This is a genomic window from Paenibacillus sp. HGH0039, from assembly GCF_000411255.1.
Classification (GTDB): domain Bacteria; phylum Bacillota; class Bacilli; order Paenibacillales; family NBRC-103111; genus Paenibacillus_F.
On the sequence record NZ_KE150415.1, the window covers coordinates 1 to 57671 of the forward strand.

General features: G+C 53.5%; 59 protein-coding genes and 1 riboswitch (1 of these 60 running past the window's edge). Of the genes, 4 read left to right on the plus strand and 55 right to left on the minus strand.

Annotated elements, in window-relative coordinates:
• Positions 1–250 precede the first annotated feature (250 nt).
• From lysS to pth, 37 genes are all read right to left on the minus strand, one after another.
• Positions 251–1750, minus strand: coding sequence for a lysine--tRNA ligase (gene lysS / locus HMPREF1207_RS28075; RefSeq protein ID WP_009671879.1), 1500 nt, complete (start codon positions 1748–1750; stop codon positions 251–253).
• 204 nt (positions 1751–1954) lie between these two features.
• Entirely contained in the window at positions 1955–2431 is a 477-nt protein-coding gene (greA, locus tag HMPREF1207_RS28080; protein ID WP_009671888.1) for a transcription elongation factor GreA, read from the minus strand.
• 147 nt (positions 2432–2578) lie between these two features.
• Entirely contained in the window at positions 2579–3589 is a 1011-nt protein-coding gene (gene dusB, locus HMPREF1207_RS28085; RefSeq protein ID WP_009671892.1) for a tRNA dihydrouridine synthase DusB, read from the minus strand.
• 11 nt (positions 3590–3600) lie between these two features.
• Positions 3601–3813, minus strand: a complete 213-nt coding sequence (locus HMPREF1207_RS28090; protein ID WP_009671865.1) for a helix-turn-helix domain-containing protein — start codon at positions 3811–3813, stop codon at positions 3601–3603.
• On the minus strand, positions 3765–4301 hold the full coding sequence (folK, locus tag HMPREF1207_RS28095; protein WP_009671860.1) for a 2-amino-4-hydroxy-6-hydroxymethyldihydropteridine diphosphokinase: 537 nt from the start codon (positions 4299–4301) through the stop codon (positions 3765–3767). Before folK ends, HMPREF1207_RS28090 begins: the two co-directional genes overlap by 49 nt.
• Positions 4298–4666 carry a dihydroneopterin aldolase gene (gene folB, locus HMPREF1207_RS28100; RefSeq protein WP_009671857.1) on the minus strand — a complete coding sequence of 123 codons (369 nt, stop codon included), beginning with the start codon at positions 4664–4666 and terminating at the stop codon, positions 4298–4300. The genes folK and folB overlap by 4 nt, the downstream gene beginning before the upstream one ends.
• Before the next feature lie 89 nt (positions 4667–4755).
• Positions 4756–5586 carry a dihydropteroate synthase gene (gene folP / locus HMPREF1207_RS28105; protein ID WP_009671866.1) on the minus strand — a complete coding sequence of 277 codons (831 nt, stop codon included), beginning with the start codon at positions 5584–5586 and terminating at the stop codon, positions 4756–4758.
• 21 nt (positions 5587–5607) lie between these two features.
• Positions 5608–6486: an aminodeoxychorismate lyase gene (gene pabC, locus HMPREF1207_RS28110; protein WP_009671889.1), complete on the minus strand. Its 879-nt coding sequence runs from the start codon at positions 6484–6486 to the stop codon at positions 5608–5610.
• A complete protein-coding gene (gene pabA / locus HMPREF1207_RS28115) occupies positions 6487–7074 on the minus strand; it encodes an aminodeoxychorismate/anthranilate synthase component II (RefSeq protein ID WP_009671910.1) in 588 nt (195 codons plus the stop codon).
• 23 nt (positions 7075–7097) lie between these two features.
• Positions 7098–8696, minus strand: coding sequence for an anthranilate synthase component I family protein (locus HMPREF1207_RS28120; protein ID WP_009671880.1), 1599 nt, complete (start codon positions 8694–8696; stop codon positions 7098–7100).
• 294 nt (positions 8697–8990) lie between these two features.
• Positions 8991–9929, minus strand: coding sequence for a cysteine synthase A (gene cysK / locus HMPREF1207_RS28125; RefSeq protein ID WP_009671906.1), 939 nt, complete (start codon positions 9927–9929; stop codon positions 8991–8993).
• Between the two features lie 112 nt (positions 9930–10041).
• Positions 10042–10992, minus strand: coding sequence for a peptidylprolyl isomerase (locus HMPREF1207_RS28130; protein ID WP_009671856.1), 951 nt, complete (start codon positions 10990–10992; stop codon positions 10042–10044).
• Positions 10993–11010: 18 nt separating this feature from the next.
• Positions 11011–11886, minus strand: coding sequence for an Hsp33 family molecular chaperone HslO (gene hslO, locus HMPREF1207_RS28135; RefSeq protein ID WP_009671895.1), 876 nt, complete (start codon positions 11884–11886; stop codon positions 11011–11013).
• Between the two features lie 23 nt (positions 11887–11909).
• Positions 11910–12683, minus strand: coding sequence for a type III pantothenate kinase (locus tag HMPREF1207_RS28140; RefSeq protein ID WP_009671891.1), 774 nt, complete (start codon positions 12681–12683; stop codon positions 11910–11912).
• Positions 12680–13549 (minus strand): carboxylating nicotinate-nucleotide diphosphorylase, encoded by an 870-nt coding sequence (gene nadC / locus HMPREF1207_RS28145; protein WP_009671861.1) that lies wholly within the window; start codon positions 13547–13549, stop codon positions 12680–12682. Before nadC ends, HMPREF1207_RS28140 begins: the two co-directional genes overlap by 4 nt.
• On the minus strand, positions 13530–15161 hold the full coding sequence (gene nadB / locus HMPREF1207_RS28150) for an L-aspartate oxidase (RefSeq protein WP_009671877.1): 1632 nt from the start codon (positions 15159–15161) through the stop codon (positions 13530–13532). Before nadB ends, nadC begins: the two co-directional genes overlap by 20 nt.
• Positions 15162–15201: 40 nt before the next feature.
• On the minus strand, positions 15202–16140 hold the full coding sequence (nadA, locus tag HMPREF1207_RS28155; RefSeq protein WP_009671902.1) for a quinolinate synthase NadA: 939 nt from the start codon (positions 16138–16140) through the stop codon (positions 15202–15204).
• Between the two features lie 214 nt (positions 16141–16354).
• A complete protein-coding gene (gene ftsH, locus HMPREF1207_RS28160) occupies positions 16355–18331 on the minus strand; it encodes an ATP-dependent zinc metalloprotease FtsH (protein WP_009671883.1) in 1977 nt (658 codons plus the stop codon).
• A gap of 95 nt (positions 18332–18426) precedes the next feature.
• Positions 18427–18966: a hypoxanthine phosphoribosyltransferase gene (gene hpt, locus HMPREF1207_RS28165; RefSeq protein ID WP_009671909.1), complete on the minus strand. Its 540-nt coding sequence runs from the start codon at positions 18964–18966 to the stop codon at positions 18427–18429.
• A gap of 40 nt (positions 18967–19006) precedes the next feature.
• Complete coding sequence (gene tilS / locus HMPREF1207_RS28170) at positions 19007–20524, minus strand: tRNA lysidine(34) synthetase TilS (RefSeq protein WP_016424265.1); 1518 nt, start codon at positions 20522–20524, stop codon at positions 19007–19009.
• 84 nt (positions 20525–20608) lie between these two features.
• Entirely contained in the window at positions 20609–21529 is a 921-nt protein-coding gene (locus HMPREF1207_RS28175) for a protein kinase domain-containing protein (RefSeq protein WP_009671868.1), read from the minus strand.
• A complete protein-coding gene (locus HMPREF1207_RS28180; RefSeq protein WP_009671875.1) occupies positions 21513–22232 on the minus strand; it encodes a vWA domain-containing protein in 720 nt (239 codons plus the stop codon). Before HMPREF1207_RS28180 ends, HMPREF1207_RS28175 begins: the two co-directional genes overlap by 17 nt.
• Before the next feature lie 243 nt (positions 22233–22475).
• A complete protein-coding gene (gene spoIIE / locus HMPREF1207_RS28185; RefSeq protein WP_009671896.1) occupies positions 22476–24968 on the minus strand; it encodes a stage II sporulation protein E in 2493 nt (830 codons plus the stop codon).
• Between the two features lie 331 nt (positions 24969–25299).
• Positions 25300–25782: a S1 domain-containing RNA-binding protein gene (locus HMPREF1207_RS28190; RefSeq protein ID WP_016424266.1), complete on the minus strand. Its 483-nt coding sequence runs from the start codon at positions 25780–25782 to the stop codon at positions 25300–25302.
• A 106-nt stretch (positions 25783–25888) separates the two neighbouring features.
• A complete protein-coding gene (locus HMPREF1207_RS28195; protein ID WP_009671876.1) occupies positions 25889–26230 on the minus strand; it encodes an FtsB family cell division protein in 342 nt (113 codons plus the stop codon).
• Between the two features lie 55 nt (positions 26231–26285).
• Positions 26286–26867 (minus strand): spore cortex biosynthesis protein YabQ, encoded by a 582-nt coding sequence (yabQ, locus tag HMPREF1207_RS28200; RefSeq protein ID WP_009671858.1) that lies wholly within the window; start codon positions 26865–26867, stop codon positions 26286–26288.
• Positions 26864–27145, minus strand: a complete 282-nt coding sequence (gene yabP, locus HMPREF1207_RS28205; RefSeq protein WP_009671862.1) for a sporulation protein YabP — start codon at positions 27143–27145, stop codon at positions 26864–26866. Before yabP ends, yabQ begins: the two co-directional genes overlap by 4 nt.
• A 121-nt stretch (positions 27146–27266) precedes the next feature.
• A complete protein-coding gene (locus tag HMPREF1207_RS28210; protein WP_009671920.1) occupies positions 27267–27527 on the minus strand; it encodes an RNA-binding S4 domain-containing protein in 261 nt (86 codons plus the stop codon).
• Positions 27527–27799 carry an HU family DNA-binding protein gene (locus HMPREF1207_RS28215; protein WP_009671911.1) on the minus strand — a complete coding sequence of 91 codons (273 nt, stop codon included), beginning with the start codon at positions 27797–27799 and terminating at the stop codon, positions 27527–27529. Before HMPREF1207_RS28215 ends, HMPREF1207_RS28210 begins: the two co-directional genes overlap by 1 nt.
• A gap of 114 nt (positions 27800–27913) precedes the next feature.
• Entirely contained in the window at positions 27914–29395 is a 1482-nt protein-coding gene (mazG, locus tag HMPREF1207_RS28220) for a nucleoside triphosphate pyrophosphohydrolase (protein ID WP_009671893.1), read from the minus strand.
• Between the two features lie 107 nt (positions 29396–29502).
• Positions 29503–31302 carry a polysaccharide biosynthesis protein gene (locus HMPREF1207_RS28225; RefSeq protein ID WP_009671900.1) on the minus strand — a complete coding sequence of 600 codons (1800 nt, stop codon included), beginning with the start codon at positions 31300–31302 and terminating at the stop codon, positions 29503–29505.
• Positions 31303–31346: 44 nt separating this feature from the next.
• Positions 31347–31889, minus strand: coding sequence for a stage V sporulation protein T (gene spoVT, locus HMPREF1207_RS28230; protein ID WP_036740813.1), 543 nt, complete (start codon positions 31887–31889; stop codon positions 31347–31349).
• A 158-nt stretch (positions 31890–32047) separates the two neighbouring features.
• Positions 32048–32590 (minus strand): stage V sporulation protein T, encoded by a 543-nt coding sequence (spoVT, locus tag HMPREF1207_RS28235; protein WP_009671922.1) that lies wholly within the window; start codon positions 32588–32590, stop codon positions 32048–32050.
• Positions 32591–32822: 232 nt separating this feature from the next.
• Complete coding sequence (locus tag HMPREF1207_RS28240; protein ID WP_009671918.1) at positions 32823–33983, minus strand: peptidylprolyl isomerase; 1161 nt, start codon at positions 33981–33983, stop codon at positions 32823–32825.
• Positions 33970–37491 (minus strand): transcription-repair coupling factor, encoded by a 3522-nt coding sequence (mfd, locus tag HMPREF1207_RS28245; protein ID WP_009671921.1) that lies wholly within the window; start codon positions 37489–37491, stop codon positions 33970–33972. Before mfd ends, HMPREF1207_RS28240 begins: the two co-directional genes overlap by 14 nt.
• Before the next feature lie 127 nt (positions 37492–37618).
• A complete protein-coding gene (locus HMPREF1207_RS28250; RefSeq protein ID WP_009671878.1) occupies positions 37619–37849 on the minus strand; it encodes an anti-sigma-F factor Fin family protein in 231 nt (76 codons plus the stop codon).
• 214 nt (positions 37850–38063) lie between these two features.
• A complete protein-coding gene (pth, locus tag HMPREF1207_RS28255; protein WP_009671867.1) occupies positions 38064–38633 on the minus strand; it encodes an aminoacyl-tRNA hydrolase in 570 nt (189 codons plus the stop codon).
• A 231-nt stretch (positions 38634–38864) separates the two neighbouring features.
• Between pth and HMPREF1207_RS28260 the strand changes: the two genes are divergently transcribed.
• A complete protein-coding gene (locus HMPREF1207_RS28260) occupies positions 38865–39065 on the plus strand; it encodes a hypothetical protein (protein ID WP_009671908.1) in 201 nt (66 codons plus the stop codon).
• Between the two features lie 115 nt (positions 39066–39180).
• On the opposite strand, the gene HMPREF1207_RS28265 is transcribed toward HMPREF1207_RS28260, so the two are convergent.
• The 12 genes from HMPREF1207_RS28265 to HMPREF1207_RS28320 all read right to left on the minus strand — a co-directional run bounded on the left by HMPREF1207_RS28265 (position 39181) and on the right by HMPREF1207_RS28320 (position 49116).
• A complete protein-coding gene (locus HMPREF1207_RS28265) occupies positions 39181–39804 on the minus strand; it encodes a 50S ribosomal protein L25/general stress protein Ctc (RefSeq protein WP_009671870.1) in 624 nt (207 codons plus the stop codon).
• An 81-nt stretch (positions 39805–39885) separates the two neighbouring features.
• A complete protein-coding gene (gene glmU / locus HMPREF1207_RS28270; RefSeq protein WP_009671916.1) occupies positions 39886–41283 on the minus strand; it encodes a bifunctional UDP-N-acetylglucosamine diphosphorylase/glucosamine-1-phosphate N-acetyltransferase GlmU in 1398 nt (465 codons plus the stop codon).
• A 115-nt stretch (positions 41284–41398) separates the two neighbouring features.
• On the minus strand, positions 41399–41683 hold the full coding sequence (spoVG, locus tag HMPREF1207_RS28275) for a septation regulator SpoVG (protein WP_009671859.1): 285 nt from the start codon (positions 41681–41683) through the stop codon (positions 41399–41401).
• A 114-nt stretch (positions 41684–41797) separates the two neighbouring features.
• Positions 41798–42184: a RidA family protein gene (locus HMPREF1207_RS28280; RefSeq protein ID WP_009671871.1), complete on the minus strand. Its 387-nt coding sequence runs from the start codon at positions 42182–42184 to the stop codon at positions 41798–41800.
• Positions 42185–42200: 16 nt separating this feature from the next.
• Positions 42201–43025, minus strand: a complete 825-nt coding sequence (gene purR / locus HMPREF1207_RS28285; RefSeq protein WP_009671872.1) for a pur operon repressor — start codon at positions 43023–43025, stop codon at positions 42201–42203.
• Positions 43026–43193: 168 nt separating this feature from the next.
• Positions 43194–44048, minus strand: coding sequence for a 4-(cytidine 5'-diphospho)-2-C-methyl-D-erythritol kinase (gene ispE, locus HMPREF1207_RS28290; RefSeq protein ID WP_009671887.1), 855 nt, complete (start codon positions 44046–44048; stop codon positions 43194–43196).
• A gap of 355 nt (positions 44049–44403) precedes the next feature.
• Entirely contained in the window at positions 44404–44583 is a 180-nt protein-coding gene (locus HMPREF1207_RS28295; RefSeq protein ID WP_009671894.1) for a small, acid-soluble spore protein, alpha/beta type, read from the minus strand.
• Positions 44584–44767: 184 nt separating this feature from the next.
• Positions 44768–45049 (minus strand): biofilm formation stimulator Veg, encoded by a 282-nt coding sequence (veg, locus tag HMPREF1207_RS28300; RefSeq protein WP_009671869.1) that lies wholly within the window; start codon positions 45047–45049, stop codon positions 44768–44770.
• 383 nt (positions 45050–45432) lie between these two features.
• On the minus strand, positions 45433–46311 hold the full coding sequence (gene yabG / locus HMPREF1207_RS28305) for a sporulation peptidase YabG (RefSeq protein ID WP_009671923.1): 879 nt from the start codon (positions 46309–46311) through the stop codon (positions 45433–45435).
• Positions 46312–46373: 62 nt separating this feature from the next.
• The gene (gene rsmA, locus HMPREF1207_RS28310; RefSeq protein ID WP_009671890.1) at positions 46374–47294 is read right to left on the minus strand and encodes a 16S rRNA (adenine(1518)-N(6)/adenine(1519)-N(6))-dimethyltransferase RsmA; all 921 of its coding nucleotides are present in this window, start codon (positions 47292–47294) and stop codon (positions 46374–46376) included.
• A 48-nt stretch (positions 47295–47342) separates the two neighbouring features.
• Positions 47343–47888, minus strand: coding sequence for a ribonuclease M5 (rnmV, locus tag HMPREF1207_RS28315; RefSeq protein WP_009671863.1), 546 nt, complete (start codon positions 47886–47888; stop codon positions 47343–47345).
• Positions 47889–47994: 106 nt separating this feature from the next.
• Positions 47995–49116, minus strand: a complete 1122-nt coding sequence (locus HMPREF1207_RS28320; RefSeq protein ID WP_009671885.1) for a 3D domain-containing protein — start codon at positions 49114–49116, stop codon at positions 47995–47997.
• Between the two features lie 279 nt (positions 49117–49395).
• A riboswitch (cyclic di-AMP (ydaO/yuaA leader) is annotated at positions 49396–49591 on the minus strand.
• 287 nt (positions 49592–49878) lie between these two features.
• Between HMPREF1207_RS28320 and HMPREF1207_RS28325 the strand changes: the two genes are divergently transcribed.
• The gene (locus HMPREF1207_RS28325; protein ID WP_009671901.1) at positions 49879–50622 is read left to right on the plus strand and encodes an ABC transporter ATP-binding protein; all 744 of its coding nucleotides are present in this window, start codon (positions 49879–49881) and stop codon (positions 50620–50622) included.
• A complete protein-coding gene (locus HMPREF1207_RS28330) occupies positions 50619–51881 on the plus strand; it encodes an ABC transporter permease (RefSeq protein ID WP_009671903.1) in 1263 nt (420 codons plus the stop codon). Before HMPREF1207_RS28325 ends, HMPREF1207_RS28330 begins: the two co-directional genes overlap by 4 nt.
• On the opposite strand, the gene HMPREF1207_RS28335 is transcribed toward HMPREF1207_RS28330, so the two are convergent.
• Together HMPREF1207_RS28335 and HMPREF1207_RS28340 are read right to left on the minus strand one after the other, a co-directional pair.
• The gene (locus tag HMPREF1207_RS28335) at positions 51864–52631 is read right to left on the minus strand and encodes a TatD family hydrolase (RefSeq protein ID WP_009671899.1); all 768 of its coding nucleotides are present in this window, start codon (positions 52629–52631) and stop codon (positions 51864–51866) included. The genes HMPREF1207_RS28330 and HMPREF1207_RS28335 overlap by 18 nt on opposite strands.
• Before the next feature lie 36 nt (positions 52632–52667).
• Positions 52668–53942, minus strand: coding sequence for an HD domain-containing protein (locus HMPREF1207_RS28340; RefSeq protein ID WP_009671915.1), 1275 nt, complete (start codon positions 53940–53942; stop codon positions 52668–52670).
• A gap of 340 nt (positions 53943–54282) precedes the next feature.
• On the opposite strand from HMPREF1207_RS28340, the gene HMPREF1207_RS28345 reads away from it, so the two are divergent.
• Positions 54283–54537, plus strand: a complete 255-nt coding sequence (locus HMPREF1207_RS28345; protein ID WP_009671874.1) for an AbrB/MazE/SpoVT family DNA-binding domain-containing protein — start codon at positions 54283–54285, stop codon at positions 54535–54537.
• 352 nt (positions 54538–54889) lie between these two features.
• Here HMPREF1207_RS28345 and rsmI read toward each other — a convergent pair whose 3' ends face one another.
• From rsmI to HMPREF1207_RS28370, 4 genes are all read right to left on the minus strand, one after another.
• Positions 54890–55987 (minus strand): 16S rRNA (cytidine(1402)-2'-O)-methyltransferase, encoded by a 1098-nt coding sequence (gene rsmI, locus HMPREF1207_RS28355; protein WP_009671864.1) that lies wholly within the window; start codon positions 55985–55987, stop codon positions 54890–54892.
• 6 nt (positions 55988–55993) lie between these two features.
• Positions 55994–56791: a tRNA1(Val) (adenine(37)-N6)-methyltransferase gene (locus HMPREF1207_RS28360; protein WP_009671882.1), complete on the minus strand. Its 798-nt coding sequence runs from the start codon at positions 56789–56791 to the stop codon at positions 55994–55996.
• A 74-nt stretch (positions 56792–56865) separates the two neighbouring features.
• Positions 56866–57204, minus strand: coding sequence for a DNA replication initiation control protein YabA (gene yabA, locus HMPREF1207_RS28365; RefSeq protein ID WP_009671886.1), 339 nt, complete (start codon positions 57202–57204; stop codon positions 56866–56868).
• A gap of 36 nt (positions 57205–57240) precedes the next feature.
• A protein-coding gene (locus tag HMPREF1207_RS28370) for a PSP1 domain-containing protein (RefSeq protein ID WP_016424270.1) crosses the window boundary here: on the minus strand, positions 57241–57671 show its 3' portion. The gene runs 373 nt beyond the window's last position; the window shows 431 of its 804 coding nt (coding positions 374–804); its start codon lies beyond the right edge, outside the window — the gene reads right to left on this strand; it ends in the stop codon at positions 57241–57243.

The following is a 57671-nucleotide window of genomic DNA, read 5'->3' on the forward strand; positions in this document are numbered from 1 at the left end:
GATTAAGCTCAAAAATTCGTTGCTGACGAGAATTTCTTCTCATTTAATGTCTCAATTACTTGAGACGCTTCAATCACTCGTTGTTCAGTTTTCAAAGGACAATCTCGGCTTGTCAGCCTCGTTGTTGGCACCGTGTTTCAGCGGCGACTTAAATAAGATACCACGCTGAGAAACAGAATGCAAGCCCAAATTTTGGACAAGCCCAAAAAAATTAAAAAGGCGCCACATCGGCGCCTTTTTACCTACAAATCTATTCTCCCTGACGCTGCTCGCGCATATGAGGGAACAACAGCACATCACGGATAGACGGAGCGTTGGTAAGCAGCATAACCAGACGGTCAATCCCGATACCAAGTCCGCCTGTCGGCGGCATGCCGTATTCAAGCGCGCGAATGAAGTCATCGTCCATTTCATGGGCCTCGTCGTTGCCGTGTTCACGCTCAAGCAGCTGCGCTTCGAAACGCTGACGCTGGTCGATCGGATCGTTCAGCTCTGTGAAGGCATTAGCGTGTTCACGCGCTACGATAAAGAGCTCGAAGCGGTCCGTGAAACGCGGGTCTTCCGGATTCTTCTTCGCAAGCGGCGAAATTTCAAGCGGATGCCCGTAGATAAACGTGGGCTGAATAAGCGTTTCTTCCACAAACGTTTCGAAGAATTGGTTCACGATGTGGCCGAAAGTCATATGAGGCTCGACCGGAACCTTGTGTTCTTTTGCCAGACGCTGTGCTTCTTCATTGCTCATGTGTACGCTGAAGTCAACGCCAACCACTTCTTTAATCGCATCTACCATCGAGATCCGTTTCCAAGAAGGCGCAAGGTTTACTTCATGTCCTTGATACTGAACCGTAGTCGTTCCCAATACTTCCTGCGCGATATGGGCGACCATATTCTCCGTCAGCGCCATAATATCTTTGTAGTCCGCGTAAGCCTCATACAGCTCAATCATGGTGAATTCGGGGTTATGACGGGTGGAAATACCTTCGTTACGGTAAACGCGCCCGATTTCGTACACTTTCTCCAAGCCGCCTACAATCAGGCGTTTCAGGTGCAGCTCAATAGCGATACGCATGTAAAGCTGCATATCAAGCGCATTGTGATGCGTTATAAAAGGACGTGCGGCCGCGCCTCCGGCAATAGCGTGCAGAGTCGGGGTCTCCACTTCCAGATAGCCGAGGCCATCCAGATAACGGCGCATGGATTGAATGATTCTTGAACGCAGAATAAAGGTCTCCTTCACTTCCTGGTTCATGATCAGATCGACGTAACGCTGGCGGTAACGGGTTTCGACATCCTTGAGGCCGTGATATTTCTCGGGCAGAGGAAGCAGCGATTTAGTCAGCACTTCCAGTTCTTTTACCTTGATGGAGGTTTCACCGGTCTTCGTTTTGAAAACGGTACCTTTCACACCCACCATATCGCCGATATCCAGCAGATCAAAGGCGTTGTACTTCGTGTCGCCAAGCGCATCCTGACGAACGTATATTTGAATTTTGCCCGTGATGTCCTGAAGATGGGCGAAGCTTGCTTTCCCCATAGCACGCTTCTGCATGATACGTCCGGCAATGCTGACTTCAACGGTCTGCTGCTCCAGTTCTTCTTTAGGCGTTTCTTCATAGGCATCCAAAATTTGTTTGGCCGTGTGCGTCCGTACATATTTGTCGCCGAACGGATCTACGCCCAGACCGCGCAGCTCGTCCAGTTTGTCACGGCGAATTTGTAACAATTCGTTTAACTCGAGTTCCTGACTCATGCTTTCAACTCCTATATGTTATAGCTCCGGATTGCGAAGCCTTTAGCATGCCCTTCCCGCTCCCGATGATGCTCCCAGGAGGAGAAAAACAGCGCTTATTATGCGGGCTGCCCGTAATTATACGGTCTATTTTACGCGAAAAAAGCTTCCAAAGGAAGCTTTTCCTGCAATCGCCGCTTCGGATGGCGATCCGAGAGAGCGGTTTTATTTTTTGATGTCCATGATTTCGTATTGGATAACGCCGGCAGGAACCGTCACATCGACTTTAGCGCCCTTCTGCTTGCCAAGGATCGCTTTGCCGACAGGACTTTCGTTGGAAATTTTATTCAGAAAAGGATCGGATTCGGCTGTGCCGACAATCGTATACTCGACAAGATCACCGAATTCGAGATCTTTGAGCGTCACGATAGAACCCACGTTGACTGTATTGATGTCAACTTCGTCCAGATTGACGATACGGGCGTTGCGGAGCATTTTCTCCAAGGTAATGACGCGGCCTTCAATAAAAGCCTGCTCGTTCTTCGCATCCTCGTACTCGGAGTTCTCGCTGATATCCCCGTAGCCGATGGCTACTTTAATCCGTTCGGCCACCTCGCGGCGTTTAACCGATTTCAAATGTTCGAGTTCTTCCTCAAGTTTCTTGAGGCCTTCCTGGGTAAGGAGCACTTCTTTTTCACTCATACAAACCTATCTCCCGTCGTGTAAATTCAAGGAAATGCTATACGAATTCACTCATTTATTCAAAAAACTTAACGTAAAGATGCAACTTATTGCCTGATTATAGGGCAACCAATTGCAATTGTCAATGTAACCCAGCGCCCCCTTTACTTAGTGCAAAGCAGGCTGTTCTTCCTGATTATCGGACATATTGTCGAAAGAACTCGCATATTCGTCCAGGATGCGGACCATGCCGTCGCGGGTCGTCTGTTCCATGATGGCGTCCTTCAGACGGGCGGCGCCTTTCATGCCTTTGAGATACCACGCCATATGCTTGCGCATTTCCTTGATGGCCACGTTTTCGCCTTTGAGCTTGATCAGACGGTCCATATGAAGGGTCGCGATTCGCATTTTCTCTTCGGCTTCCGGCTCAGGAGGCAGCTCGCCTTTGGTCAGATACTGTACAGTGCGATACAGCATCCAGGGGTTGCCCAGCGCGCCGCGGCCGATCATGACGCCGTCTACACCGGTTTCATCGATCATCCGCTTGGCATCTTCGGGTGTTACGACATCCCCGTTCCCGATAACCGGAATGGAGACGGACTGCTTGACGTCGCGGATGATGTTCCAGTCCGCTTTGCCGGTATAGAGCTGTTCACGCGTACGGCCATGCACACTGACGGCGGAACCGCCGCCGCGCTCGACCGCCTTGGCGTTCTCGATCGCGTAAATATGCTCGGAGTCCCAGCCGATCCGCATTTTGACCGTAACGGGTTTGTTCACGGAGCCCACTACCGTCCGAACCATTTCTTCGATTCTCGAAGGGTCGAGCAGCCAACGTGCCCCCGCATCGCATTTCGTGATTTTGGGTACGGGGCAGCCCATGTTGATATCGATAATATCGGCATTCGTATTGGCGTCGACATATTTAGCGGCTTGCACGAGCGTTTCCGTATCGCCGCCGAAAATTTGCAGGCTGAGGGGCTTCTCGCGTTCGTCCACGTAAAGCATCTCCATCGTACGGGAGTTGCCGTGCACAATCGCTTTGTCGCTGACCATCTCAGCGCAGACCAGGCCGCATCCGAATTCTCTGGCGATCAGACGGAAAGCGGGGTTGCATACGCCGGCCATCGGTGCCAGTACAACGTTATTCGGGGCGACGACGTCGCCTATTTTTAACATGTGTTCTCCTCCTATTTGCCGGAGGGCGGAAGAAGCTCCTCCGGTTCAATGCCCAGGGCATTGGATATTTTCTGAATCATCCGGGTGTCCGGTTTACGTGTTCCCCGTTCGATGGAACCGAGAACGGCTATTGAAACGCCGAGCAGTTCGGCGAGTTGGTTCTGGGTGTATCCTTTCAGCTTGCGGAATGCCCGAATTCGCTGGGCCACTGCATTTTTTTCCACAACATAACGCCTTCCTTTCCATCCAGTTTAGCCAACTGTTTCTCTATGGATGCAAACGATGTGTTCGGTATATGTGAAAAAAGATCTGCCAAGGGGACTAACACAAACGCTCGCTCCTGCATACGGGGATGCGGGACAATCAAATCCGGCGTGCGGATCTCCCGCTCCCCGTAAAGCAGCAAATCCAAGTCAATCGTTCGGGGACCGAAGCGAATGTCTCGGACTCTGCCCAGCACTTGCTCGATGTTCTGCATGACTGCAAGCAGCTCTTCCGGAGAAAGGCTCGTATGAACGGCTGCGGCCATGTTTAAAAAGGCATCCTGGTCCACATACCCGACCGGATCCGTCTCATAAATGGCCGAACAGGCCAGCACTTGAACGTGCGGATATTCGTCCAGCTTCTTAAGCGCTTCGGCTAGATACCGCTCCCGGTCTCCGATGTTGGAACCAAGCGCGATATACGCGGTCGTGATGTCGGCAGGGCTCATGATTGCGCCCGCTTCCGGCTTATCTCAACGGTCACGCCTGCAAAATGAATATCGAAAGGCGGATGTGGTTTGATTACCCGCACCGTCACTTCTTCGATACTAGTATAAGTTTCAAGAAGGGAGGATGCAACCTGCTCCGCCAGAGCTTCGATCAATTTAAAGGTTCTTTTCTCTACGACCTCTTTAATAACGGCATAAGCCTCCGCATAGTTGATGGAATCTTCTATGTTATCGGTACGGCCGGGTTTGTCCAGCGGCATGTGCAGCTCGACATCCACATAAAAACGCTGTCCCAATTTATTCTCTTCGGCAAAAACGCCATGATACCCGTAAAACTCCATACGTGTCAGTATAAGTTTGTCCATTACATGTCTTCCTCCTCAAGCCTCAAAATCAGAATAGGCGAAAAACTGCCGGTCCGTAATCCAGAAGACTAACCGGTCAGATTCAGGCTCTACATACTCCCGGGTCCGCGAACGATCGCGTCCGTCATGACGGCTACCCGCTTCATTGCCTGCACATCGTGTACACGGATGATATCGCAGCCCTGCGCAATTCCGAGCGCCGTAGTAGCCGCCGTCCCTTCAATGACGTCATCGGGCGGCAGCCCGAGCGTCGTGCGGATCATGCTTTTGCGGGAAGTGCCAAGCAGGACGGGATACCCCAGTTCCACAATAGCCTCCAGCCGGTTCATCAGCCATAAATTCTGCTCGTAGCTTTTGGCGAATCCGATACCGGGGTCGAGGATGATATTCGTCTTCTTCACTCCCCCACCCAAAGCGAGATCAATGCTTTCCTGGAGATCCTCCAGAACTTCCGGCAGAAAATCCGTATACACGGCCTCCGGGCGGTTATGCATGAGAATAATCGGACAGCCGGCTTGAGCCGCCACGCCAGCCATGTCCGGGTCCGCTTTGAATCCCCATACATCGTTGATGATATGGGCGCCCGCTTCAATCGCCTGCCTCGCGACCTCCGCTTTGTAAGTATCCACCGAAATCGGAACCTGAACATGCCGGACCAGTTCCCGGATAACAGGTACGACTCGTTCCAACTCCTCCTGGAGCGAAACAGGCGCGTGTCCCGGGCGGGTCGACTCTCCGCCGATGTCGATCATATCGGCGCCTTCTTCCACCATGCTCAGCGCGTGTTGTATCGCATGCTCCACAGTAGTGTAGGAGCCTCCGTCGGAGAAGGAATCCGGCGTGACGTTCAGAATTCCCATAATGAGAGTCCGGCGTCCGAGTTCAAAGTTTGTCTCTCCTGCTGCCAACGTTCGAATCATTCCAAAAGTCACTTCCTAAGGCTAGAGTAATCTCGTGCATTCCCGATACAACTGAGCCAGGCGGCTCGTAACAGGTCCGGCCGTTCCCCGCGAGACGGTTATCGAGCCGCCTCGTTCATCAAACAGTTCATTTATAGAGACAATTTCCTGAACGGAATTCGTCACAAAAATCTCGTCCGCCTCACACAGCTCGCTCCAGGGAAATAAACCCTCGCTTATTTCCAAGCCCTCCTCTTCTGCAAGCTTAAGGACAAAAGCGCGCGTAATGCCGGGAAGAATGCCCGTTGTCAAAGAAGGAGTGAAACACACGGCTCCTTTGATCCAGAAAATATTGCTGACGATGCCTTCCGCTACATATCCGCCGTTATCCGTAAGAAAAAGTCCTTCCGCCCCATGCGCCCACGGATAGTTCATCATTTCTCTTTTGGCAAGGATATTGTTCATGTAATGGAATGACTTGTGCCTGCGTCCGCTTTCCGGCGTATTTCTCCGCAGATTCAGCAGTTGAAGGGGACGTGAGGCAGGCTGATCCGCATTCCGCTGCGGAAGGCTTTTGACGTAAATAATCTCGCTGGGATTCTCATAAAAAGCGCCGCCCGGCAAACCGAGCATGTCCACTCCGGCCGAAACGGCATACCGGAAGTAGGCGTCCTCCAGTCCGTTAGCCTGAAGAAGCTCCTCCACTCTGGCCCTCATCCCTGTCTCGTCCGTTTGAAACGGAATGCCCAGTTCCGCACAGCCCTCGCGGATTCGCTCCATATGCTCCCGAAGTAAAAAAGGGTGTCCGTTGTACGTGCGAAACGTCTCGAACAGCCCCATGCCATATAAAAATCCGTGGTCGTAAACGGAAACGACCGCTTCTTTTTCTTCTACCAGATTTCCGTTCATCCAAATCTTCATTTAAGCTCCGGATCCCGCCGGTACGGTACTCCCCAGGAAATTGCGGAGCAAAGTCAGGCCGTGGTCCGTAATGATGGACTCCGGATGAAACTGCACGCCCTCGATCGGGTACTCTTTGTGACGGAGCCCCATAATCTCTCCTTCATCCGAGGTGGCGCTAATTTCCAGACAATCCGGCAGCGTTTCTTTGCGGACGATCAGGGAGTGATAGCGCGTTGCCGTGTAGGGAGAAGGAATCCCTTCGAAAATCGTTTTGCCGTCATGGTGAATCGGAGATGTTTTACCGTGCATCAGTTTGCCGGCCCGGACCACGTCACCGCCGAAAGCCTGACCGATAGCCTGATGGCCGAGACAAACGCCCAGAATCGGGATGCGGCCTTTGAAATGGCGAATCACGCCAAGACTGATGCCCGCTTCGTTCGGGGTACAGGGTCCCGGCGAAATTAGAATGTGATCCGGCGATAGCTCCTCAATGCCGGACAGATCTATGGCATCGTTGCGTTTCACGACGATCTCCTGCCCTAATTCACCCAGATATTGAACCAGATTGTACGTAAACGAATCGTAATTATCAATGACAAGAATCATGCTTGTCTTCCTCCTCTACTCTTCTACAGGACTTCTGTCCCTGCTCGGCTCATGCTGTGCTCGCTAAACTGGATCGCTTTCCATAACGCTCTCGCTTTGTTCAGGGCCTCTTCGTATTCACGGTCCGGCACGGAATCAATCACTATTCCCGCACCCGCCTGAATATAACCGCTGCCTCCGGCCGCTACGAGCGTTCGTATAAGTATATTAAATTCCATATTGCCGTTGTAGTCAATCCATCCCATCGATCCTGTATACGGGCCGCGCCGGACCGGCTCCAATTCTTCAATGATCTCCATCGTCCGGATTTTCGGCGCCCCGGTTATCGTTCCTCCCGGGAATGCGGCCGCGATGACATCGAACGCGTCCAGGCCTTCCCGCAGCTCGCCGGTTACCTCCGAGACGAGGTGCATCACGTGAGAGTAGCGCTCGATCACGAAAAACTCATCGACCTTGACGGAGCCGTACCGGGCGATCCGTCCAAGGTCGTTGCGCTCCAGATCCACGAGCATCACGTGCTCCGCACGTTCCTTCTCGTTGGAGAGAAGCTCGTCCGCAAGCCGGGCGTCCTCTTCCGGTGTGCGGCCTCTGGGGCGCGTGCCCGCGATGGGCCGGGTGCGCAGGTGCCTGCCCTCGAGCTGGACCAGCAGCTCGGGCGAACCCGACACAAGCGCGAAGCCGGGGAACCTCATCAGCCCCATATAGGGCGACGGGTTCACAATGCGCAGCGCTTCGTAGATCTGCTCGGGCGATGTTTGGAGCGGTCTGCTTTGGCGGACCGACAAATTCACCTGGAAAACATCCCCCTGCCCGATGTAAGCCTGAATCCGCTCGACGGCGCGGATGAAAGATTCCCGCGGAAAGGCCCGGCTGGCGCCTTCCGCCGCTTCCGCCTCCAGCGTGGTGTCTTCGCCGGCGCTCACAAGCGCCTGCCACTCCGCTTCACGCTGGAGCCGCTTTGCGCCGGCCTCGGCGTACCCGGCCAGCCCGCGCCAGAGCCGGAGCATGCTCTCCGAACGCCGAACGGCGGCCTGGTAGAGCCGGGAGAGGTCGGAGGCGGAAGGCTCCGCCGGCAGCGGGGTATGCACGGCCGCGTAAAGCCGGCCTTCCTCGCGGTCGAAGACCCAGACCTCGTCGTAGCGAGCGAAGCTGTATTCCGGCAGCGGAAGGTCGTCTTCCGCCAGCTCCGGAAGCTTCTCCATGCTCCGCACGACATCGTAGCTCCAGAATCCTACGCAGCCGCCTGTGAATTTTGGGGCCCCCGCTACATCCGGGGAGCGCCAGGGAGCCATCCACCGCTTGACGGTATCCAGCGGGGCGCCTTGCATAGGAACGGAGCGCCAGCCGTTCGGGACGGCTCCGTCCCGTTCCGCGGCTTCAGCCGATGCGGCACTGCCGCATATGGCCGCAACCGGATGCAGCCCGAGGAAGGTATACCGGCCTCCTCTGCCGCTCTCCAGTACGAATGCGTGTGTGCCCGCCGTTCTCCATGCATGCTCCCAGGTGCTGATTTCTTCCGTCCACGGGATGCTTGTTATATAAGGAACGGAGGTGTAGGCGCCTGCTTGCGCCCATTCCGTCCAGTCAGCCAAGGTGGTTAACGTTATTGTTGTCGCAGACATGCAGCCAGCTCCTCATTCTGCTCTATACTCATGCGGTAAGGTAAGATAGTTTAGCGTTCAATCGAAACGGTACAGATTGCGTTTTTCGGCAAATTCCGTGTGCTACACGCCACGATCTACCTGTTCGAAGACCCAAAACATTTCGCTTACAGGTTTAAAGCATCGTGTAAAAACGGACCCGACGGTTCGGTTCGCGCCGGATTTGTCCCTTAGTATACTTGAATTGGCCCAAAATAAAAAGCCTCCAGCAAGATCTGCTGAAGACTTTTGAAACGTATCCGATATTATCCGGTTCTATTCGTCGAATTGGTAAAGCGGAGTGCTCAAGTAACGCTCGCCGTTGCTTGGAATGACGGCAATAACACGCTTGCCGGGTCCGAGTTCTTTGGCGATTTTAAGGGCAGCGAAGATCGCCGCACCGGAAGAAATCCCCCCCAGAATCCCTTCTTGACGGGCAACGCGGCGCGAAGTTTCGAAAGCGTCCTCGTTGTCGACCGGGATGATCTGATCGTAGATTTCCGTGTTCAAAATGTCCGGTACAAAGCCGGCGCCGATCCCCTGGATCTTATGCGGGCCCGGCTTGCCTCCCGACAGAACCGGCGAAGCGCTTGGCTCTACCGCTACGATTTTGATGCCAGGGAAGTTCTCGCGAAGCACTTCGCCCGTACCGGTGATCGTTCCGCCTGTTCCGATACCGGCGATAAAAGCATCCAGCTTGCCGTCGTGGCCTTTGATGGCTTCGACAATTTCCGGACCTGTCGTTTCACGGTGGATTTTGACGTTAGCCTGGTTTTTAAACTGCTGAGGAATAAAATAGCCAGGGTTCTCCGCTTGAAGCTCTTCCGCTTTGCGGATAGCGCCCTTCATGCCTTCGGCTCCCGGTGTCAGAACAAGCTCGGCACCGTAAGCGCGGAGCAGATTGCGGCGCTCCATGCTCATCGTTTCCGGCATAACCAGAATGGCACGGTATCCTTTCGCTGCCGCTACCATGGCCAGACCGATTCCCGTGTTGCCGCTCGTCGGTTCTACGATCGTGTCGCCCGGCTTCAGCTTGCCTTCCTGTTCAGCGGTTTCGATCATGCTGATGGCAATCCGGTCTTTTACACTTGCTCCCGGGTTCTGGAACTCAAGCTTTACGTAAATTTCCGCGCTATCTTCCGGAACGACCCGATTTAATTTTACAAGCGGAGTATTCCCGATTAACTGTGTAATGCTTTCCACCAATTTAGCCATTCGTGTCACCCTCCCAGGTTTGAAAAAAAAGGATTTATATCCGAGTTATTAGGTTGGTATTATAATCCTATATTATCAGTGCCTAAGACCCTTGTCAACACCTTACAATTCTCTAAGAATTCGGGTTTAATCCCGGGTCGGCAATGGTCGCTTTCCACTTTTGGCGGAGGGACAGCAAATACTCGTTAAGAGGAGGCGCTTCCTGCAGGGCGAGCTGTTTCCGCACACTCTCCCGGATAGCCGCTTCGTCGGGACCGGTATTCATTTTTTTCTCCGTGATTAAAATAAGGGCATATCCTCCCGCGGTCTTGATTGGCGCGCTCAATTGGCCGACCCCTAATTTACGGGCCGCCTTCATGATCTCCGCCGGCTGGAACGGATCGTCCTCCTCCATCCAGCCCAGATCTCCTCCCTGGCTCCCGGAATCGTCCAAAGAACGGTCCCTGGCCAAAGTCGCGAAACTCTCCCCGCCCTGGTAGGCGGCCGTCGCCTTCTTAGCTTGATCCAGAGCGGACACGACCATTTTGTGAAGGTGAATTTGAGCGGCCTGCTTGAATTCTTCAGGATGCCCCTGTATGTACTTGGTAATCCGGTCGTCTGCTATCTCGACATCATGCGTCGCAAGCTTTTCGAGCAAAAGTTTATAGAGCACGTCTTCTCTGACGTCCTCTTTGCTCATTCCGAGCTGTTCTTTCATCGAGTCGTAAAAGTTTTGTTCGTTTTCGTAGCCCTGCTGCATCCGCTTCAGCTCACGGCTGATTTCCGCTTCGTTGATGTCCACTCCCTGCTCCTGGGCTTCCAGCCGGAGGGTCTCGCGGTCCAGCATTTGATTGAGCATTTCGGCACCGTAGTGTTTGGTCAACTTCTCCGTCAATTCGCCTTGTGTAAATTCACGGCCCGTGATCCGGGCCACAATGTGACCGTCGGCAGGAATATCCCCGGAACGTCCGCCTGCCGCCGACTTCTTCCCTAGTCCCGTTTCCGACAATTGTAGCGACAAGAGGACAATGACTCCTATCGACAAAGCGAGGATAGCTCCCCACAACACTTTTACATTGTGCATGCTCTCTCCCTCGATTTGTTACTTGTTGATGGAATCCAACATAGTTTGCAGCTCTTCGCGTTCAAATTGGTATGCTTCATTGCAGAAATGGCAGACGACTTCCGCCCGTCCGTCTTCATCGATTAAAGATTGAAGCTCATCACGGCCTAAGCTGATGATGGTTTGCTCCACTCTTTCCCGGGAACATTTGCATTGAAAAGATACGGCAGACCGTTCCATAATTTCTACGGACGGCAGCACTTCTTTCAGCACTTCTTCAAGCGATGCGCCGCGATCCAGCAGGGTAGTGATCGGCGGGATCTGTGCCAGCGTCTTTTCGATTTCAGTGATTTCATCGTCCGTCAGCCCCGGCAGAAGCTGAATAATGAACCCTCCGGAAACTTTGACCGTCCGGTCGACGTCCACAAGTACACCAAGGGCAACAGCCGAAGGCGTCTGTTCGGACTTGGCGAAATAGTAGGTAAAATCTTCGGCCAGTTCACCGGAGACGATCGGAATGCTGCCGCGGTAATTTTCTTTAAGCCCGAGATCTTTCGTTACATATAAAAATCCGTCCGTTCCGACCGCGCCCGCCACATCCAGTTTGCCCTTGGCGTTCAATGGCAGATCTACATTCGGATCGTCTACATATCCGCGTACCTCGCCCTTGGAATTGGCGTCAACGACGATAGAACCGATAGGTCCGCCGCCCTTAACCTGCAGGGTCAGCTTTTCTTCGCCCTTCAGCATAGCGCCCATCATAAGACCGGCTGCGGCCGTTCTTCCCAGGGCGGCCGTGGCTGTCGGCGTTGTATGGTGCCGTTGGCGGAGTTCTTCCGTAATGGAGGTCGTCAGGACGGCAAACGCCCGGACTCTTCCTTCCAGCGCAGTTCCGCGGATCAAATAATCACTCATCACGTTACCCCGTTTCTTGTAAGCTATTCCTGCTTCGCATTTTTGGTATAAATGAAGCGCAGGCCCTCCAGCGTCAGCATCGGATCGACGACATCGATCGTACGGGATTCGCTTGCGATTAGTTCGGCATGTCCTCCGGTCGCGATAACTTTAGGAGCAATGCCGAATTCCTGTTTGACCCGGTCCACGATTCCGTCTACCTGGCCGACATAGCCGAAAATGATTCCGGCCTGCATGGACGATATCGTGTTGCGTCCGATAACGCTCTTGGGCTTGATCAGTTCGATACGCGGCAGTTTGGCCGCCCGCTGATACAGAGCCTCTGTTGAAATTCCGATGCCGGGCGCAATCGCACAGCCGATAAGCTGCCCCGCCTTGTCTATATAATCGTACGTGGTCGCCGTACCGAAATCAACAATGATGCAAGGAGAGCCGTACAGCTCGAGTGCAGCCACGGCATTGACGATCCGGTCCGCCCCCACTTCCTTCGGATTATCGACCCGGATGTTGAGCCCCGTCTTGATGCCCGGCCCGACGATAAGCGGCGTTCTCTTCACATATTTTAAACAAAGGTGTTCCAGCGCAAACATCAGAGGCGGTACAACGGATGAAATAATGACCCCTTCGATCTGCTGGATATCAATGCCGGCATATTGAAAGAGGTTATGAAACATCATCCCGTACTCGTCCACGGTCGCAGAGCGATTCGTGCCGAGCCGCCAGTGATGAAGCAATTCGGTGCCCTGATAAATGCCCAGGACTATATTGGTGTTGCCAACGTCTACGACTAAAATCACAAGGAAACTCCTTTCTGCTCGTTAAGATCCAGACTGATATCAAGCGCAGACACGGAGTAGGTCAGTCTTCCGACGGAAATCACATGTACCCCTGTTTCCGCCAGCGATTTGATCGTTTCCAGCGTAACGGAACCGGAGCCCTCTACCAATACATGCGGAGCCTGGCTTTTTACGATAGAAACGGCTTTGGCCATGTCGGCCGCTTTCATATTGTCCAGCATAATAATATCCGCGCCAACCGCAATGGCTTCGTCCAGCTGTTCGAAGTTCTCCACCTCTACTTCAATTTTCATCGTATGAGGGATTCTCGAACGAGCCGCACGGACGGCCGCCGTAATGCTGCCTGCACCCTTGATGTGATTATCTTTGATCATGACGGCATCGTACAGGCCGTAGCGGTGATTGAACCCGCCGCCGACTCGTACGGCGTATTTCTCAAGCATTCGGTGCCCCGGTGTCGTTTTCCGTGTATCGACGAGCCGGGTAGGAAGACCCTCCAGCGCGTTCACATATTGACGCGTACGCGTGGCGATACCGGACATCCGTTGAAGAAGATTGAGAGCAAGCCGTTCTCCCTTCAAGATACTCCGAGTGTTTCCCGTCACGATGGCTATTACCGTCCCCTTGGAAACAAACTCTCCTTCCTTTACCTGCGGCGAAAACACCAGGTTCTCGTCCACTTCCGCGAATACTTCCTGCGCTACGCGCAGGCCCGCCACAATTCCCGATTCTTTCAGATGAATGATCCCTTTGCTCTGCTGGTCCGCGGGGATGGTGTACATCGTGGTCACATCACCGGTTCCGATATCCTCGTCGAGCCACAACTTGATGTTCTGCCGTATTTGTTTAAAGTTTAATTCCATCATTAAGTATCCACTCCTCCGTCAGACCACATTCACGGTTTAATACGATATGTTTAAGCCACTGCTCATCTCTGCGCTGCGGAAAATCCTCCCGGTAATGCCCGCCGCGGCTTTCTTCACGAAGCAGCGCGGCTTCGGCTGTCAGCAGCGCGCAGGTCAGCAAATTAGCGAATTCGTAATCTTCCCTGCGGGTAAGGCATGAGTCGAAGGACGGCAGATGCCGTTTAAGTTCGTCGAGTCCCCGCTGAAGCCCAGCCGCATCTCGGCGGACTCCCGCATAACGAACCATGACCTTCTGCAGCTTCAATTTTTTCTCTACCATTGCCTGTTTCGGCAGCTCCGTACGGGCAGCGGTTTCCTCACCTGTCTGGGGCACCTGGTTCAGAAGCGGAGCAAGTGACCGGATGCGATCTATAATCCGGCGTCCGAAAACAATCGCTTCGGATAACGAATTGCTCGCCAGCCGGTTAGCTCCGTGTACACCCGTAGAGGATACTTCCCCGCAAGCGAACAACCTCTTTATGTTGGTTTCCCCATGCAGATCGGTCTTTACCCCTCCCATCATATAATGGGCGGCAGGGGCGACGGGAATCCAGTCGCTTGTCAAGTCCAGACCGAATGACAGACAAGTTTCATAGATGGTAGGGAACCGGTGCCGGATCATCTGTTCCGGCTCATGGGTTATATCCAGGTAGATAAAACTGGAACCTGTTTCCTCGATTTCGCTGACGATCGCGCGGGCTACTACATCTCGGGGAGCAAGCTCGAGCTGCGGATGATATTTCTCCATAAACCGCTCCCCTTTGATGTTGCGCAAATATGCGCCCTCACCACGGACCGCCTCCGAAATCAGAAAACGCGGCGCTCCCGGGTAAACAAGCACGGTCGGATGAAACTGGATAAACTCCATATCACGTATGTCAGCTCCGGCGCGGTAAGCGATCGCCACCCCGTCTCCGGTCGCAACGTCCGGATTAGTCGTGTAGCGGAACAACTGACCCGCACCGCCTGTACATAGCACGGTCGCGTTGCCCTGGACATATACACGCTGTCCATCGGGCTTTTGAACCAGGGCACCGCAGCATTCCCCGTCAACCGTAATCAGATCAATCACAATATGATCATCCCAAATTTCAATGGACGGGTTATTCTTGGTATTTTCGGAAAGCGCCCTCACAATCTCAGCGCCGGTCGCATCCCCATTCGCGTGGAGAATCCTCCGCTGGCTGTGAGCGCCTTCTTTGGTCAAGGCGATTTCCCCGTCTTCCAAATCAAACTGCGTCCCCATCCGGATCAGGTCCTGTACGCCCTGTGGTCCTTCATGAACCAGTACGTCCACAGCATCTCGCGAACACAAGCCCGCGCCAGCGACAAGCGTGTCCTGCAGATGATACTCAGGCGAATCTTCATCGGAAATTACAGCGGCAATTCCACCTTGGGCATACCGGGTGTTGCTGTCCAGAAGCGATTTCTTCGTAATCAAAAGCACGCGTTGAGAAGCGCTGGCCTGCAGGGCCGTGAATAAACCGGCAATGCCTGCGCCGATAATGATTACGTCGGTTTTATAGTGCGGAATGGCGGTCAAATCCGTATCCGTTAAGTATCTAGGTATCATGGCGGTTCACCCGTGCCTTCAACAAAGAGAGTAGCGCATGCTACTTAACTTGTAACATGCGCTCTAAGGAAAGCTTTGCTTTTTCAGCCACTTCCGGTGCTACATAGATTTCAGGCTGCATGGTTTCCAGACACCGGACGACTTTTTTCAAGTTGTTTACTTTCATATTCGGGCATACCAGATATTTCGTGGCAAAATGAAAAGTTTTATTAGGGCTGTCTAAACGAAGCTGATAGCCTGTTCCGTCTTCCGTTCCGACGATAAACTCCTGGCAATCGGATTCACGGCAGTACTTGATGATAGCCGTCGTGCTGCCCACAAAATCTCCGAGCTTAACAACCTCCGGTCGGCATTCCGGGTGAACCACGAATTGCGCGTTGGGATGAGCCGCCTTCATTTCCTCGACATCTTTGACGGTCAGCATATCGTGGGTGTTGCAGTAGCCTTCCCAGATAATCATTTTTTTGTTTGTGAATTTTGATACATAGTCGCCTAAATTTTTATCCGGTACCCAGATAATCTCCTCGGCATCGATCGATTCGATGACTTTTCTTGCATTTGCGGATGTGCAGCAGATATCCGTTTCGGACTTCACTTCCGCTGACGTGTTGATGTAGGCGACAACCTTCGCATTGGGGTGCTCTTTCTTCAGAGCCCGCAATCCTTCCACGTTCACCATGTCGGCCATTGGGCAGCCGGCCCGTTCGTCGGGAATAATCACCGTCTTGGTAGGAGCGAGAATTTTAGCGCTTTCCCCCATAAAGTGTACTCCGCAAAAAACGATAACATCTGCATCGGTTTCAGCGGCTTTCTGAGCCAGAAGAAATGAATCCCCGCGGAAATCGGCGACTTCCTGAATCTCGTCACGCTGGTAGTAATGAGCGAGAATAATGGCATTGCGTTCTTTCTTAAGCTCTAAAATTCGCTCTTTCAGCAGTCTGTTCTGCTCGGCTTTTCTTTCGAGAGCCAATGCCTCCATGAATGCATCCTCCTTATATGAAGCGGCACGCCCTATGTTCAATAGCTATGGCGATCGCCTTCTCACCCTTGTTGAACTCTTTGTAAAAGGCAATTCAAGTATCACAACTAAATTTACACAACATGCATGGACGTGTCAATCCGCAAATCCGGCCGCTAAAATGAAAAAACCGGACGTCCGCGGGGACATCCGGTTGTATGCTCAGTTCTATCGGCTATGCCTGGTTGTTGCCTTCATCATCCGGTTTATCCGGATTGAGTTTGGTCCGTTCAGGCGTTTCGGTTTTCAGTTCGATTTCAGGTGCAGGTTCCGGCTTAACGCTGTCATCCTGTCCTTGGATCGTAACTTTTATATCCTCATTGCCCGAAATCTGACCTTTCTCAAGAAGCTCCACGATCTGTTCCTTATCGAGCGTTTCTCTTTCGAGAAGCGTTTGAGCGACAAGATGAACTTTGTCCTTATGAGTATTCAGGATCTGCTTCGCCCGGTCGTAGCACTCCCGGATGATCAGCTGCATTTCCTGATCGATCTCATAAGCGATCGCATCGCTGTAGTTCTGCTCATGACCGATATCGCGGCCCAGGAACACTTGGCCTTGGCTGCTGCCGAACTGCATAGGGCCGAGCTTGTCGCTCATACCGAATTCCATGACCATCTTGCGAACGATTCCGGTCGCTTTCTGGAAGTCGCTGTATGCTCCTGTCGCGATCTCGCCGATGAAGATTTCTTCGGCAACGCGACCGCCAAGAAGTCCGGTGACCTTGTCGAGCAGCTCGTTCTTGGTCTGCATCATCCGATCTTCGCCTTCTTTAGGAAGCATCATCACGTAACCGCCTGCGCGGCCGCGTGGAACGATCGTTACTTTATGAACCATGTCCGCATTCTCGGCATAGTAACCGATAATGGCGTGACCGGATTCATGGTAAGCTACCGTACGCTTCTCGCGCTCGCTGATTACGCGGCTTTTCTTCTGCGTACCTACGATAACACGGTCGAAAGCTTCTTCGATCTCGGCCATCGAGATATCTTTGCGGTTGCGGCGCGCTGCGATAAGCGCCGCTTCGTTAAGCAAGTTCTCCAAGTCGGCACCCGTAAAGCCGGTGGTGTAACGCGCGATGGAGTCCAATCTTACGTCCTTGGCCAGCGGCTTGTTGCGCGCGTGAACCTTGAGGACCGCTTCGCGGCCTTTCACATCCGGACGATCAACCGTAATTTGACGGTCGAAACGTCCCGGACGGAGAAGCGCCGGGTCCAAAATGTCCGGACGGTTGGTAGCCGCGACGATGATGATTCCCTCATTCGCTCCGAATCCGTCCATCTCGACGAGCAACTGGTTGAGCGTCTGCTCGCGCTCGTCGTGTCCGCCTCCGAGGCCTGCGCCCCGCTGACGGCCGACGGCGTCGATCTCGTCGATAAAGATAATACAAGGCGCGTTCTTCTTCGCATTCTCGAAGAGATCCCGTACACGGGAAGCACCGACACCGACGAACATTTCCACGAAGTCGGAACCGGAGATGGAGAAGAACGGAACTCCCGCTTCACCCGCAACAGCACGGGCAAGCAAGGTTTTACCGGTCCCCGGAGGACCGTTGAGCAGCACGCCTTTCGGAATGCGGGCTCCTACTGCAGAGAATTTGCGCGGATCTTTAAGGAATTCGACGACTTCGACCAATTCCTGTTTCTCTTCGTCCGCGCCGGCCACGTCTTCGAACGTGACGCGCTTTTTCTCTTCATTATATAAGCGTGCACGGCTCTTGCCGAAATTCATGACTTTGCCGCCGCCGCCCTGAGCCTGGTTCATCAAGAAGAAGAACAGGACGAAGATGATCACAAACGGAATAATGGACGTCAGGAACGAAATCCAAACGCTGTCGCCTTCCATTTTCAGATACTCTTCTTGAACCCCCGCTGTTTCGATCAGCTCTACTACACGTGAATCAAATGGACCACGGGTAACGAATGTAGATTTATCCGCCGCCTTAGGATTCTTGTATTGCCCGTTGATCAGGTACGTGCCCCCGTCGACTTTAATTTGAAGCTTCTCGACGTTCTTGGACGTTAATTCCTGCCGGAACTGGTTGTAGGTAATCGCTTCTTTTTGATCGTTCTGCGTACTAATGAAATGCACAATACCGACTGTTACCAGGAAAATCAATAAATAAAAACCGGTATTCCGGATAAAGCGATTCATCCGCTACCTCCTCTCAAACGACACACTTTTTATATTTTACCACAGCATGTCTTAGCATCACAACAAAGCCGGCCGTGGGACATACCCGGGTGTTCTTAAGAAGAGTAAATCTCTGGTTTCAGAACACCGATGTAAGGAAGATTGCGGTATTTCTCGGCATAATCAAGCCCGTAGCCTACGATAAACGCATCCGGAATTTCAAAACCGGCATAATCGGGCTGCAGATCGACGGACCGTCTGGCAGGTTTGTTGAACAGAGTAACCACAGACACGGACTGGGCATTTCTTCTCTCAAGCACGTCAATGAGGTAGCTCAGGGTCAAACCGCTGTCGATAATATCTTCGACGATCAGTACGTGACGTCCTTCTACGGACACGTCCAAATCTTTAATGATTTTGACGACGCCCGACGACTTGGTCGATTGTCCATAGCTGGATACCGCCATAAAATCAAGCTCAAGCGGAATCGTAACCTGCTTCACGAGGTCCGCCATGAAAATAAAAGCTCCTTTAAGCACACAAATCACAAGCGGATTGCGGCCTTCGAAGTCTTTGGATATCTGGGCTCCAAGCTCCTGTACCTTAGCTTGAATTTGTTCCTCCGAGTAAAAAACTTCTTGAATGTCGTTAAACAAGGATGCTCCCCCTACTTAATAATATGAAAACTGTGACAAATCATTCTCCAAGGCCGTTTCCCTCAGTCACCGGGGGCTCAATCCGGATGTGCAGCCAACGTACGGTTCCCGGTCCGACAAGCGCATGGCGGGAACGACGAACGCCCGGTATCCACAGAACCCTTCCTTCTGCATCCATAAGCAGCGGAAGCCGGTCTCTGCGGCTGGGCGGTATTTTGGCATCCATGAGAATATCTTTTACTTTTTTGGTGCCGTTTAAACCAAACACGTCCAAACGATCCCCGGCTTGCCGGTTTCTCACCGACAACGGCATCCGAAGGGCATCAAGGTCAAACCAAGCCTCGTCTGGGCAGGGTGCCGGAATATCGGCGCCGCCGACTCCATCCCGCTCCTCCGCCGTAAAACCAAAGGTCATTCCGGCTTCCGGAATAGGCAGAAACGGCTGCTGCAAGTCCACTTGATGCAAAAAAGCCGCATCCCCCGACCTGGCTGATGTCTCGGATCGAAAACAGATACGTTCGTACTCACGAATCAAGGCAATACGTCCGTCGATTGGCCATGTGAGATTGGAGGGACTGTCCTGCACAATTGCCGTACGAATCGCCTCTAATCTTGCATAATCGACGTTTTCCTCTTGAAAAGCGAGATAATTTAATATTAGTTTAATCACACGCCTTTGTAAAGCGACGTGCAAGTGAACAAAATCACCCCGATCCAAGCTCGCTGCACCCGCCTCGTCCTTGACGACGGAAGCATACACGCTGTCAGCTTCGTGTTCCATATAATCGTTCTCGGCCGTCATGATTTCACCCAGCCGGTTCAAGGACTCCGGAAGCTGATCGTTATATTGGCGCAAATAAGGCATCGCATCCAGCCGTATCCGGTTCCGGAAATACTTCCGCGAATCGTTGCTGCTGTCCCGGCAGTAAGCGAGCCCCAGGAAATCACAATAACTAATTACCTCTTTCTTGTATATACGAAGCATAGGCCGGACGAGTTCCACTTTTTTTTCGGCTCGCCGCTCGGGTATTCCCGTTAATCCTCCGGGCCCGGTGCCCCGTAAAATCCGCATCAGAATCGTCTCGGCCTGGTCGTCCGCGTGATGGGCGAGCGCGATTTTGCTTGCTCCATACTTGCGAGCCGTCTCAAAAAGGAACTCATACCGTTTCCGCCGCGCCGCGACCTGAGAGTTCAAGGCTGTTTCTTCTATATAAGCAGGCACATCAATAAAAGCCGACTCGCAGGGCAATCCGAGACGCTCCGCAAAGGAAGCCACAAATGCCGCTTCACGGTCGGACTCTTCCCCTCTGAATCGGTGATTGACATGCGCTACGATGAGGCGCCAATTCCTTGAACCCGACAGCCCGTCCAGCAAATGAAGAAGCGCAACCGAATCCGGTCCTCCCGACACGGCTACAACGACGGTATCGCCCGCTTCCAGCAGCTTCTCTTCGGCGATACGGCTCTCGACGGCCGCACGGACCCGGAATCCCGGGTCCAATCCTTTGCTGCCGGGCTCCCTATGGTTAGCCTCTCTCGGCTGCCGCTTCCCTTCCATGATTGTTTCCCCGCTTTCCGTCAACTGCTGCAGCACCCTGTTAATCGGCCCTTGTAAAGAAAGGGCCGAAGTCTTGACCTTTTTTCAGTCCAGATAAAAGTAAACGATCGTTCCCAGCAAAACAATCAAGGATATCGTCAAAAACAGAACAATCCCGGGGGCTTCTTTGCGTTCGGCCGGGACTTTGATGCCGCGCGCCTTCTTGGCTTGTTCCCTCCATACGGCAAGCGCTTCTTCGGAAGAAGCAAACCGGTTATTCAGAGCCTTCAGCAAAAAAGGAGCCAAGCCTTTCATCCGCTCGCTGCTTTTGACGATATCCTCAAGCATGGAGATATTCCGGTTCTGTGGAAGCTCCTGCAGGGCGGGGCGGAACGCGTCGCGTTCATCCAGTGTTTTGATGATCAGAACGGCGAACGAAAACAAATCGTAGCTCTCCTCCGCAACCCGTTCTCCCGCACACCAGTAGCCGCGGTCAAAAATCTCCGTAAACTGCTTAACCGCACGTCCCTTGGCCGTCATGCCGCCGAAATCTATCAACTCCACGCTTCCATGCTCCGTAAGAACGAGATTGTCGGATTTCAGATCTCCGTAGATAAACCCGCTGCGGTGCAGCTCCGTAAGCTTTTTAAGCAGATTCGATCCGATCACGTAAATCCAGTCCTTGCCGTAGGTCCGTATGTATTTCGATAAAGAAAGACCTTGTATGTAAGGCATGATAAAAAACGACAAGCGGCGTCCCTCGAATTCCGCATCGTCGGCATCCAGCAAAAATCGGCTGAACGACGTATCCGTTTTGGAAAGGGACTGCAGGGCGTTTACTTCGAACTGATGGTCGAGAGGATCGTATCCGATCTTCATCGCATACCGGCGCTCGCCTCTGCGTACAAGCAGCACTTGGCCGTTCGCTCCCGAACCCAGCCCGCGCACAACCGTATAAGTTCTGCCGTTCCAGATCCCCTTGAGGGTCGTACCGAGCGGCAGGGCGGGCTCATACGACGTAGTCACGCAGCATCCCGTCCTCATCGTCTGAATAGATAGGTTTACCCGATACGTACGCCGCCACTTTCAGCATGGCAGGTCCGGTAGGGGTGGTGCCCTTCATGTTTAATTTATAGAACATCTTATCCAGATTTGCAAGATTTGACGTCCAGCCCGAATCCATTTCCACATCAGGATCACCGTCATGCCGTCCCGGAAAATGAAAAACCGACAGTTCGCTTGTTCCGCTCCGCGCCTTGAGACTCAGCAGCAGATCGGAGATGGCCTCACGCACCGCCGCCATCTTCGGCTTCATGCTGGCGCTGGCATCCACCAGCAGCGCGACGCGGAGGGAACCGCTCTCCGCAAGCTCGTCTATGACGCGCACGACCTCGGAGCGCTGTGCAGGAGGCAGCTCGGTCATGTCCCCGCTGCCGAGTATGCTCTGCAGCTCCCGGCTGACCGCCTGCTGCACCGTCTGCGTCACGGTCTTGCGCGTCATCATCTGCACGGTCTGCGACAGCTGCTGCGGGGTTGCGATCCGGCTCATGCCGCCTCCGGCTTTCGCAATCTCGCGGATTTCCTCGGCACCGAGCAGGCCGAGCTCGCCCTGGTCAACGACACCGATCACGTTGACGGTAATGCCTTCCGCGCGGGCTTCCGCCGCAGCGGCCGCCGGGCTGATTCCGACGTTCGAACAGCCGTCGGTGATTAGTAGGATCTGTTTCATCTCTTCCGCCTCCAACCTATGAATGTTCTTACTAGTTTCGCCAAGTCTGCGAGATTCTAATCATAGGGGGGAAAAATTAGAGGCTGGTCGCCCGGTCGATCGAGTGGCGGGACCTTTTCAAGAAAAAGCAGCGGGGCACCCGTTAGGATACTCCGCTGCACGGCTGCATTTGTCGAATTTCAGCATTCGGCCTCCTTTCAATTCATAAACTGGCAGGTCACCGTTCTATCGTTATCGGGGCGCTCAGCTCACCACCTTCGGCCGCTCGATCCGGTTAACGCCTGGCCAGCGGAAAGTTGCCCATTCCGGCTGATGCTTCTCGACACGCGCCGCGACCACGGTCATGTCGTCGATAATCTCCCCGTGGTGGCAGCGCATAACACGATCAAGCAGTCTATCGGCAAAGTCCTGAGGAATGTCCGTATCGATTTCCTGAATCACCCGCTTCATCCAGATTTCTTTGTTGACCGCATGCCCGGGTGCGTCGTAAATGCCGTCAGTCATCATAATCAGCAGGTCGCCGTGCTGAAGAGATCGCGACAGCAAGTCCACTTCGATGTCCTGCAGAATGCCGACCGGCAGGTTGTTAGCCATCACCGGAATCACTTCGCTGCCTCTTTTAATGAAGCTCGGTGTGGACCCGATTTTCATAAAGGTCGTCTCTGCGCTGTACAAATCAATTAGAGCCATATCCACCGTCGCATACACTTCGTCGGAAGAACGCAGAAGCAGAACGGAGTTGACCGATTTGATCGCGATTTTCTCGTCCATGCCCGATTGAAGAAGCTGCTGCAAAATAGTAAGCGCAGCCGAGCTTTCCGCCCTGGCCCTCTCGCCGTTGCCCATTCCGTCGCTCAGCGCCACGACGAATTTGCCATTGCCCAGCTCCGCTACGGAAAAACTGTCCCCGGACAGCAGTTCTCCGCCTTTGGCTGCTCCCGCGATTCCCGTTTCCACTTCGAATTCTTTGGCCGAGCCGAACAATACCGTGCTGTAGCCTTCACCCCTCGGGAGCATTTCCTCATTTTTCACCGCAATATGTTCCCCGAGAATTTCACTTAACAGAGGCGCTATGATTTTGCGGCACTCATCGAAGCCTTTTGTATATTGGTGGATGATCTCGATCTCCACGTTACCTTCGTCCAGCGAAATAACATCAATGCTGTGTATGGAAAGCCCGAGATCCTCCAGCGCCTGACGAATCTGCTCCTCCTGCAGAAAGAGTTCCTGGCCCTCCCGCTTGATCTCCTTCGCCAAATCCTCCATGACCTGGGACACACCGCTTAATTGATCCGCCACAATCTGACGGCTGTCCGAAATCTGCTTTTTCCAGTGCATATCATTCTGATACTTCGCATACTGGTTTTTCATAACATCCAGTACCTGATCCGGCTTCGTACAGGCCTGCCTCCAGTCTATCGGAATCTGCTTCCGCGAGAAATTCGGATTCAGCTCGATTTCCGTCATCATGCTCGTCATAAACTGATACGTTTGATAGAAACGCTGGTCCCAACAGCGGACCCGCTTCGGGCACATCTGGCAGGTCTGGCAGGAAACGGCCTCCATGAAATGGCTGATCTCCTCTTCCTTAGGTACCGGCTGGCTCTCGACCGTAAGCTGTTTGAAACTCCGGGCCAACTGCATAAACACCTGTGAAAACTGCTCGACCCGGCCGGCCGTAATATCCCTGACGCGTTTGGCGTAATCCTGCTGGGATTTGAGGTTCTCCTGGGTACCCGGCACGTATTTGGCCAGCGTCTGGAGAACGCTCTTGGGTGTGAGCAGGAAAAGCGCTACCGCCGCAACGGATTCCCAGGTGGAGTTCATGACTTCCCCCTGCGTCCCGATATAAATGGAGAGGATCGACGAGCCGAGCAGCATGCCGAAGGCTACCGCCATCCGTCTGCCTTCCTTCAGCAGGCCCGCCAGCATGCCCGAAAAGGCCAGCAAACTCATCTGGTAAATCGCATTGGTATTGGCGAGACTTAAGATAAGACCCGTCACCACACCGACCGAGGCTCCGAACGGCGCTCCGCCCACCAGTGCGAATAACAGAATCAGGTAACGGGAGACAACGTGCTCGACCGTAACCGGTCCGAGCGTCCAGCCCACGGTGCCGGTCATCATGGACGCCAGCAGAATGATCAGACAAATGATCTCCTCATGCTTGAGCTGATAATTTTTGCGGGTCAGCGTGAAGACGGGGACCGCTTGTACAAAAATAAGCGTAAGCACCAGACTCAGCACCGATTCCACTCCTGTCATTGTCAAGGAGTACCAGGAGAGGTCCGAGCTGACCAAGTGAGCGAACATCTGCACGAGCAGCGTTGTGATGAAGACGAGCACCGGCGCCAGGGAGATATCCGAGCGCTCGTATTTCTCCAATCCTTTCTGGATGAGGAGAAACACGATCATCTCGGTCAGGATAAACCCGCTCTGAGGTTGTACGGCCAGTAAACTTCCGGCAAATAGAAACACACCTGTCCATAGAAGCAAATCACGGCGCTGGAAATACATGACCGCAAAAAAAGCTATCGAAAACGGAGCAAGCTCCTCAAGGATCATGGCTCTCCCCAGCAGAAAGGCCATCAGCAGGAGCAGGATAGACCATTTCTTGGCTACAAACGATTGAATGAGTCTGTTTTCCGCCACTCTGCCCTGAGCTGCCGATTTCGTCCGCTGCACCGCGCCTGCCCATTGCAGACCGATGGAAAGTGCACCATTTCGTTTTTCCATGTTCAGACACCACCATTTCTCTTAGTGGTGTTTATTATAGGTGGGTTCTATCATAGATTTTGTCACAATGAGTTACTAGAGTTTAAGAAATTTCCGACAAAAAAAGGGGGCCTGTCAGGTCGGCGCGAATGCCTACCCCATGGGGGCTTGGCTTCTCCCTTCCGAACAACCGTTCCGAAGCGGCGGGAGCTTGTCTCCGGTAAATGGGATGCGTATGCGGTAAGGTTGTGTCGATTCCCCGAATAACCGCATGTTAATCGACGCAAAAAAACCACATCCGCCGAAACGGAATGTGGTTGTAAATTTGTGTAAATAGTAGAGCGAGGAACAATTAGTCGCGGCGTCCGCCACGTCCGCCACGCTTGGAGTCCTGCTTCTTCAGCGAAGAAATGCGCTCTTCACTGTCCTTGAGGAAACGGTTCATCTTGTCTTCGAAAGACAATTTGCCGGGTGCGTTACGGAAGCCGCCACCGCGTCCGCCGCGGTCTCCACGGTTACCGAATCCGCCACGATCTCCGGAACGAGGGGAGTCGAACTTGCCATTGCCTTGTCTTTCAGGGCGAGCAGGTTCAGCGGGCTTTTCAATCGTCTGCTTGATGGATAAGCCGATTTTCCCGTCCTTGTCCACGTTGATGACCTTGACCAGAACCTTGTCTTCCAGCTTGAGATGGTCGTTGACATCCTTCACGTAGTTGTCGGCAATCTCCGAGATATGCACCAATCCGGTGACACCTTGTTCAAGCTCGACAAATGCCCCAAAGTGAGTGATCCCGGTCACTCTTCCTTCTAATTTGCTGCCCACTTCTATTGCCATAAAATACAATGTTCCTCCCTTAAATTGTTCAAAAGAATGGCTATGCCGATTATACCCCATTGCTGAATAGACGGTCAACATGGAGAAAAGCCCAAATAATCCGATTTTACGGATTTTGTGATTTGGACGTCGGTATAAAAAAACGCGTTTCTCCTTCGCGGGCATAATTCAACTCGCTGCGGATGACTTGCTCCAAATACTCAGGGTCGTGCAAACGGGCAATCTCCTGCTGAAGGTCCGCTTTACGCTTCTGTTCATCGGTTAACTCCTGTTTGATCTGCTGCATTTCTGCACGCTTCTCGCTGATCTTGCCATGTTGTCCCCAGAATGTAACTCCCGCCCACGTCAGAAAACCGAGCAGAATGACGGCGGCAATACGGAATCTGCGGCGCGTGCCTTTGCTATTCGATTTAGGTTGCGTCTGCGTTGATTTGGGTGGAACAGGCATTAATCTCTGAGCCTCCTGATCGTGCAGGGCCATATACAGTTCGACCCATGCCTGGTTACTTACCCTTGCGGAACCACTTCTGAAACAGCTGCTTTAAAAAATTTACCCACCGCAGCACTCGGGCAGGTACCCGTAAATGCTTGTACAGGGGACGTGTCAGCCAAAGCAGCAGTTTCCACATAGGGTAAACCAATTGTACCACAACTCGGAACAGGAACATAGCCAGCGCCGCCAAAAAGCCCAGCAGCACCCAGGCCAGCTTGTATAACCCGATCGCAGGCTTGATAAAGAGCAGCGTAAACATTCGCCTGAAAAAGCGGAGGAGCCATTTAACGGCCCGGATCAGGACCGCAATAACCTTACGGACGGTACGACTCAGCGTCATCATGTAAACCAGCAGGCCGATAATTAACCCGACAAAGACGAAGAATCGGACTTGTCCCTGATTGCTGTGCACGAGCGTCCCGAACACGCAGACGGTCGCCGTAATCCAGTAAACCACATCCGCAAGCGGGAAAGTCCAGCGCGGCAGCCGCAGCTGCACGAACACCACCCGGAAGGCGTCGTAGAGCATCCCTAGCCCCATCCCGCTGACGAACATGAACCACAAGGTTATAAACTGGACGTTCAGTGTCACTTGAACAGCTTACCCAGAAATCCCTTGTTTTTCTCCGGGGAATTTGCGTCCACATAAGACAAGGCGTTGACGTATCCTTCTATCGCCACCAGTCCCTGCTCCAGACTCAAATTCTTGATATGCAGATTCTGGCCCTTAATGAGCAGAAACCCGCAGTCCGTCTCCAGCAAAAATTCCTCACTGTCAAAGCTCTCCACATTCTTCACCCCGGAGATCTCGAGCAGCTTGCGGTTGAGCATTTTCACTTCCTGCCGTTTGGTCTTTCCGGCCTCCATCATGGCGAGTCCCCCCTACAGCTTTTCCTACCACTACGATATGGGGGGATGTCCGTTTTTAGAACACCCGGAAACACGTAAAAAAGAGGCCTAAGTCGGCATAAGCCGCCTTTCAGCCTCTTGGTTATCCGTTATTCGCTTCTTCCCGCAGAAGCGTGTACATATGAGCCGCATCCTCTTTACGAGTCGACTCCGTCAGCTGTTCCACGCGAACGGTCACTTTCTTCTGCCCGAATTGAATGGTAAGCTCGTCGCCTACTTTCAACGTCGAGCTCGGTTTCGCATCCCGCCCGTTGATCCAGACACGCCCCTGATCGGAGACGTCTTTGGCCACCGTACGGCGTTTGATCAGCCGGGATACTTTTAAAAACTTGTCGAGTCTCATTATTTTACGGCTTCTTTAAGCTTGTTGCCCGCTTTAAAAGCAGGAACATTCGATTCCGGAATAGAAATTTCTTGACCGGTTTGCGGGTTGCGGCCCGTACGTCCGGAGCGTTTGCGGGTTTCGAATGTACCGAAGCCGATCAGCTGAACTTTATCTCCTGTGGACAGCGCGTCCGTAATTTCACCGAGGAAAGAGTTAAGGACGGTTTCCACGTCTTTCTTGGTGAGTCCGCTCTTTGTGGAAATGTTGTTGATCAGATCTGTTTTGTTCATGATTCGAATACCTCCTAAAGTGAATGACAATGTGTAGCTGGTTTTGAATCTCACAGGAAAGCCGCTTCCGAAACTAAGTATTCTTGCTCAGCTTGGGAAATCCTGCTGAAAAACCTACGTGGATTGAAGTTTTTTTGCTTCCTGCCACAATTCTTCCATCTCTGCCAAATCCGCCTCCGCCAGGGACTTGCCCCGGGCTTCCAGGCGCTCTTCGATGTACTGGAAACGGCGTACAAACTTGCGGTTAGTCGAAGCCAGCGCCTCTTCCGGATCGATTTTCAGGAAACGTGACAGATTGACGACGGCGAAAAGCAGATCCCCGAGTTCGTCCAAGCGCTCTGCCGCGGCACCGTTTTCCATTGCTTCCTGCACTTCACCGAGTTCCTCAGTGATTTTGCCGATCACTTCTCCGACCTCGGACCAGTCAAAACCGACAACAGCCGCTTTCTTCTGAAGCTTCAGGGCTTTCATCAGAGCCGGCAGATCCTTGGGCACTCCCGCCAAAGCAGACTGCTTCGAAGGGTCAATCCCTTTGCGGCGCTTCTCCTCGTCCTTCATCTGCTGCCAGTTGGCAAGAGCCTCTTCCGCATTTTCCGCTCCTTCCGTACCGAAAACGTGCGGATGACGGCGGATCAGCTTCTCGTTGAGACCCGCGATTACGTCATAGACGGTAAAAGCGCCGGTCTCCTCTTCCATCTGGGAATGGAGCATCACCTGCAGCAGCAGGTCACCGAGCTCCTCGCACATGTGGTCGGGGTCGTCCTCATCGATCGTCTCCAGCACCTCGTACGCTTCTTCGATAAGATTTTTGCGGAGGCTGGCATGCGTCTGCTCGCGATCCCACGGGCAGCCTTCCGGGCTGCGGAGAATCGCCACAATTTCATGCAGCCGCTCCAATGTACGGTTGCGGAGTTCGTCGCGGTCGCTGCGCGGCACCCATACAAGGGAGAGGTTGCCGTAGCCCTCGATCCGGTCGAGCTCGTAAAGAGGAACCCGGACAACCCATTCTTCCCCCGCAACGCCAAGGGAGTGACCCGCAAAGACGGTGTAATCGTCCGGGTAAAGCTCCATCAGCGTAAGCTTCACATCCGACGCCGTAAATGTATCGTACACTTGTCCGATAACCGTATGCAAGCGGGGGTTCAGCATGCCGGGCCGCAGGTCTGTCGCATCCAGAAGCTGCATCCCTTCGATAGGATCGAAGCCGAACCGGAGAAACGCCTGGTCGAGGAAGCTTTCCCCGCCCACGATCTCCAGCGGAATGCCCGCGTCCGGACATTTCGCTCTCAGCAGCTGCACGGTGTACTCGGCCACCATAGGATGTCCGGGAACGGCGTACACGACAGCCTCCCTACGGGCCGACTCCAGCAGTGAGGCCGCTATCGCTTCATACGTGTCGTCAAAGCGGTCCTTCGCTTCGTAAATCGCGTCAAAGGTCTCGTACCGGATCCCCTCCGCCCGGAGATAGGCGGCAACCGGGTGATGATCGGTGCGGAGAATCAGCTTCGGAGCCTGCTGCAAACGGCGCAGCACGCCGAGCGTGAGCTGGTTTTCGTCCCCGGAACCGAGTCCGAGAACCGTAATTCCTTGCGTCATAGTCCTTGCCTCCCACGCATATTCCGGTTCCCGCTTATGCGGAGCCGGTTGATTCGCAGCTATTTTACGCCGAAACGGCGCGGTCTATCACGGAGCGCGGCTCGCTCCTAGAGCCGCTCCCCCTGCGGGAGCAGGCGCAGCTTCGTCAGCGCCGAAGCCAGCTTGCCGCCGCCGGGGAGCTGCTCAAGCTCCGCGCGGTTCACGGCGCCGAAGCGCAGCAGCGCGATCGCGTACACGGCCGCCCCGAGCGCCACCCCGGCCAGCGCCAATACGACGGCCTGTCCGCGCGAGCCGAGGCCCGGCGCCACGGCGCCAAACAGCGGCCCGCCCGCGAGCTGGAGCGCGCCCAGAGCGGCGCACATAAGCGCTGCGGCGGCAAGCGGTGCCAGGGCCGAGGCGCGCCAGCGCTGCGGAGCGCCGGTCAGCCGCCGCACCTCGGCGAGGCCCAGGGCGGACGCGGCCGCGAACGCGAGCACCGCCGACACGGCTGCGCCGGCGATTCCCCAGCGCGGCACGAGGAGCAGGCTGCCGCCGATTTTGACGGCGGCTGCGGCGAGCAGGTGCAGCGCGGGAGCGTTCACGGCGCCGAGGCCCTGCAGCACTCCGGCAAGCACGATGTTGAGCGTGCCGAACAGCGCCGTGAGCGCGAGCAGAGCCATCGTGCCGGACGCTTCATCGCTCTGATAGAGCATCACGTTCACCGGAACGGTGAGAGAGGCCAGGCCGGCGGCCGCAGCCAGGCCGAGCAGGCCCGTCATCCGCACGGTCCGCTCCGTGCGCGCTTGCAGCTGCGCCGGGTCGGCCGCCGCAGCCGCGGCGATCGCCGGCACCAGCACGGCCGTCAGCGAGGACGCGACCATCGTCACGGCCTGTACCAAGGGCAGGCCGTGGTTATACAGGCCGAACTGGCGCATCGCCTCGGCCGGGTCCGCTCCTCCGCCGAGCAGCAGGCGGGGAATGGTGAAGGCGTCGATGAGATTGAGAATCGGCGTCATGATCGAGCCGAGGCAGATCGGCAGCGCGTAAGCGCCGATAGAGGCCATGAGCCGGCCAAGCGGTTCTTTGGTCCCCACAGGGCCGGTCGCCTCAGCTTGGGCAGCCTCTCCCATAGTGGCCGGTTTCTCATCAGCCGCTCGTTCAAGCCTCTTGCCCACGCTATGCGGGGCTTCACAGGAGTCGGAATGATCCGCGGTTTCCGCCGACGTTAATTCAGCCGGATTCCCAGCCCTTCTTTCCTTGCTTCTCTGCCAATAGAACAGAAGCAGAAGCAAGGCTCCCGCTGCCCCCGTTACGGAACCGAATGTCGCTCCGGCGGCAATATCGCCGTCTCCCGCACCTTGTTCGGTCAGGTAAAGCAGAAGAAGAACCATCGTAAGCACGCGCACCGTCTGCTCGACTACCTGAGAAACCGCGGTGGGGACCATGTTCTGATAGCCTTGAAAATAACCGCGGAGAACCGAGAGTACGGGAACCAGCAGAAGCGCGTACGAAATGCTGCGGATGGCCGGCGCTGCAGCCGCTGTTCCTATCCAGCCCGCAAGCGCATCGGCTCCGAAATACAGCAAGAGAAAGCAAAACACGCCGGTCCCTGTCAGGAGCAGAGCGGAAGCTGCCGCCACCCGCCTCGCCCCTGCATGATCGCGTGCGGCTGCCCGGTCCTGGACGAATTTTGCGACCGTGATCGGAAAACCCGCCGTCGCCAGAAAAAGAATCAGGAGGTACAGCGGATAGACGGCATTGTAAATGCCGAAAGCCCCGTCTCCGGCTATATTCTGCAGCGGAATTTTTTGGAGCGTTCCGAGCAGTTTGGAGAATACCGCCGCGGCGGCCAGTAACGCGGCGCCCTTAAGGAGCCGGGAGCTTCCGACCGTCACAGTCTGTTCCTGCGTTCCCTTTTCCGTGGACATGGATGTCTCTCCTGCGATAAAAAATTAAATGTGCCTATGTCTATCTACACTTCCATTTGCTTGGACAAGAAGGAAGCGGCCGTTTCGGCCATGATCCGCTCGGTTTTTCCCATGACCACATCATTTTCCTTGCTGACTAACAGAACGGCGCCGATGGCATCCCCGTTGTGAATGATCGGTGCAATGACGAACGAGCCGTAAGCATCTGCCGCATCCTTAACCAGCACGTAACTGCCGGCCGTTGCTTGCACGATAGTCTGTCTTCCGTTCATGGCGCTCTCCACTTGCTCGCCCACCGGTCTGCCGTCATATTCTTTACGTCCGCGGCCTGCCGCTGCGATGAAGGTCTCACGGTCCGATATAACGGCCTGATACCCGGTGCTCTCGTTTAACGACTCCGCGTATTCCAGCGCAAAATCTCCAAGTTCACCGACCGGAGAATATTTCTGCAAAATGACTTCGCCGTCGGGGTTCACGAATATTTCCATGGGATCGCCTTCCCGGATGCGCATGGTGCGCCGGATCTCCTTCGGAATGACTACCCGTCCTAAATCGTCTATGCGTCTAACTATACCTGTCGCTTTCATACTGCTTAAAGCCTCGCTTTCCTTCTGGGGGTTTACACTAGGATGTTTGAAAAAATACGGATTAAAGAGGACTCTTCCCATTATATATAAATTTCCTCATAAAACAAAAAAAGCCCCCTTACCTCCGGAATTGGTTTCCAAGTAAGGGAAGCTTTCGGTTACTGCTCCATTTGTTTCGCCAAAAAACCGGCTGCAGTCTCCACCATTTTCGATTCCATGTTGCCCATCTTGACTTCTTCGTCCTTGCTCATCAGAATAACCGAACCGATCGGATCTCCGCCCGCAACAATCGGAGCGATGACGAAAGAGCTGTAAGTTTCGGGATTGTCTTTGGAGATTTCGTATGTACCCGAACCGCTCTCGATCGTCGGTTTACGGTTTTCCATGGTGGTCTCCACGATCTGCCCGATCTGCTTGTCCATATACTCTTTCTTCGAACCGCCCGCTACCGCGATAACCGTATCCCGGTCCGTAATCAGTGTGATATGATTGGTGCTCTCATAGAGAGACTCGGCATATTCTTTGGCAAAATCCCCTAATTCTCCGATCGGGGAATACTTCTTCAAGATAACTTCACCGTCGCGATCGACGAATATCTCGAGCGGGTCGCCTTCCCGGATGCGCAGTGTGCGCCGTATTTCCTTCGGAATGACAACCCTGCCCAGGTCATCAATGCGACGAACGATTCCAGTTGCTTTCATGACTCTTGTTGCCCCACTTTCACTTGAAGTTTTGGATACGACTGGACGCCGATCTGCGTGTATTTAAAAGAGAAGGGTGTAGCGATTCGATTCTGACCATAGTATTCATCCACCCCCATATTCTTATACATTTCCCTCTTTCCATCCACGTAAAATAAAAAGCCATCCCGTCCGGATGGACGAGATGGCTTTCGTGACATCATTGATCTGCCGCCAGGCTTCGCAGATTCGCTTACTTCGCCGCCGGCGAAGGGCTTGCGGCCGGAGGCGTCGCTCCAGGCACGTCGGTCGGCGCCGCGGTCGGCGTCGTCTGTGGAGACGGACTGCCTGTCGGAGCCGGCGTGCCGCTTGGTTCCGTGCTGGCGCCGGGCGCCGGGCTCGGATTGGCCGATGGAGCCGGAGTCGGAGTCGGCTTAGGAAGCTTGTTCGTTTCGATCAAGCCGGGAAGCTCCTTCGTTACGAACTCCTGCATCTTCACTTGCGCCAGGTTGGAGGCCAGCTCTTTCTTGGCGTCTTCTACGGTTTCGGTTTTACGGGATTCCACTTTCATGACGTGGTAGCCGTAATCGGTCTCAACGGGATCGCTGATCGTATTCAAAGGCAGCTCGAGGGCCGCTTTTTTGAATCCGGCTACCCACTGGCTGACTTTGGCGTTTTCATACTTGCCGCCTTTATCTTTCGAACCCGGGTCATCCGAGTATTCTTTGGCAAGAGCGTCGAAGTCTCCGCCGTTTTTCAGCTTCTGCTGCACTTCTTTTGCGCGCTTCAAAGCTTCTTCTTTCGTACGGAGCTCTTTATTCGTAGCCGGATCGTTAAGACCGATGAGAATATGACGGACAGTCGCTACATCGTAGGCGTTCGGGTCCGCTTTTTTGGCCTTCTCGTACTCCGCTTTGATTTCGTCGTCGGTGACCTGCTTCTCCAAGTGGCTCGTGGAATACACGCTGAGTCTCAAGAGGTCCTCAATGTCCTTCTCTTCCAGTTTCGCGTCTTTCAGCTTCTTCTCCAGGCCGCCTTCTTGCGCGCCCACGAAAGTTTTCAGCTGTGTAACCTGCTCGGTTACCTGCTTGTCCGCTTCTTTCTTCACGTCATCGCTCGCACGTCCGGAAAGAACCTTCAGCATGATATACTGCTCCAGCATGCTTTGCTGGTATGCCGGGTCGGTTTCGAACTGTGCGTATTCCGGATACAGGAGACGGTTGAAGGAAAGCAGTTTATCAAACTCTCCACGGGTCACTTTACCCCCGTCTTTGTAAGTGGCGATAACCTCTTCCGGCGTGCCGGCTTTTCCTTCGTCCTTCTTGCCGCATCCGCTGGCCACGGCCAAAACAAGGACTAATACGGCAAGCAGCAGCCACTTGCTTTTGGCCCAACCTGATTTATTGTGTTGCATTCTGCAATTCTCCCTTCGTTTTCAAGGCTTCCCTGTATTGTAACAGAAAACGCTCCACCAATGCGATTGTGTCCTCGGGGGACAGCCCTTTGCCGCGGATATGAACATGAATCTGAGGTCCGGCAATCAGTTTGACGCGCCCGTCGAAGCCGTTCGAAATCGTAAACAGCTTCTGACCGTCCAGCCTTTCCGTCTCGTCCGGAGAAATCTTGATCTGATAGTCGTCGCCCTTCTGAGAGATGGATTCGATTTTATATTCGGCTCCATACACCTTCAATCTGGCTACGGCCAAAAGATTGGAAACGGCAGGCGGAAGATCGCCGAACCGGTCCACCAATTCCTCATCCAGATCTTCCGCTTCCGCGAAGGAGCGGATATTCGCCACTTTCTTGTAAATCTCGATCTTCTGCATACTGTCGTAAATGTAATCCGACGGCAGGTAAGCATCCAGGTGAAGGTCAAGCTGCGTGATCCATTCCTTCTCGGGCTCCGCCTGCTCTCCGTCCAGCTCCAGCTTGCGCTTGGCAATTTCTTCGCTCAGCATCTGAGAGTACAGGTCGAATCCGACGGAAGCGATAAACCCGTGCTGCTCGGCTCCGAGCAGATTGCCGGCTCCGCGGATGGACAAGTCCCTCATGGCAATTTTAAACCCGGACCCAAGTTCTGTAAATTCTTTAATTGCCTGGAGACGTTTCTCCGCCACTTCGTTCAGCACTTTGTCGCGCTGATACGTAAAGTACGCGTAGGCGATCCGGTTGGAACGGCCGACCCGGCCCCGCAGCTGGTACAGCTGGGATAAGCCCATCTTGTCGGCGTCATGCACGATCAGCGTATTCACGTTCGGGATATCGACGCCGGTCTCGATGATGCTCGTGCTTACGAGCACGTCGAACTCGCCGTCCAGGAAGTCGAGAATCGTTTTCTCGAGTTCCTGCTCCGACATTTGCCCGTGCGCAACGGTCACGCGTGCTTCCGGCACGAGCATGGAGATCTGCTCGGCCATCTGGTTGATCCCCTGGACGCGGTTGAACAGGAAATACACCTGTCCTTCTCGCGCCAGTTCGCGTTCGATCGCTTCCCGTACGAGCGTTGTGCTGTATTCCAGCACGTAAGTCTGTACGGGGAAGCGGTTCTCCGGCGGCGTCTCGATGACGGACAGGTCGCGAACCCCCAGCATCGACATGTGGAGCGTCCGCGGGATTGGCGTGGCGGTCAAAGTCAGCACGTCGACATTCGTTTTCAGCCGCTTCAGCTTCTCTTTGTGCGAGACGCCGAAACGCTGCTCCTCATCGACGATGAGCAGCCCCAGGTCTTTGAACTTCAGATCCTGGGACAGCAGGCGGTGCGTTCCGATTACGATGTCGACGGTACCGGCTTTGACACCCTTGGTCGTTTCATTCTGCTCTTTCTTCGAACGGAACCGGCTCAGCACCTGGATGTTGAACGGGTATCCCGAGAAGCGCTCGCGGAACGTCTCGTAATGCTGCTGCGCCAAAATCGTCGTCGGCACCAGGACAGCGACCTGTTTGCCGTCGATAGCCGCTTTGAAAGCGGCACGGATGGCCACTTCCGTCTTGCCGTAACCGACGTCTCCGCAAAGAAGCCGGTCCATCGGACGCGGTTTTTCCATATCCTTCTTAATTTCCCCAATTGCCCGGAGTTGATCCGTCGTTTCGTCATACGGAAACATGCTCTCGAATTCCTGCTGGTAGGCGGAATCGGAGCTGAAGCCGTATCCCGTTGTCGCTTGACGGTCCGCGTAAAGCTTGATGAGATCGTCGGCGATGTCCTTGACGGAGGTCCGCACTTTGTTCTTGACGCGGTTCCAGTCGGCCCCGCCCAGCTTGTATATCTTCGGCTCTTTCTCTTCCGAACCGACATATTTCTGAATGAGATCGATCTGGTCGATCGGGACGGACAGCTTGTCGCCGCCCGCATAGACAATATGCAAATAATCTTTATGAATGCCCCCGACTTCAAGAGTGCCGATTCCCACATACTTCCCGATCCCGTGATTAACGTGAACGACGTAGTCTCCGACTTTAAGCTCCTGGTAGCTTTTGATTCTCTCGGCATTCTCGATTTTCTTGTCTACTTTGCGCGCTTTCCGCTGCTTCTGCGTAAACATCTCGCCTTCCGTAATCACGACGAGATGAATGGACGGCAGCTCGAAGCCGGTCTGCAGGTTTCCGTTCATAATCTCGGGTTCATCGATTTGATAATCCCCAAGCACACGGCGGACGCGGTCCATCCGCTCTTCACCGTTGGCTAAGATGATAACGCGGCTGCCCGTCTTTTTCCAGCGTTCCATTTCCGCTTTCAGAAGGTTCATCTGCCCGTGGAAATTCTGCATGACCCGGGACATGAAATTGACAATGTTCTGCGGCTGGGTCTGCGGAACCTGGCGCAGGAAGAGTGACATATAAAGCGTCGGATAAGTGCGGCGCTGCATAAGGGTCTCCAACTGCTTCGAAAGCGTGAGGGCCGGGAGGGCCTTCCCGTCCTGAAGGGAACTCGTCACCCACTCCGCCTCTTCCCGCTCCAGCTGCTTGGAGGTTTCCACGAGCCGGGCCGGCTCGTCGACGAGCAGTACCGTATCTTCCGGCATGTAATCGGATAGAGTCTGCCGCTCCGGATAGAGCAGCGAGACATACTTGAACAGCCCCTGGAAGGTGTTCCCCTCTCGGAGCAGTTCAATATCATGTCCGATTCCTTCCAGCAGCCTGTCCTTGGCCTGACGGTCCGTCATTTTGGCAAGCTGGGTCTGAAGAAGTTCGTAAGCATGCTGAGCAGCGCCCTGAAAACGCTTTCTATTTAAGAGTACTTCCCGGCACGGCTGGATCACGAACGAATCCAACTTTTCGATGGAGCGCTGGTCCGATACGTCGAACGTACGGATAGAATCCACATCAACATCAAATAACTCGATCCGGACGGCCGTGGAAGAAGTCAGCGGAAATAAATCCACGATGCCTCCGCGGACGCTCATTTCCCCCTTCGCTTCCACCCGCTCCACACGCTCGTAACCCAGCTCGGTCAGACGGGTCAGAAACTCCTCCAGGTCAATCGTATCCCCCAAACGTACGGTGAGCTGGGCTTCCTTGAACGTTTCCTTCGTCGGAAGCAAACGGCGGAATCCGGCATACGGCACTATGACCGCTCCCCGGTATCCGCCGGCCAGTTTGGTCAGCACATCGATCCGCTGCGCCAGCATTTCGGGACTGGCAATAGCCGCTTCGGCGGCAAGCAGCTCTTGTGCGGGATATAAGAGAACCCCGTCTTCCGGAAGACATTCGCTTAAATCCTCGAAGATCTTCTGGGCGGAGAACATATTATGCGTAACGATGAGAAGCGGACGCTCGAGTTGCTGCATCAGTGCGGCAAGCATCACCTGACGAGAGGAGCCGGTTAATCCGGCGATCAACTGCTCTTTCATGCCGGAACGAATACCCGTAATCACACTTTGAAAATCGCGGTCCGTTGAAAAAGCCTGTATTAAAGCTTGCAAATCAAGTACACTCCTCTCACAAAAAGAAGCCTCGGCGCTTGCCTAGGCTGTCATGACACAATTTTTGCACATGTCCGGAGTACGGGATAAGCGCCCTAAGCAGCGCGCAGGCAGCGGCCGGAATCGGTCACTGCAGCGGGCTGCCGATCAGGTTAAGCTCCGGATTGGCGTCCAGTGCCTGCTTGCAGTAATCGCAAACCACCTTGACCGTAACGCCCCCGTCCATGTTATACGCTATTATATCGCTCCGTTCTTCGGGGGTCAAGAAATGGAAACCGAGCTGGTATTCGCTCACTTGATCCCGGCTGATTTCCCCGATAGACGATTGGCAATGACGGCAAATATATTTTACTGACATCAATGTATGCCTCCCTGCAGGTTTCGATTACTCCTTAGTATGGCCCTACTTTTAAAATCCTAGCCAACTCTGGAAGTAATTTGCCAGCCTATGTACGGCATACAATGTGTCTTGGAGCGACCGATGTCCCCGGATCAGCATTCCGGAAACCGGGCACACGAGAGAACGCCCGTTTGCCACAACTCAGGATATTGCATACACTCGGGACTCCGGACTAATTCCCGCTTCCGTTGAAAACCGCCATCGTTTTCTCGAAAGGCTCGCTCAGGCAGTGCTCCATCGCTTCGCACGTTTTGTCCAGAACGGCCGGCAGCGCCCCCGTTTCCGCTTTGCTGAAATTCGACAAGACATAGTCGACAATCGGATAGCCCGGATTCGGTCGATTGATCCCCATACGGATGCGGTTGAACGTGGACGTGCCCGTATGGGCTATGACGGATTTGATCCCGTTATGGCCGCCGGCGCTCCCCTGGTAACGCAGTCTGATATTCCCGAACGGCGTATCCATGTCATCGTACAAAATGACGAGATCCGACACGTCGACTTTATAAAAATCCATGAAAGCCCGGATCGACTCCCCCGACAAATTCATATAGGTCATAGGTTTCAGCAAGTAGGCCTTTGTACCGTTCACACGCACCTCGGCCAGATGGCCTTTGCACTTATTCTGGAACGAAGAGACGCCCCATTTCTCGGCAAAACGGTCAATCGCCATGAATCCTATATTATGCCGTGTATGCTCGTACTGTTTCCCTGGATTGCCTAAACCGACAAAACATTTCACGTTTCATTCACTCCCAAAAATTTTTTACTTTTTTTAACTAGACACCGTAACGATTCCCTGCCGAAACTTGTCTATTATATACAGGCATTTTGCGCGGTTCCGGGCATAGGCCTGCGGTTTTTCGGCCGCTCGGCTCATTTGCCGGTCCCGGCCGCAAAGATAAAGTCATAAATTGGCGCAAATCAGCATGATTTACGCTTCAAAAAATATGGGTAGCAGGTGATGAATCTTATGTACGACAACGGCCAGCAGCTTTACCAGGACGATCATTTTCAAGATCATTTGGAAGCGGAGGTTCCTGTCCAAGTATACTATCTTAACGCCCACAAAGATATAGGCTTCGTCTATCTCTATTCTTCCCACTTCATCAAGATCAACAACACGTTTTACAACCGCGGCATGTTTACATTCGTATCGAGACCCGGTTATTAGGCGCAATTTAGCAAGCGCTTACATAGCTTGTCAGCTTATTCGCCCAGCGGTTAAGGATAACAAAGGCTGCTGCCGGTTAACCGGCAGCAGCCTCTCATTTTGCCCGAAGGCCGTGTTATTCTTTCGATTCCGCAGTTTCTTCAGCCTCAGCTTCGGCTGCAGGCTCGTCCGCAGTCGTTTCTTCGACTTCCTTCTGCGGTTGAAGCACGGTAACCACAACGTCCTCAGCTTCCGTTTTCACTTCGACGTTCTCAGGCAGCTTCAAATCGGATACGAGGATATTCTCCCCGATGCCGAGATTGCTGATATCCACCTGCACGGAGTCCGGCAGATCATCAGGCAGACAGCGGACGTCGAGCTGTGCCGTCTCCACTTGGAGAATGCCGCCTTCCTTCACGCCTGCCGCTTCTCCCACGATCTCGACGGCAACCGTTGCCTTAACCGGCTCGTTCATGTTGATCTGATGGAAATCAATGTGGATGACATCCTGGCTCAGGCTGTCTCTCTGAACTCCGCTGATAAGTACGGGGCGTTTGCCCACGCCTTCGATATTAAGATCAATCACCGCATTCGGGTGGCTTCTCAGCAGCGGCACGAGTTCCTTCCGCTCCAGAACAACCGTAAGGCTGTCCGTGGTTTTCCCGTAAACTACGCCAGGCACCTTGCCTTGTCTGCGCAGCTGCTTGGCCTCCGACTTGGTGGCATTGGTTCTGGTATTTCCTTTAAGAGCTACTCCCATACAAAAAGAACCTCCCTTTTAGATGGCTAAAGATAAATTACCCATCCGGGGGAGGTTTCAATCAATTATTTACAAAAAATTTTACGAGTGCTTGTTTTCTTTCTTCGCTTTCAGCTTGCTGCGAATGCGATCGGCGTAGCCTTTTTTATTCGTCTGGCGCTCGCGGGCGATCGCCAGATCGTTGTCTTCCACGTTGTGCGTAATCGTCGAGCCCGCCACCACATAGGCTCCGTCGCCGATTTTGACAGGGGCGATCAGGTTTACGTTGCTTCCGATAAAGGCATCGTCGCCGACTTCCGTCAGGCTTTTGTTGAAGCCGTCGTAATTGACCGTGATGGCTCCGCAGCCGACATTGACGTTCTTACCGATAACGGCGTCTCCCACGTAACTGAGGTGCGACACTTTCGATCCCTCGCCGAGCTTGGCGTTTTTAATTTCCACAAAATCGCCGATTTTGACATGCTCGCCAAGATCCGTTCCCGGACGCAGGTAAGCGAACGGCCCCACATTCGCGTGGCTGCCGACTTTGGCTTCCTGAAGCACCGATTGCTTGACGGTTACTTCGTCGCCGAGCGTACTGTCGCAAATCTCGGTGTTCGGTCCGATCACACATTCCGATCCGATAACCGTTTTGCCCCGCAGAGTAGTCCCCGGATACAGGATGGTATCCGGCCCGATCACGACGTCTTTCTCAATATACGTTTGAGAAGGGTCGATGAACGTTACCCCGCCCACCATGTGGCTGCGGTTGATACGCTGACGCATCAGCGTCTCCGCTTCCGAGAGGGCGATCCGGTCGTTAACGCCGATGGCCTCCGCCTCGTCCGGCGTGCAGTATGCTTCGACGATCTCGCCGGCATTTTTCAGAATCCCGACGACGTCCGTCAAGTAATACTCGCCTTGGGCGTTCTCGTTCTTCACGTTCTCCAGCGCTTCAAACAGCTTGCGGTTATCGAAGCAGTAGGTGCCCGTGTTGATCTCGCGCACAGCCGCTTCTTCCGGGGTACAGTCCTTCTGCTCGACGATCCGGTCCACCCGGCCGCCTTCGCCGCGGATAATGCGTCCGTAGCCCGCGGCATCCGTCATTTCCGCCGTCAAGATAGTGCCCGCCGCGCCTTTTTCCTGATGCAGGCGGAGCATTTTCTCCAGCGTCTCCGGACGGACCAGCGGCGTATCTCCGCATACGACGAAGGTAACGCCGTCTTCCGCACCGATAACATCCTTCGCCTGGAGAACGGCATGTCCCGTTCCGAGCTGCTGTTCCTGAAGAGCGTATTCCGCCCGGTCTCCCAAATAGCCTTTAACGGCTTCGGCCCCGTGGCCTACAATTACGATCGTTTTCTCCGTTTGTATATGTTCAAGTGTATCCAGTACGTGTCCCACCATCGGTTTTCCGCAGACGGAATGCAGCACTTTGTACAGCTTGGATTTCATTCGTTTTCCTTGTCCCGCGGCCAGTACAATCGCCATCAGCTTCAACTTCAATCCACTCCTTCTTCTCCTCTGGGTTTCATCCATGACTATATCTTATCTGCCGGAAAAAGAAAAGAGAGCCCTGCAGGAACAGGACTCCTTCTGCCAAAACCGGCGTTGATTATGCGCCTTCTTCAATAACTTCCTCTTCCGCAGCCGCACGGTCGTACTCAGACAAAACCGCCGCTTGAATCTTCTCGCGGGTTGTGGATGAAATCGGATGGGCAATATCACGGAACTCCCCGTCCGGAGTCCGTTTGCTAGGCATTGCAACAAACATTCCATTATTGCCGTCAATAACACGAATATCGTGTACGACGAATTCGTTATCGATGGTAATGGAAGCAATCGCCTTCATTCTTCCTTCGGAATTCACCCGGCGAAGTCTGACATCTGTAATTTGCACTGTGTTCACCACCTTTTTCCATTCGCAGGACTTGGTGTATACTTCCACATTTTCGTGCAAATTCCTTCTGGATAAAGAGGAAAAATTTAGATTTTCCTTAAATTAAATGTGCTCTTAAACGTTTTCGACAGCTATCGCCGCAATCAGTTCGATTTCGACAAGCACATCTTTCGGAAGCCTTGCCACTTCTACGGTAGAACGCGCCGGCTTATGTTCGCCAAAGTAGGAAGCGTACACTTCGTTAATGGCTCCGAACTGGTTCATATCCTTAATGAAGACGGTCGCTTTGACCACGTTCTGAAGAGTCGCTCCCGCTTCTTTGAGTACTGCCTGAAGGTTGCGGAACACCTGGTGCGTCTGCTCCGTAACGCCGCCCTCTACGAGCTGCCCCTCGGCATTTAATGGAATTTGCCCCGATGTAAAAACGAGATTGCCCACCTGTACCGCCTGGGAATACGGCCCGATGGCAGCCGGTGCTTCATTCGTTGAAAGGATACGCATAACTTAGATCTCTCCTTTATTCGGAATCGAAATAATTTCCAGGAACAACGGTCACCTGTTTGGTTTTAGAATCGACGCCGGTCAGCTTGGCGAGGGAGATATAATCTTTCACAAGCTCCTCCTCGACCTCGTTCGATTCAATAAACACGCCTACACCGCCAACGGTTGCTTTGAATTCGCCCAGCAAGTCCACCATTCCTTGAATCGTGCCGCCCGCCCTTTTGAAGTCGTCAATGATCAGAACCCGTGCTCCTTCCTGGAGCGTGCGTCTGGCCAGCGACATCGTTTGTATGCGTTTGCTGGAACCCGAAACATAATTGATGCTTACGGCCGATCCTTCCGTAGCGTTGCTGTCGCGTCGCACCGTCACGACCGGCAGATTCATAAAGGAAGCCGTTGCGTATGCAAGCGGGATGCCTTTGGTTTCTACCGTCATCACGACGTCCAGCTCTCTGCCCGCGAATGCGGTAGCGAACGTTTTGCCGATTTCGTTCAATACTTGCGGCCGCCCCATAATATCGGCCATATACAAAAATCCGCCCGGCAGCACGCGTTCCGGCTGCTCAAGCTGATTGCACAAATCCTGTACGAACGAAAGCGACGCTTCCTTGGCAACCTTCGGAATAAATTTCACGCCTCCGGCAGCGCCGGCAAGTGTATGGAGTTCTCCGAGTCCTTCGTCCTCGAATACCTCTTTTATAATCGCCAGATCCTCACTGATCGAAGATTTGGCCGAACTGTAACGTTCCGCGAATGTAGTCAGCGGTATGAGCGTATGCGGCCGAAACAACAAATACTGCGTCATCTCAACCAACCGAGCGCTTCGCTTCAATTTTTTCATGACGCACCCCTAATAAAAACCGAATATTATAAAGAGAATATACCATTTTTGTCCGTCTTTGTACAACCTATACAAGGAAACGTCACATTCGGGACAAGGCCGCCCCCGCCAAGACAGAAAAAAAGCTCCTCACCGGGAGCTATCGCATGGATCTCGAATGCTCGATGCCTACGGGAGCATCCGTACCGCGTATACGTCCTTGCAGAACCCTCTTAGCCCGTTATAGATCCGGGCAACCTTGGCTTCCTTCGATACGAGTCCGAATACGGTCGGACCGCTGCCCGACATAAGGACACCGTCGGCTCCAAGCCTCTCCATCACTTCTTTCATCTGCCGGACTTGAGGATACAGCTGGAGCGTCACCTCTTCGAGCACGTTGCCGAGACTTCCGCACAGCTCGTCGAACCGTTTATGCCGGATGGCTTCCAAAACCCGTTTGGTATCCGGGTGATGGTTGATTCCCGCAGCATTCAGCTTGCCGTACACCTCGGAGGTGGACACGTTGATGGGCGGCTTGGCGAGAATGACCCAGCATTGCAGAGGGTTGTCCACCGGGTGAAGAATCTCTCCGCGGCCGGTGGCGAGCGCAGTTCCTCCCGTTACGCAGAAGGGAACGTCCGAGCCCAGCTCGCCGCCAAGCTTCTGCAGCTCCTCCGTGGGGATGCCGAGTCCCCACAACCGGTTCAAGCCGCGCAGCGTAGCCGCGGCGTCACTGCTTCCTCCGGCGAGCCCTGCGGCCACCGGAATCTTTTTATCCAAATGTATATACACGCCCTTGCGGACGTCGTACCGATCTTTTATGAGCCTCGCGGCCTGGAAGGCGAGGTTCTTCTCATCAAGCGGAATGTAGCCGGCCTGACTTGAAATGATGATCGTATCCCGGGGGAGCTCCTGCATTTCAATCCGGTCGGCCAGGTCGACCATCGTCATAACCATTTCCACTTCGTGGTAGCCGTCTTCCCGTTTCCGTAACACGTCCAGGGACAGGTTGATTTTGGCCGAAGCTCTTTCGTATATTTTCACAACGGTCACCTTCTTTTGGGCGCTTTGCCGATAATAGCTTCACATATTATAGCAAATGCCTCTAAGAAAAGCTAAAGCTTCCGCACGGTTCAAATACAAGCGGGGCGGGCATTTTCCATTTGTTCACTTATTTATTAACAATTGTATTTAACGGTGATTATCCGGTACTATCTTAGCTTCCATAAGAGGATGAACCTGCAAATCCCTTACCTGTCCGTTTTCTTCGGTTCGGAAATTCCAGGCAGATCCGATAACTCCATTCCGATGAATGTGCTGCATCTTTTTGAGCTAACCTTGCCGGATGAAGTTCAGCCTCGGTGCCCCTCCGCGTTAACTGGGCAGCAGCGTCCCTCGCTTACGGACGGCGTTTTAGGTTCTGCTCGGCGATCTGCAGAGCTCTTTTCACCATATTTCCCGCATCCTTGCTCCGTATCCCTCCCCAGCCTTCACGCTCGACTGTCTCATAGAAACCAAGGTCTTTAGCTAGCTCGTACTTAAAATCCTCCGACATGACGCCCCTTCTTCTTCTGCTCATCTTAGTTCCTCCTTTGGAGTGCGATTGCGGTAGGTTTCCCCCAGTAGTATGCGTCGGGAACGGAATGTCATTCACTCGCACCGGGACATGGACAGGAACCTTCCTCTTGGACCCGTACAATCTTTGCACACAAGCGCCCTCGAAAAGCAAAAAACGGCAGCTCCCAAAAGGAGTGCCGCTGTTCTTAATGCTGTATATACGTGATGCGGAGTTCTTCTGCTGCGTCATCGTCACAAACCGTAACTTCAACGGATTCGGTCAAAATATCCGCGTAGCTGTACGAGACCCGCTTAAATGATTGTTGTTCTTGGTCTAGCTTTACGATAAAAACAGAAGGGTAGGTTTCTTCCAAAACACCGAAACGCTCAATGGTTTTCCGACGGCCGCCATTTGCTTTCAACATGATTTTCTGTCCAACATGAGGCTCAAGACTGCGTTTGATTTCCAACAGTGCATTTTTAGCCATTGTGATCTACCACCTCTTTCTCTGTTTATTATACCTCAAAACAGTGCGTTTGTCAAACAAGCCAAATATTATATCAGCCAGACAAATACGTTGTCAACGGTATAAAATCCTATTTTTGTTTCTTTTCACAGGCTTAGCTTTTGTCAAAACCTGCAGAATTATGCACCGCTGCCTTTTCCTAAGATCCGCCGGGTCTATAAAGGCCCATTTCTCCGCCCTTAAACCGCAACGTATAAAAAAGCGTACAGCCCCTTGTATCCAAGATACATGGTTCTGTACGCTTATCTTTAAACGCCAAGCAGGTGCTAAAGCCGCATCCTTTGTTCCGGAAGCCCCTGGCACCGCTTCGCGTCCTCGGCCTCATCAGCCGCCCTGCCAGAAGCTTATACGGTGGCTTCCGCGGTCAGGTTCACGAGCCTGGGCACACCCATCCGGTAGCTCCCCCTGGTTTCAATGCCGCCGACTCCGTCCAGACCCGTTACCGTAACGCCGGCCAGATCGACCATGGACACGGTTTCGCGAATCGATGTGTAGGAAGCTTTGGCGGCTATGCATAGGGGATCCAACGCATGAATGAGCACCCGGGCGGGAGAGCTTGCGAAATTCGCCCCCGCCTGCAGCAGCGCCTCGAAGTGGGACTGGCAGGCACCCGCCACGATCGTCAGGGCGTCGCGGTTGCTCTGGTACTGCCGCGCGACTTGGACGGCCCTGACGAAATGAAGCGAGTTTTTATAGCTGTCGAGCTGATGTACGTCCAGCTTCTTTCTGTTTTTCAGCAGACCGTCATGTCCCGTGACAACGACGATATCGGGCTTCACCTGCGGCAGGAGACGCTGCAGGGTGACAGCCATCTGAGATTCGCTCACATAGAAGCCCTCCGCGGGGATGCGAAGCTCTCCGTACAGATTCATGCTTTTGCGCAGATAGTTCGGATCGCCGTCCAGATGCAGGATTTTACCCGGCATCTCGAAATATTGCGTATTCTCGGGCAGCTTATTACGCACCAGATTATCGTTGAGCTGATACAGCTCCTGACGAAACTGGCGGATGCTGCGGATTGTCTCGCCTACCCTCGGCAAATTCACTCTCGGAAAATCCGAATCGCGGGCGGCCGTTACGCGGGATAGATCAGCAATGGGAGCGTCCGCCAGCAGGCGAAAATCGACGCCCCGAAGAATCGCCCTTGTCGTATCGATCTCCTGGATTCGAAAAATGATATCGTTGCCGTAGGATTTGCGGGTCGCCAGATCGCCTTGCCTCATGAAGCCATCCCCTCCTAAGCCTATCGTATGGCAGGGGTGGGCAATTGGTGATTAGCCCGCTTCTATTTGCTGCAGGTCGGGCAGTTCCGCAGAGCTTCCGCCACGCGGCCGTATTCCTCCATGCTGAGCGTTTCGCCGCGGCGGCTTGGTTCGATGCCCGCCTCCAGCAGAAGAGCCTCCAAATCGCGTTTGTTCTCTTTGGAGAAGAACCGGGCTCCGAGGTTGTTATAGATCGTTTTGCGCCGCTGCGCAAAGCTGGCTTGTACCACCTCGAAGAAGAAGTCTTCGTCCGCTACTTCGACGGGAGGTCCTTTGCGCAGACGCAGGCGGATCACAGCCGAGTCGACGTTCGGCTGCGGAACGAAAACGGTGCGCGGAACGATCGTAACCAGTTCCGCTTCGCAATAGAATTGTACGGCGATGCTGAGGCTGCCGTACTCCTTGCCGCCCGGCTTGGCCGCCATCCGGTCCGCCACTTCCTTCTGAATCATCACGACGATGTTTTCGAGCGGAAGCTTTTCTTCGAGCAGCTTCATGATGATCGGCGTCGTGATGTAATACGGAAGGTTGGCGACGACACTGATTCCGGACAAGCCGGAGAATTTCTCCTCGATCAGCTGCCTCAGATCGAGCTTCAACACGTCGCCGTGGACGACCTCGGCCGTCGGATAGGGCGACAGCGTCTCCCGCAGGATGGGGAGCAGACGCTGGTCGATCTCTACCGCCACGACGCGGCCGGCCTCTTTCGCCAGCTGCTGGGTCAGGGCGCCGATTCCGGGCCCGATCTCCAGCGCCCCCTTCTCGGGAGCAAGCTCCGCCGCGGAGATGATGTTGCGCAGAACGTTGCCGTCCGTAAGAAAGTTCTGTCCCAGACTTTTTTTGAGCACCAGATTGTGCCGGTTTAGAATATCTTTGGTCCGTTTGGGCGTTGCCACATCTTCAGAAGCAAAGGACGGGCCGCTGCCTTGTTCATTTAATTTCATAGTCATCCTCCAAGCTTCCGTCCCTGACGAAAGCTGCCTGTGCGTAAATTATTGATCCGGACGGTCCAACTGCTCTACGGCAGCTTCGAACTCTTCCCGGGAAATTTGAAAAGCGGCGCAGCGCTTGTAAAACTGCTTACCATTACAATACCCGATTCCGAGCTTTTTTCCTACTTCCAGTCGTCTGGCCGCGGCATCGGGATGAACAACGAGGCCTGCGGCGATCAGATCCTCCCATGTCAAAAGAGACGCGGCGCCCTCATATTCGGTCTTTACGTTCGCCAGAGCGGACCGTATAGCGTCCGGAGTCGCATTCTCGACTCCGATGTCCCCCCGCTTCTCGGCAAGTTCCTGGGGGAGAAAAGCATGTTTGCAGCCGGGCACCTTGCCCGAAATGATTTTGCGGATGCGCTCCCCCGCATGATCCGGATCCGTGAAGACAATGACCCCTCTGCGCTCCTGGGCCAGCCGGATGCGATCCAGAATTGCGCGGTTGATTGCCGATCCGCCGGTTTCGATCGTATCCGCTTCAACCGCCCGCTTGATGGCGGTCGTATCGTCTTTTCCTTCGACAACAATGATTTCTTTGATCATGTTCTTTATCCTCTCTTAAGCGCACAAAAAGAAGAGGGTGTCCCTCTTCTTTTTGCATACGGTTTGTTACCGGTTTGTAAATCTTCGTTACAGGTAACATGTTATCCTAATCTTGTGTCGGTTTATTCGGACCGATGACGTAAACGGTATATCCCCGTTTCACACCGAAAGTCTTGGCATAATTCATGCTGTCGAAATAAACGTCCATTTTCTGGCCTTTAATAGCACCGCCCGTATCTTCCGCACGGCGGTATCCGATGCCTTCAATGTACACCCACCAGCCTAACGGCACGACTGATGTATCTACGGCAATCGTCTGCCCTTGAACAGGCTTCGTTCCGCTGGCGGTCCGGTTGCCTACGCCCGGCTCTTCGGAAGAGTAAGCGGTCAAGGTAACGTTCTTTAATATTTTCTTCGCGTCTATGTCGGTACCTGCTTTAGTTACCTGCTTAGGCTTAACCGGTTCGGATGCGGCTGCCACCGTAACGACCGGATTTTTTGTGCCTACAGCCACAATCTTATCCACACTGGCGTTTTTGACTGCTTGATCGATAACTTGCTCGGATACGAGTTTTCCGTTTTCGAAAATCTTCTCTTTCTTTTTGACCAATACGCCTTCCTGGCCTTCCTGTACGACCTGCTCTTTGCCTTTCAGCAGATCCTCATCGGATTTCTTGACCACACTGAATGCGATGGGCTCCGAAATTTCTTCCGTTTCTTTCTTCACCCGGACAACTTCGATAGCCGCATTGGCTGAAAGCTCCGTGTCTTTGGCCGGAGTCACTTTGTCGTGCTCTCCCAGCGAAATATTTGAATCTTGCAGAACTTGATCTACCGTTTTCGCAATGGTATGCACAGTTTGTGTCTGCCCGTCGGCAGTTAGCTGTACGGGTGATGCATGATCAATGACAATCTTCTGACCGTCTTGAATCTTGCCGTCAAGCGGCATAGATACCTGATCGTGCTCACCGATTGTAATGGCTTGTTCATCCAGTAGGCGCTGTAGGACCCATTGTCTTGTTTCCACAACGGTTTCTCGTCCGTTTACCACCAATGATACGCTTTTACCAGCCGTACCGTATAACAACACCAAAAACATGAAAGTCAAAGCGAATGAAATGATAGCTGCAAGGATGATCATACGCAAGTTTTCATGCTTCCATCGCAATGCGAAGGACATGCTGGATGATCGCTTAACATGGGTCTCTGATTGCGAGATATTGCCCACTTCTTCGGTCCTCCTTCAAAGCCTCGCCTCTGTGATACGCATGATGATTTGGACGCGACTTAGGTTTATTTGGCGGTTCCTAACGGAACCCTTGCAATTGGCTTCTTTCCCGCCGGCTGACCGGTTGCTCTCAGTCTCTACGGGGTCGGCATCACCTCCGCTTGATGTTTATGCGGGTCGAATACCCGTCCGATATGGAACAAAAAAGGCCATCGGAAAGAGAAAGCTTCCCGGTGGCCTGTGTGTGAGCGCGACTAAACAGAATGACACGACAGTTGGTATCTCTCCCGGTACGCTTACGAGGTTAGCTGACGGATTCGGGCCGTGAGAGCTGCCCTACTCGCCGGCGGTGCTGCCTGCACCTGCCATTGAGATTCACCCCAAATTGTTTCCTGTTGTATCGGCCCAAAAGCTGTTCCGACCTTGACAGCGGTTCCCCCGTTTTCCTTTTACGGAAACTCAGCGTTAAAACTTGGCGTTTATTAAGTTATCATGAAAGTATATTACGCTCAAATATCCAACCTGTAAAGGGGGCATATTCCCTAAAAATAAGCAAATTTAACCAAACCACCGGCATTTATCTAATTATCTTGCAGTCGTTCTCCTTTTTTCTCCCGTTATCTCACTCCTAGTTTTCCCCATTTCCGCCGTTCCGCTTGGGCATTGGGCTTCCAGGCATTTTTTGACTATAATAAAAGATACGGCAATCCGCCCAAAAGGCCGAAAGCCGCAATAACCGATTGAAGAAAAGCAGGTGAAGGCATGAATCCGATTCTTCACATTTCCCGTCTCAGCGGAGGCTATTTGCCCGGAAAACCGATTCTCCGCGATCTCGAAATTACAGTCGGACAAGGTGAAATGGTCGGTCTGATTGGACTCAACGGAGCGGGAAAAAGCACGACCATCAAACACATCCTCGGGCTCCTGAAGCCGCAGGAAGGTAGCGTCCGCATCCGTAACCGGACCTTGGAGGAAGATCCGCTCGGCTACCGGTCCTCGTACTCTTTCGTCCCGGAATCTCCTGAATTGTACGACGATCTGACGATTGAAGAGCATTTGGAACTGACGGCGATGGCTTACGATATTCCGAAGGAAGCGTTCAAGGAACGTGCCGGCCGCCTGATGAGCGAGTTCCAGATGGAGCCTAAGCGCAAAAGCTTCCCGGGCCAGCTATCCAAAGGGATGAAGCAGAAAGTCATGATCATGAATGCGTTTCTTGTCGAGCCCGCGCTTTATGTCATTGACGAGCCGTTCCTCGGCCTTGACCCGCTGGCGATGCGCTCTCTTCTCGACATTATGGCGGACTTCAAGAGCAGGGGCGCCAGCTTCCTGATCTGTTCCCACATCCTGGCCACGATCGAAAGATACTGCGACCGGTTCGTCGTTCTCCATCAGGGACGAATTCTTGCCCAGGGCACACTCGACGAGCTGAGACAACAAACCGGGCTGTCCGATGCGACCCTGGACGAGCTGTTCTATGAGCTGGTGCGGAGGAATCCGGCATGAACCAAGAAGCAGCCGTTCACAGAGAGGGCACGGCCGGGGCTGTCCGTCAGCTGTGGAAGCGCAGATTCGACCATTACCGTCAGGAAACGTCCCGTTACTGGGCTTATGTCGCAAGAAGCCAGTTTTTCGGTTTTCTTTTCCTGATTTTTATCGTTTCTTCCTATTATTATGCAAAAATACTTCAGCAGCTTCCGACATCTTTTCCCTACATTTGGATCGTTCTGCTCGTCCTCGTTCCGGCTCTCGCAGCCGGCTCAGTGCGAACCCTTCTAAAGAATGCGGACCGGGTGTTTCTGCTTCCTCTGGAACCCGTTATGAACGTGTTCTTCCGGGCGGCTTTCCGCTACAGTCTGGGGATCCAGGCCGCACGATCCATCGTTCTGATGCTGATTGCATGGCCTTTATACAAACACTGCACGGGTACGGAAGGACAGCCCTTGTGGCTGATGGCGATTTTTGTTCTTCTAATAAAAACAGCCAACCTGCTCGGCTCGTGGCAGGAAGGCCGTTTTTCATCCCCCGGATGGCGTCTGATCTCAGCGGGTTACCGCTGGGTCTTAAGCGCAGCCGTCGTTTTCGCCTTGTTCGGTACGGGGCCGCTTCCGGGCGGGGTCGTTCTATTGGCGGGACTTGTCGTCTGGGCGGTCATGTACAGGCTTGGGCCCGGTCGGCGGGCAATCGGCGTAGCCTGGGATTACCTCATCGACAACGAGCGCAAACAGCAGTATCGCCTGTACTTGTTTTTTAGCGGCTTCGCCGATGTGCCCCAGCTTCCTGTGCGCGTAAAACAGAGACGATGGCTGGCCGGAATTACGAACCGGTATTCGTTCCGGTCTTCCTCGCTTTATCTGTATCTCTTCACGAAGACGTTCGTCCGTTCGGAGCTGCTTGGCATCGTCGTCCGGATCACGCTTGTCGCCGGCCTCGCAGCCGCGGCCGTTCAATCCGCACCGGTGGCCGCCGCCGTCTGCCTTGTGGCCATGTTCATTTCGCTGATCCAGCTCACCTCGCTGGAACAATCGCACCGCTACACGTTCTGGCTGCAGACTTACCCGGTAGATCCGCGCCGGAAAGTGGACGCCGTGGTGCGAATCATCAGCGCCGCTTTCACCTTGCAGGGTATCGTTCTTACCCTGCTGATGGTGCTAAGCGGGGCGGGCGTTTATGCAGCCGCCCCGCTTGCGGGGCTCGCGCTCGGCCTCGTGCTTTGCGCTACGGTAACGAAGCGGAAATTTACCGCTTCATTTGAGGCCGAGTAAACGCACGGCATTGTCCGTCGTCACTTTGGCCAGTTCCTCCAGGCTCATGCCGCGCAGCTCGGCCGCCGCTTCGGCAACGAGACGCACGTATGACGTTTCGTTGCGTTTGCCCCGGAACGGATGAGGCGTCAAATAAGGCGCATCCGTTTCGATAAGCAGGCGGTCAAGCGGCACCTGCTTGAGGACTTCCTTGGGCTGCTTGGCGTTTTTGAACGTAATGGGACCCCCGAAGGAAATATGGAAATTCATATCCAGACACTGCTTTGCCGTTTCCCAACTGCCGGAATAGCAGTGCATAATGCCGCCGACTTCGGCGGCTTTTTCTTCTTTCAGGATATCGACGATATCTTGGTGAGCCTCTCGGTTATGGATCACGATCGGAAGTCCGACCTTGCGTGCAAGGCGGATCTGTTCGCGAAACACTTTCGCCTGCACATCTTTCGGCGACGTATCCCAGTGATAGTCCAGCCCGATCTCCCCGATCGCCACTACTTTCTCGTGCTTGCACAGATCCTCGATCCATTCAAGGTCGCCGGGCCGCATATCGATCGCATCGGTCGGGTGCCAGCCTACTGTCGTCCATATAAAATCGTACTTCTCGGCAAGCTCGATGGAAGAAGGAATGGTTTCGCGGTTGAACCCTACGTTAACAATCCGGGTTACCCCGTTGTCCCACGCCCTTTGGATAGCATCATCACGGTCTTCGTTGAAAGCTTCATTGTTCATATGAGTATGAGTATCGGTCAGCATAACGGGAACTCCTTTTGTTTCGTCTGTTTTTTTGAATTAGGCGTCGAACAGCTTCTTACGGAGAGCCGCAGCCTTGCCGCCCTCTTTTTCAAACAACTCGGCGGGGTAATATATACGGTGCTGCCCCATATGAATGCCCGAGATCGATTTGACGATTTCGGAGCGTGCCGAAATTTCCGTCAATTTATCCTGGCCGTCAAGCAGCAGAATGGGTTGTTTGTCTTCCTTGCCGGTATCGGGCCGGTATACATCGTACGACTGGTCCGAAGGGAAATCCAGCTCCAGATAATAATCCGCATCAAACCCGGCCTCCACCAGAGCGTCACGGAATTCCGTCAGGAGTTCTTTGTCCCACTCTTCCACGGCCGAGAATTTGAACAAGCGGCGGTGCAGAAAGCGGCCGGACAAATCAGCCAGCACGGGGTCTTTTTCCAAACTCCAATACATCAGAACCGTCTGCATCAAAGATTCGTCCAGGAGGAAATAATCCTCCAGCGACAATTTCCCTTGGAAAAGATGAAGGATCGGCTCCGGCATAAATGTAAACGAGTAACCGTCTTCGAATAGCGCCTTGGCGCACTCTAGAACTTTCCCCAGCAAAATCTCCGCGCTCCGGGTAACCGGATGAAAATAAACCTGCCAGTACATCTGGTAACGGGACATCAAATAATCTTCGACGGCATGCATCCCGCTCTCTTTTACGACAATTTTCCCTTTATAAGGCCGTACTACCCTCAGAATACGCTCCAGATCGAAAGTTCCGTAATTCACACCTGTAAAATACGCGTCCCGCAGCAAATAATCCATCCGGTCGGCATCGAGCTGGGACGAGACGAGACTCGTTACGATTTCCTTGCGATAGGTTTTGCAAATGACACCGGCAACGTCATGGGCAAACGTCGGCGACACTCTGGAAAGCACTTGGTTTACTTCACTGTCACCCAAAATGATCCGGCAGGACCAATTTTCGTGATTCGTTCCGAATACTTTTTCAATAGAGTGGGAAAATGGCCCGTGACCGACATCATGCAGCAGGGCGGCGCATAAACAAAGCAGCCTTTCCTCTTCCGGCCAGTCGGCATATGAATTTCTTTCGAATTGAGAAATAATCTTTCTCGTAATCTCGTAAACGCCGAGCGAGTGGGAAAAACGGCTGTGCTCCGCGCCGTGAAAGGTCAGGAATGAAGTGCCCAGCTGGCGGATACGCCGCAGCCGCTGAAATTCCCTGGTGTTGATGAGGTCCCAAACCGTACGGTCCTGCACATAAATATATTTATGGACAGGGTCTTTAAAAACTTTTTCTTCTATCATTTTTCCGCCTCCTTTTCGACATAAAAGCCGACTATTTGATCAATTAAACAAGGATTTTGTCGAATAATGTTTCTGGCCATTTTCCAAACCAAGTGGTACTTGTCACAAAAATAAAACAATTGTCAGTTCAAAGGAAAGCGGTTAACTGCAAAAGATCCACTTATTTTTAAGGGTTAAGGAGGAATTCGGCATTTCACAAAGAATTCATTAAATATAAAAACTGCAATTAGAGACCAATTTTGGGTTGACTATTTTGGGAATGCTTGGTATCATGAATATCGAAAACTATGTCGAATAATGACGATTAATTATTTCAGTAGATTGGAAGGAGCTTTTATATATGATGAAATCCACAGGTATTGTAAGAAAAGTCGACGAATTGGGGCGTGTCGTTATTCCAATCGAACTTCGCCGTACACTCGGTATCGGTGAAAAGGACGCGCTGGAGATTTATGTAGACGGCGAGCGCATCATGCTCAAGAAATATGAGCCTGCTTGTATCTTCTGCGGCAACGCTGAAAATGTGACTTATTTCAAAGGAAAAATTGTTTGTCACGAATGTTTAAATGAAATGCCAATACCTGTGACAAAATAAGAAAAATAGTATATAATAAGAACTAGCAAAGTTCCCATTGGTAATTCTAACCTTTTTCATATCTCCTCTACGTCTCTGATCCCGGCGGACCACCGTCATGGATTAGGGACATTTTTTTGTCCGGAAACGTGAAAAAGCTTTCTGCTGCAGGGCACAGTTGCCAAGCACCCCATGCGAAACCTGAGGGAATAGGAGCCGCCGAAAGTGCACACGCGTCTCCGTACAGAATGGCTCCGTCATCACTTGCATCGGGCCTCGTTTGGAAGCGCTCATTCCCTGGTCCGCCCGGTGATTCCGGAGCCTCTGCAATCATACCCGCAAGCCTGGGCATAATTTCTCTTGGACCGGCAGCTTAATTCTGAAGCAGCTCGTTGTAGACGTCCCGCTTCGGCAGCCCCCGGTCGGAAGCGGTCTTTTTGATCGCTTCCTTCTTGCTCATCCCCTGTCCCATGTAATGGGCGGCATGCTCCTCCAGTGAAAGCTCCTTCCACCAGGCGGCTTCCGCCTCCGCCGTTTCGGCTGCGCTTCGTCCCTCCACGAGGACGACGTACTCGCCCTGCGGCGGATGTTCGCCGAGATGGGCCAGCGCCCCGCTGATCCGGCCTCGCCCGAATTCCTCATAGCGCTTCGTCAATTCGCGCGCTAGGCAGATCTCCCGATCCCCCCATGATTCGAGCATCTGCTCGAGCGTACGGACAACCCGATGGGGGGATTCGTAGAACAGCAGCGTGCCCTGCGCAGGCGCCAGCCTCGCCAACTCCCGCTGCTGATCTTTCTTATCGCGCGGCAGGAACCCGTTGAAGGTAAATTCATCGGTAGGCAGCCCTGAGGCGATAAGGGCCGACAAGGCCGCGTTCGCGCCCGGGATCGGCACGACCGTAACTCCGGCTTCAATTGCCAGCCGGACAAGATCGTGCCCGGGATCGGAGATGGCGGGCAGTCCCGCATCGCTGACGAGCGCGATGGTCTGCCCCTCGCTCATGAGCCGGACCAGCTCCGGGCCGCTCGCCTGCTTGTTGTGCTCGTGATAGCTGACGAGCCTCCCGGAAATATCGAAGTGAGTCAGCAACTTGCGAGTCTGGCGCGTATCCTCAGCGGCGATAAGGTCCGCTTCCTTCAGGACACGGACAGCCCGGTAGGTCATGTCTTCGAGATTGCCGATCGGAGTGCCTACCAGATAAAGCATCCCCATGCCGATCGACTTTTCGGGTTTACGGCCGCGGGCTCTGCCCTGAACCTGTTCCGGTGTAGACGAGATAGCGTCATGGCCGTAGGTACCTTTTTGGAACGTATCAGCACCGGTCTGCCTTTCCGTGTTCGTTGAATCTTCCACTTCTAACGCCGCTCGATCCTTTATGTTCTCCGCTGTATCCGCCGCATCTCCCTCCTTCCCGGTTATGCGCTGATCGTCTTTCTTCATTATATAGCTTCGCTGTATATTAAAATTCATGCTGGATTATCCTCTGTTTCTTTCGTTTTCCGGGCTTTTTTGCCCGCCTGCTTCCAACTCGCTCTTCTCCCCGTAGAATACGGCATGAAGTTCGCCGCAGTACCGTCCGCCCTCCTCATGAACGAAGAGCGGCGGAAGGGTTCGCATATCCGCTTTACCGTCACGGATACCTTCGATCAGTACCATCATCGCCTCTTCTCCCTGCCGCGGGTGAACGAAACGGACTCTTTTGGGCTCGACGCGGTACTGTCTCATTAACGTGCAGATATCGACCAGCCGGTTCGGCCGGTGTACCATGGCCATCTTGCCTCCGGCTTTCAGCAGTTTAGCGGAAGAGGCTACCACGTCCTCCAAGGTACAGAACAGCTCGTGTCTTGCGGCCGCCACATGCTCGTTGCGGTTTTGTTCACCCGCAGGAACTGGCAGATAGGGCGGGTTGACCGTCACCAGATCATACCCGGAAGCTCCCAGTGTCCGGTGAATCTGCTTGAGATCGGCATGTACCATGTGAAGCCTTTCCTGCAAACCGTTCAGCTCGATATTGCGTCTTCCCATACCTGCCAAGCGCTCCTGGATTTCGACGCCCCAGATCTCGGCTGCGGGTGTCCTTGTAGACAACAGAAGGGGAATGACTCCATTGCCGGAGCACAGATCCACAATTTTGCCCCGTGGAGGCACCGTGCAGAACCTTGCCAATAAAACCGCATCCAAAGAAAAGGCAAATACCTCTTCGCTTTGGATGATTTTCAAATCATGTGTCAGCAGATCGTCGATCCGCTCCGTTTCATGCAGTGCAACCTGCACGTGGACTCCTCCTTTATTTTAACCGGAATTCTCATATGGAAAAAACCGTAGAGAAAAGCTCCCTACGGCTTACGTTATTTATTTAAGAAAGACAGGCAGAACAAACAGTCTCCTTCCGTCCGCAAGTGTCCGTAATAGACATTGCAGATATGGAAGCCTTCATAATACAGACGGGCCAGGTTGTCGTATCCCTCGCCGATTACAGGCTCAACGCCTTTCACCGGTTCGGAGTCCGTCTCCTCGGCATCCCCCTGCTTCAGCAATTTGCGAAGCTGTTGATTTTCCATCATCAGCCTTTGGTTATCCTCAAGCAAAGAAATGATGGTTTTCTTCAAATCGCCAAGCTCCGCATATGCTTTTCCGATCTGCTCTTCCAAACCGTCGATTTGCGCAAACATTTCATGTTTCTCCACTGTCTCACCTCAAGTAACGCTTCCTGCATCCGTTAACTAATCTTGCTCCGCTACATCGTCAAAAGGAAGATCCATTATTTTGCCGATATCGTACAGCTGAACCTTGCAAGTTTTTTCGTTCATGTTCAGTGAAAGCACTTTGCCGTTGCCAAGTGAGGTAATCACATAAGTTCCTACGGAAGGCACGCTGTCTTTGGCACTTTCGTAGTTATCATGCTCGAACTTCAAGCAGCACATAAGACGGCCGCACAATCCGGAAATTTTGGTCGGATTCAGGGACAGGTTCTGGTCCTTGGCCATCTTGATCGATACCGGTTCGAAATCCCCCAGGAATGAAGAACAGCATAAGATTCGGCCGCACGGTCCGATACCGCCCAGCATTTTGGCTTCATCCCGTACCCCGATCTGACGGAGTTCGATACGCGTTCTGAAAATGCTCGCCAGGTCCTTAACCAGCTCCCGGAAGT

Coding starts and splice junctions, on each gene's coding strand:
- lysS (WP_009671879.1), bottom strand. CDS start 1,750: ATGAGTCAGGAACTCGAGTTAAACGAATTGTTACAAATTCGCCGTGAC.
- greA (WP_009671888.1), bottom strand. CDS start 2,431: ATGAGTGAAAAAGAAGTGCTCCTTACCCAGGAAGGCCTCAAGAAACTT.
- dusB (WP_009671892.1), bottom strand. CDS start 3,589: ATGTTAAAAATAGGCGACGTCGTCGCCCCGAATAACGTTGTACTGGCA.
- folK (WP_009671860.1), bottom strand. CDS start 4,301: ATGAGCCCTGCCGACATCACGACCGCGTATATCGCGCTTGGTTCCAAC.
- folB (WP_009671857.1), bottom strand. CDS start 4,666: ATGGACAAACTTATACTGACACGTATGGAGTTTTACGGGTATCATGGC.
- folP (WP_009671866.1), bottom strand. CDS start 5,586: ATGATTCGAACGTTGGCAGCAGGAGAGACAAACTTTGAACTCGGACGC.
- pabC (WP_009671889.1), bottom strand. CDS start 6,486: ATGAAGATTTGGATGAACGGAAATCTGGTAGAAGAAAAAGAAGCGGTC.
- pabA (WP_009671910.1), bottom strand. CDS start 7,074: ATGATTCTTGTCATTGATAATTACGATTCGTTTACGTACAATCTGGTT.
- HMPREF1207_RS28120 (WP_009671880.1), bottom strand. CDS start 8,696: ATGTCTGCGACAACAATAACGTTAACCACCTTGGCTGACTGGACGGAA.
- cysK (WP_009671906.1), bottom strand. CDS start 9,929: ATGGCTAAATTGGTGGAAAGCATTACACAGTTAATCGGGAATACTCCG.
- HMPREF1207_RS28130 (WP_009671856.1), bottom strand. CDS start 10,992: ATGCACAATGTAAAAGTGTTGTGGGGAGCTATCCTCGCTTTGTCGATA.
- hslO (WP_009671895.1), bottom strand. CDS start 11,886: ATGAGTGATTATTTGATCCGCGGAACTGCGCTGGAAGGAAGAGTCCGG.
- nadC (WP_009671861.1), bottom strand. CDS start 13,549: ATGATGGAATTAAACTTTAAACAAATACGGCAGAACATCAAGTTGTGG.
- nadB (WP_009671877.1), bottom strand. CDS start 15,161: ATGATACCTAGATACTTAACGGATACGGATTTGACCGCCATTCCGCAC.
- nadA (WP_009671902.1), bottom strand. CDS start 16,140: ATGGAGGCATTGGCTCTCGAAAGAAAAGCCGAGCAGAACAGACTGCTG.
- ftsH (WP_009671883.1), bottom strand. CDS start 18,331: ATGAATCGCTTTATCCGGAATACCGGTTTTTATTTATTGATTTTCCTG.
- tilS (WP_016424265.1), bottom strand. CDS start 20,524: ATGGAAGGGAAGCGGCAGCCGAGAGAGGCTAACCATAGGGAGCCCGGC.
- HMPREF1207_RS28180 (WP_009671875.1), bottom strand. CDS start 22,232: ATGAAACAGATCCTACTAATCACCGACGGCTGTTCGAACGTCGGAATC.
- spoIIE (WP_009671896.1), bottom strand. CDS start 24,968: ATGGAAAAACGAAATGGTGCACTTTCCATCGGTCTGCAATGGGCAGGC.
- HMPREF1207_RS28190 (WP_016424266.1), bottom strand. CDS start 25,782: ATGGCAATAGAAGTGGGCAGCAAATTAGAAGGAAGAGTGACCGGGATC.
- HMPREF1207_RS28195 (WP_009671876.1), bottom strand. CDS start 26,230: ATGCCTGTTCCACCCAAATCAACGCAGACGCAACCTAAATCGAATAGC.
- yabP (WP_009671862.1), bottom strand. CDS start 27,145: ATGATGGAGGCCGGAAAGACCAAACGGCAGGAAGTGAAAATGCTCAAC.
- HMPREF1207_RS28210 (WP_009671920.1), bottom strand. CDS start 27,527: ATGAGACTCGACAAGTTTTTAAAAGTATCCCGGCTGATCAAACGCCGT.
- HMPREF1207_RS28215 (WP_009671911.1), bottom strand. CDS start 27,799: ATGAACAAAACAGATCTGATCAACAACATTTCCACAAAGAGCGGACTC.
- mazG (WP_009671893.1), bottom strand. CDS start 29,395: ATGACGCAAGGAATTACGGTTCTCGGACTCGGTTCCGGGGACGAAAAC.
- HMPREF1207_RS28225 (WP_009671900.1), bottom strand. CDS start 31,302: ATGTCCACGGAAAAGGGAACGCAGGAACAGACTGTGACGGTCGGAAGC.
- spoVT (WP_036740813.1), bottom strand. CDS start 31,889: ATGAAAGCGACAGGTATAGTTAGACGCATAGACGATTTAGGACGGGTA.
- spoVT (WP_009671922.1), bottom strand. CDS start 32,590: ATGAAAGCAACTGGAATCGTTCGTCGCATTGATGACCTGGGCAGGGTT.
- HMPREF1207_RS28240 (WP_009671918.1), bottom strand. CDS start 33,983: ATGCAACACAATAAATCAGGTTGGGCCAAAAGCAAGTGGCTGCTGCTT.
- HMPREF1207_RS28250 (WP_009671878.1), bottom strand. CDS start 37,849: ATGTCAGTAAAATATATTTGCCGTCATTGCCAATCGTCTATCGGGGAA.
- HMPREF1207_RS28260 (WP_009671908.1), top strand. CDS start 38,865: ATGTACGACAACGGCCAGCAGCTTTACCAGGACGATCATTTTCAAGAT.
- HMPREF1207_RS28265 (WP_009671870.1), bottom strand. CDS start 39,804: ATGGGAGTAGCTCTTAAAGGAAATACCAGAACCAATGCCACCAAGTCG.
- HMPREF1207_RS28280 (WP_009671871.1), bottom strand. CDS start 42,184: ATGCGTATCCTTTCAACGAATGAAGCACCGGCTGCCATCGGGCCGTAT.
- purR (WP_009671872.1), bottom strand. CDS start 43,025: ATGAAAAAATTGAAGCGAAGCGCTCGGTTGGTTGAGATGACGCAGTAT.
- HMPREF1207_RS28295 (WP_009671894.1), bottom strand. CDS start 44,583: ATGAGCAGAAGAAGAAGGGGCGTCATGTCGGAGGATTTTAAGTACGAG.
- veg (WP_009671869.1), bottom strand. CDS start 45,049: ATGGCTAAAAATGCACTGTTGGAAATCAAACGCAGTCTTGAGCCTCAT.
- yabG (WP_009671923.1), bottom strand. CDS start 46,311: ATGAGGCAAGGCGATCTGGCGACCCGCAAATCCTACGGCAACGATATC.
- rsmA (WP_009671890.1), bottom strand. CDS start 47,294: ATGAAATTAAATGAACAAGGCAGCGGCCCGTCCTTTGCTTCTGAAGAT.
- rnmV (WP_009671863.1), bottom strand. CDS start 47,888: ATGATCAAAGAAATCATTGTTGTCGAAGGAAAAGACGATACGACCGCC.
- HMPREF1207_RS28325 (WP_009671901.1), top strand. CDS start 49,879: ATGAATCCGATTCTTCACATTTCCCGTCTCAGCGGAGGCTATTTGCCC.
- HMPREF1207_RS28330 (WP_009671903.1), top strand. CDS start 50,619: ATGAACCAAGAAGCAGCCGTTCACAGAGAGGGCACGGCCGGGGCTGTC.
- HMPREF1207_RS28335 (WP_009671899.1), bottom strand. CDS start 52,631: ATGCTGACCGATACTCATACTCATATGAACAATGAAGCTTTCAACGAA.
- HMPREF1207_RS28340 (WP_009671915.1), bottom strand. CDS start 53,942: ATGATAGAAGAAAAAGTTTTTAAAGACCCTGTCCATAAATATATTTAT.
- HMPREF1207_RS28345 (WP_009671874.1), top strand. CDS start 54,283: ATGATGAAATCCACAGGTATTGTAAGAAAAGTCGACGAATTGGGGCGT.
- rsmI (WP_009671864.1), bottom strand. CDS start 55,987: ATGAATTTTAATATACAGCGAAGCTATATAATGAAGAAAGACGATCAG.